This is a genomic window from Paenibacillus phytorum (genome assembly GCF_013141715.1).
GTDB lineage: Bacteria > Bacillota > Bacilli > Paenibacillales > NBRC-103111 > Paenibacillus_E > Paenibacillus_E phytorum.
On sequence record NZ_WHOA01000072.1, the window covers coordinates 115344 to 173014 of the forward strand.

Consider the following 57671-nt stretch of genomic DNA (forward strand, 5'->3'; position numbering starts at 1 on the left):
GAAATCCTTAATTTCCTTTACAGCGCCTGACACGCTGGAATGGCGTTATATTCGTATTACGCCATATGAGAATATTACGAAGAAATTAAACAAGATTCGTACAACCACCATTTATATTGGCATATCGATTCTTGTTGTAGGATTGCTGGTGTCATGGTTGTTATCTCGTAAGCTCTACGCCCCTATTAATCGTATTGTCAATAAAATGAAATCACTGGAATCAGAAAAACGAAATTCTTTGTTTACTTTAAAACAAGATTTACTGCGTAAACTGCTCCAAGGACATGAGCCTATTACATCTAAAATAATGAGGGATAAGCGCAGCGAACTTGGCATTTCCTTTGACTTCCAAAGTGATTATCGACTTGTCTTGCTTCGTATCGATCACTTCCAACCCTTTCTGCAAGCCCATCAAGACGATCTTCATGTATACAAATATGCCATTATGAATATCAGTTCGGAAATCGCTTCTCAAGCCTTCCAAGTGGAAACTGTGGATATCGGTGATGACGGCACTGTGCTTTTCATTAATGCTCGAAATATTCCCAGCGACGGGGATCAGAGCATGCTGCAAACCCTATTAAAGCAGATTCAAAAGGCGGTCAACGAGCTGCTAAAAATCAGCTTATCCATCACATATAGTCCGCTAAGCTCTCAGCCTCAAAGCCTAGTGCCCATGTATCGCAAGGTTGTAGAAGCTTCCGAACACCGTCTGTTTCTTGGATCAGGCTGTCTCATTGCTTCGCAGGAGCACCAGTATCCAGAAACGGCTGACTACATGTTCACCGTTGAGAAGGAGAAGAAACTGATAGATGCTTTAATGGCTGGCAAGGTTGAAGAAGCTAAGAAGTTGTACACCGTCATCATTGAGGAAACAAAGCCTTATCCGATTAGTGTATTCCAATCAACCCTTTCACGATTAACCATCACTCTTAGCGGTGTCATGCATACGATTCTCAAAAACAATGCCCTCGATATCGCCAGCGGATCGCAATTATCCAGACATGCACTGGCGAAGCTGGAAACGACCCAAGAGATTGAAGCTGTTTTTTTCGAATCGTTCGATGAAATTAAGAAGAAACTCGATGATAAGAGAAGCATGAAACAAGATGATCTTATCCGTAAAATCAATGACATGATTGAGCTGCATTGCGGGAATTCAAACTTATGCTTAAACTGGATCGCGGATGAGATCGATATGTCGCCGATCTACATAAGCCGCGTCTACAAGCAGAATACAATGAAGACCGTTGTCGATGTCATCAATGCCATGCGCATGGATCGAGCCAAGGATTTGCTCAAACAGTCTGACCTTCCAATCTCTGATATTGCTGAACGCATTGGCTATACCAATAGTTCGTACTTCTATCGCATGTTTAAGAAAAACTTTGGTGTAACGCCTACCGATTACCGGAAAACTGGTTTATTGGAATCAGATAAACAAGCGTAAAAAGGATCGCCCTGCACATATCATGCTGCAAGGCGATCCTTTATTTGTGTTTTATTTAATTCCTTTATCACTTACATATTGAAGCCATTGCTTCTTGTACTCTGCCTGAACTTTTTCTAGACCTGCCTGTTTGGCTTTCTCCATAAATGTCTTCATACCCGCTTCTACATCGGCGACAAGACCGAGCTGCAGCGGCCATAGGTACTGCTTCTCAACTTGCTCCAACGCTGCTTTCTCCGCTTGGTAGGAGCTGAAGTCTTCGGCAAAGCCAGTGAAGATATCCGGTTTTTGAATTTTATCGAGTTCTTTGTAGATGGCTTTAACACCATCAAAGCTTTTCTCGAACAACATCAGCTCCGGGTTACGCCATGCCCAGCTGTTCATAGCCTCGCGCGGGAAGCCATTGGAGTTATTATCACCAATCATTTTGTAATAGCCATTTTCAACTTGGAAGTTCTTTCCTTCAATGCCATACGAAGTGAGCCAATTATATGTTTTGTCCGTGACCATTTTCTCATAGAATTCTAGAGCCCGCTCTGCGTTCTTACTGCTCTTCGGAATAGCAAAGCCGTTATGAATTGGATGTACAGGCTGTGCATACCCTTTGGCGATCGGGAATGGATAGTAATCCAGATTCCAGTCCGGATGTGTTGATTTCATTTTGTTCAAGGAATCATTGAACCGAGCTGGATTATCTCCGAATTCACTTGCTGCTTTCCCGCTTACAAGCTGATCCCACGTGGAGTCTTTGACGTTCAGTACGTTTTTCGGGATGAAGCCTTTATCCATCCAACGTTTGGCGATTTTAATGTCGCCTAAGTGTTCATCTGACCCCCAGTAGGAGTAAGGCTCTCCAGGTTTATTATAGTTGATTCCAACACCGTAAAGTGGAGCACCTGCGCTGTTATGAACGACGTCTCTTAGGCCATTAATAATCAGATTGCCATCTCCGCCACTAGCGAAAGGCAAAATGTTAGGTTCATTTTTCTTGATGCCATCCATGTAAGCCTCGAAGGTTTCAATCGAAGTTGGCTTCGGCAAATTGTACTTCGCTCTCAAATCTTCGCGCCAAACGAAACCATTAGTTACGTATTCCTTAAAAGTCGCCGGTACCGTGTAAATTTTACCGTCGATTTTCACAGCCTCCCACATGTCCTTTGGCACATATTTGTTCAAGGTGGGTGCTGCTTTGGGAAGAATATCATCGAGCGGCAGGAAGGCACCTTTTTTGGCATAGGATTGATATTGCGTCCAGTCTGCTGTGAAGATTAAATCAACTTGCTGACCAGAGGAAAGCAGAAGCTTATACTTTTGATCCCAGTCCGTCCATGTTGTGTAGTTAAATTTAACGGTTGTGTTCAAGTCTTTCAAAGCAAGCTTGTTCACTTCGTCCTGAATAATTTGAAGATCTTTGGGAGCATTACCGAGCATATAGAACTGAAGCTCTACCTTGTCTCTCTTAGGCGCTTCAGCCTTCGCTGATGCCGCTGGCGCAGCCGCGCTCGCTGCTGGTGCAGCGGTTTCTTTCTTAGGCTCTGTAGTGCTGCAGCCTGTAAGAGCAGTGATAACTAATGCCCCCGAGAGTATAGCAGAGAATCGATTGGTTGCTATCATTTTCATGTGAATCCTCCCTTTATAATGTTTGTAATCTATGTCAGCCGAGAAGGTTTGCTAGTTTGCTCCTTCTACGGTTCTAACCTTTGACAGCACCGATTGTCAATCCCTTCACAAAATAACGCTGAACGAACGGGTACAGGAAAAGGATAGGTCCTGTTACGACAATGGCCATTGCCATCTTCGTCGATTCCGTCGGCATTTCACCCGTCATCACGACACCAGTGCCAGCACCCATTTGGGACACAAAACGCATCGTATTGATAACGTTATACAAGTAGTATTGCAACTCATACTTGTTCGGATCGTTGATGAAGAGGGAGGAGAGCAGCCAACCGTTCCAATAATGAAGCGCCAAAAATAAGCCGACTGTTGCGATGCCAGGCATTGATAATTGAAGCACAACGCTGTAGTAAATCTTGAAATCGTTCGCACCGTCTATTTTGGCAGATTCAATCAATTCCTCAGGAATTGCTGATTTAATGAAGCTTCGCATCAAGATGATGAGGAATGGACTCATAAGTCCCGGTAATATAAGAACTGCGTAGGTATCCGTCAGCTTCAAGTAGTTAGCCAGCAAAATATACCAAGGCACCAAGCCGCCACCGAACAGCGTCGTGAAGTAAATATAGAAGGAAAAATGATTGCGATACTTAAAATCCTTGCGTTGCAGGACGTAGCCTGCCATTGTCATCAGGAATAAACCGATAAAAGTTCCCAATAAAGTAACTAAGATGGTCACACCGTATGCTTTGAGCACCTGCTCAGGAAACCGAAACACCGTTTTGTAACCTTCTATGGAGAAAACTTTAGGAATGAGGTGGTAACCACTGCGGATAATCGACTCATTCTGTGTAAGTGATGCCGAAATAATCATCAGAAAGGGAAATAAACAAATGACGAAAGAGAAGATAATGACGACATAAGCAATGGTTTGAAACAAATGCGTGTATTTCTCATCCTTGACTCTCAAGTGCCCAGCACCCCTTTTCCTAAAATAAGGCGTAATCGTCGTTAATTTTCCGAATGATGTAGTTGACGGAGATGATTAAGATAAACCCAAACAACGATTGATAGAGACCAGCTGCCGTTGCCATTCCTACATCAAAGGTGACCTTCAATGAGCGATATACATACGTATCGATAATGTCTGTCGCATTAAACAAGATCCCGTTATTCCCAATTAACTGATAAAAGAGATCGAATTGTCCCTTCATGATGCTTCCCAAAGAAAACAATAGGAGTACAACAAACGTAGGCTTCAGCATTGGAATGGTAATGTGCCATACACGCTGAAAGATATTAGCTCCATCGATTTTCGCTGCTTCATAATACTCCTCGCTGATCCCCGTAATCGCAGCCAAATAGATGACCATGCTGTAGCCGAGATTTTTCCATAGATAGAACAGGATGATGAGGAAAACCCAAGCCCATGGCGTATTGTACACATCGACTGGATTCGAGCTCAGCTCTTTCAATGTTGTGTTTAGAAAACCGCTCTCATAATTAAATAAGTTGTAGACAATGACACTTAAAATTACGAAAGAAATGAAGTAAGGCAAGAACATAACGGACTGAGCAATTTTCTTAAACCATGCGCTGCGGATTTCGCTAAGCAAGACGGCACATATAATTGCGAATACATTACCGAATAGAATGAAAGCCAAATTATACCCCAGCGTATTGAGCGTCAATTTCATTAAAATGCCGGATTTCCAAAGAAAAGAGAAATTGTCCAAGCCCACGAATGGACTCCCGAACAAACCCGCATTGAAATCGAACCTCGTAAACGCATAATAGATACCAACCATCGGAATGTACGAGTTAATGAAGAAGAAGATCAGTGTCGGCAGCAGCATAAGAAACATGATTTTGTTCGTCATTAATTCATAGAGAAAACCTCGTCGTTTAACCATGTATGGATCGATCCCCCTCAAGCAATATGTCTTGAGATGATCATAAATCGGGCAGCAGATATTGGATAGTGAAGCCTGCCGAAGGTATGTGAACTATGCTGTGAAAGATGAAGTGAACAATATGAACTTCAGTGAACAAGAGCGAATAATTGCGTTGTTAAATCGGGGAAAAATACTAATTGTATACGCTATGAATTCGTGCTAGGCTAGTTTCAAGAATATACCAATAAAGGGGATAATGACCTATGAACTGGTTTCTTGCTCATGAGAAAGATCTTGCTGACGTATTTGCAGAGGCAGAAAGCATTATTAGCGCATTTCCAGCACCGTTAGATCACCTCGGACTAGCCTATCTAGCTACATTTGACGGGAGAAAAGAAGAAAGCACTAAAAATTATATCTGTTATCTTCTGCCGTATTGGATGAAGGACATCAGTGAACTGCCACCAGAGTCGATGAATAAACTCTCATTAGCGAATGTATTCGTTATGCTCTACTATTTTATACAAGACGATATCATGGATTCAGCCAAAGGTGAGCATAAGGACAAGCTGCCTCTAGCCAATTTATTTCATATGCAGTTCCTATCCATCTATAGAGAAATGTTCCCTGCTGGGTCGCCTTTCTGGAGTTACTATGAGACTTATGTCACGGAATGGTCTGAAGCTGTTTCCAATGAGCAGCAATCCGATTACTTCCATCATGACATTGGCAAAGTCGCTAAGAAAGCAAGTCCAGTCAAAAATGCTAGCACAGGCGCTCTTCTATTAGCAAACCAAGCTCACCTTATCCCTGTCGTCACGGAGGCTGTTGAACAAACGCTTATCACTTTACAAATGCTGGATGATTGGGCTGACTGGGAAGAAGATCTGGAAGAAGGTTCTTACAACTGCTTATTAGCATCACTGCGTAAGCATATGCAGCTTTCAACGGATAGTACGGTATCGCCTGAAATGGTGAAGCAGCAGTTGTATGTACATGACTTTCTGGATTTCTATGGACAAATCGCCATTACTCATCATGAGCAATTACTAGGTTTACAAATATCTATGACGCAAATGATCAATTTCCATGATTCGCTTGTGCAAAACATTCAAAAAGTAGCCCTTGAAATCAAAGAAAATAGAAAAATGTTAACATTAGGTGGATTCTATTATTTTTTGTCGAAAACTAGTTAATTTTGATAGATTATTCTGAATTTTCATGCTATAATTTTTTTGTAGGAAAAATTACCCAATTGACAAGGAGTGATTAGTAATGTCGACCAATGGAATTTTAAAAGAGAAAATTATTCAAAAAGCTTGGGAAGATGAAGCATTCAAGAACCAACTTATTGCTAATCCCAAAGCCGCGCTAAAACAAGCATTTAACATCACTCTTCCTGATGACATCAAAGTTAAAGCGGTTGAAGAGACCTCAACTGAGTTTGTTCTCGTCATCCCTACGAATCCCGCGAAAGTATTAGTTACTACGCATGCTGTTGAAAGTATCTGGTAAGAACAAAATATAAAAGAGGTGCCACGCATTTACGCGTAGCACCTCTTCTTTATTTTACAGCTATTGATGGAAACCTAAGGACTACCTCGGTACCAACGTATTTTTGACTTTTAAATTCAATGTGTCCCTTCATAATTTCAATAATTCGAAAAGTAACCATGAGTCCTAATCCGGTCCCCTTCGTTTTCGTGGAATAGTAAGGCTCTCCTAATTTGGTTAACTGCGCAGGTTCTATTCCTTCTCCATTGTCTTTGAAATGAATATATACTTCTCCATCTTTCTCATATGCCCATATATGAATCTGGCCATCAACCTGAAAGGCTTCGATACTATTTTTGATAATATTTATAAGCACTTGCTTCAACTTTGATGAATTCCCTTGTATAAACAAATCATTAGGAACACTAACCGTAATCCGCCCACCATGTAATGTGGCTAATGGTACAATAATACCTTCAATTTGACTAATTTCCTTCGAAACATTTAAATCAACGAGTTCATCCAGCTGTGGCTTTGCAAATGTCAGGAAGTCCGTAATGATTAGCGAAGCCCGATCTAATTCTTCTATCGCTATTCCCATGTATTCTTTGTTCTTATCATCTGTTCTAGCTGCGACAAGCTGTAAGAATCCTCTCGTTACTTGCAAAGGGTTTCGCACCTCATGCGCGACAGATGCCGCCAACGAGCTTATCATCTCCATCTTATCCGAGAGCTGAAGCTGATGGTTGTAAAACTCTAATTCCTTAGAATAGTTGATCATATGCTCCTGATTGATTGCAAAGCGTCTACCTAATATAACAATGAGAGCAATTATAAATCCTACTACGCCCCATTTCCACAAGAAAAATTGATATTTTTGAGAACTGGCATAGTAGCACATTAAATCTAGGACACTCATTAGAGCCAATATGGCAAAACCGGTTGAAAAAATAACAGCTTCCTTGTTCCCTCTTTTCACGAATACAATGGATAAGCCAATAATTAAAATGAATTGAATAATCATAATAGACCCCAAAACGGTAACAGACGCAAAGAAATACGCTTTGACAAATCGATAATCATTGAGTTGATTAATAAACATAAAGGCAATTGAAATAGCGGAATAAATAATCTGGAATTTCCTAAACGCTCTAATCCACTTAAAATTCCCATTATCAAATATTTTTTCAAAGAAATAGGTGAGTGTTGGTAAAAAAACAGCAAGTGAAAAATCAAATAAATCAAGAAATAGGTCGCCATAACTCGTGAAATTTGCGTACATGAAAGGCGAATACGTAATAAAAATAGTTCCTAGAGCTAAAATAAGTAAACTAAGTGAAATCCAGCTTGCAAGTTGAATTTGCTTCAAAAAGAAAGAACATATCAGCATAATCGCTGCAATAAAAAGAAATGCACAGCCTAGAATGATGTTCTGCAAATCCCGAAATATAAATGATCGAGTCAAAGCTGAATAATGATCCAGTTTAATTTCTGAATGTAAACCCAAGCGATCCATCGATGTCCCCAGCTTTAAATATACGAACTCCCCCCCATCTTCACTACCTACAGGAAATAAGCTTCTCTGTTCATCAGTTGGAAAATCAAAGTTTATTTCTCGAACTAATCGATCACCAATATATACCCAGAGTTGCTGGGCATATATTTGTTCAATGTAAATGCCATAGTCTTTGGGTACATGAGTCGGAAGCTGAAATCGAACCCATGCCGAAGAAATATCTTTCGGTTTCTCGGGAGGCATGTCGCCATTCCTGACTGTTATCCATTTATTTGTAGGTGAGGGAATCACAACATTATCAATTCCTTCAGCTGAATTACTCCACAATATACTCCACGCTGGAATCGGTTTCAAATCTGTTTGCTCATCGGCATAAGTATGGGAAGACATGAAGCCACAACAAATAATCATAACCAACATCGTTTTCCAGAATACTCGAGATATCCGTTTCATTCATTTTCCTCCCCCGAAGAAAACTGTAAGTAATTAACAATATAATAAATTCGACAGGTTTTAATGCTTTCCTTCTTATTTACCGGTTAACATATGAAAAACAAAACTTAAACAACCCCCTGCGAAATAACAACAGGGGGTGCTGCTTCTTGTATAAATCATAGTGTAGTGAACAACTGACTCCTTGCAGGCACAGTTTCAGCAACAATGCGGCCTTGGCTCACAACGTACCGACAACTTGGCTGTTCACGAACAAGATCCATAGCATCATCTCCAGGCAGCAAGATAAAGCTGGCAGGATGGCCAATCTCGATCTCGTATTCCTTGAGCTGCAGGGTGTTCGCTGCACGTGTCGTGATCATACGCACAAGCTCCGCCACTTCCTCGCGCCCCGTCATATGTGCTAAATGAGCAGCGATGTGAGCTGCTTGCAGCATATTCCCTGTACCCAGCGGATAGAAAGGCGTCTGAATATCGTCATGCGCGATGCTAACATTAACGCCGGCCGTCCATAATTCCTTGATCCGGGTAATGCCTCGACCTTTGGGATAGCCGTCGTATCTCCCCTGCATAGCACTATTAATGAGCGGACAGCAAACAACATTCACACCCGAGCGCGCCAGCATTCCCTGCACCTTCTGGTAATAAGCTTCCCCATAATAGGCTGCAGCGTTCGCATGTGCTGCTGTTACTCGCTCGCGCAGTCCAGAACGAATCGCAAGATTGGCCACGCTTTCTAAGAACGTGGAGTGTGCAACGTCCATTTCATCGCAAAAAACATGGACGAAACAACCATACTTCTCTGCTAGATTGAAGCAAATTTCAAGCGATAATAGTCCTTCCTCACGCGTAGGCTCTAAATGCGGAATCGCTCCAATGCCGTCTGCGCCAAGCTCCAATGCCTGCTCCAGACGGCGTTCATTATCGGGACAGGCGCGAATTCCATCTTGGGGAAACGCGATAACTTGCAGGTTCATATAAGGTTTTACGCGCTCGCGCAAGGCAAGAAGTGCACGTAGAGCAGTCAGATTCGGGTCGGAGATATCTGCTTGGGTACGCACATGCAGGATACCGGCAGCCATCTGCATCCGAAGCACCTTCTCTGCTCGCTCGGTGACGTCTTCGAAGGAGAGCGCTTGTTTCCGCTTTTGCCATAATCCGATGCCTTCGTACAGAGTACCGCTCTCATTCCAAGCGGGCTCCCCCGCTGTTAGGACGGTGTCCAAATGAATATGGGACTCCACAAACGGAGGGAGCAGCAGGTGACCAATCCCATCGATTTCGCGTTCCCCTTGTTCAGCAATACTTCCAAGCATGGCGATTTTGCCGTTTTTTACACCAATATCTACAAGACCTCGGCTCTCCGAATGTTCAAGCATACGCACACTACGAAATACAATATCCAGCAACCGACTCACCTCTTTACCTTGGTGCCATTTTAGTTATCCTTTTTCATCTCGGATTCATGCCACGAACTAAGCAGCCATTTGGCGAAAGCGTTGACTAATAGGAAGAAAATAATGCCCAGTGCTGATGCTGAAAGTCCACAAGCGAATAAATAAGGTGTTTTTAAACGAGCAGCTGCATACGTTATCGCATAACCAAGTCCGCCTTGTCCTCCGCCAATGCCAGCAATGTATTCACCGACAATAGCCCCTACTACGGATAAGGTACAAGAAATTTTCAGACCGGCTACGATATAAGGAAGGGCAGCAGGTATGCGCAGCCTCCACATCGTTTGAATCGCATTCGCATTGTATAAATAAAACAGGTTACTCATATTTTGATCTGTGGAATTTAGACCAATTAACGTATTCGAAAGCATCGGGAAGAATCCGATTAAGAATGTAATAATGACAATCGCATTCACACCCGCATCGAACCAGATCACAATGAGAGGGGCAATGGCGACAATCGGAATCGTTTGTAAAATAATTGCATATGGATACACACTCTTCTCAATCCATTTGGAGCTTGCCAATAGAATAGCACCAGTAACTCCTAATATAATACTGAGAAAAAATCCAAGCACAGCTTCCAGCGTCGTTGTCCTTACAGATACCCATAGTCCATGCCTGTTTTCAACGGCTGCTGCTACGATATCGGAAGGCTTTGGTACGAGGTAAACAGGAGCTTTCACTAAATAAGCAATGAGTTCCCAGCCTCCGATGAAAACAACAAAGGCAACTAAGGATGGCAAAAGATTCTTAAGCAGCATCAGGAGTCGACGCCCTGGCGAAGCCCCATCTTCCAATCGATTAGCCCAGGCTGCCCGTTCGCGGGCAGGGAATATTTCATCCGGTAGTATTTGCAGGTATTTAGAATCTACAGCCATTGTACGTCCCCCTTCATTTACATCTCATAAATGATTTTCCCTGGATTGAGCAGCCCTCTTGGGTCATTCTCACGTTTTTTGCGCTCCATGCTGCCAACTTCACCACGTCCGCCATGATCTAACACCCAAGTATGAGGATCAAATATTTTCACGCCGATGGATTCACAATAGTGAATGATCTCGTATAAGCGTTCTTCGCTTTCAAAGCGAACAACCGGAAGCGAATTTGGGGAGATTTCCCCACCGCTTCGTACCCATTCAAAATGCAAGTAAACTTCATCCCCATATTTGTCTTTAATCTTCTGGATCTGTTCCATATAGCAATCCAGCTTAAAGCCAGCTTGCAGATACGTCATGGAAGAGTCCGTTTTCATTGCCCATAACGTCGTATGATTCCATGTAAAATCCGATACCCCGATCGTTTTCCGGTAATTCTTAGCCTCAATCAGATGGCCGATGTGCCCGCCATGACTTTGGGTAAGGGCAGTGAATCCTCAGCGAATTCAAGCATGACAGCGGCCATACCCGACTTAATCACTTTGGCAAACGGAACGAAATACGAGGGAATTGGCCATTCCATCGGAGCAATGAGTCGTTTCAGAATAGCTTCCTCTCTGGCAAGAGCCTCACCGAATCGCATCGACTGCTCGAAGGTGTCGAAATTAGCAATAGCCTGAGCCCACTCGGTGCGAGGAGAAAGCGGGATGGTCACCTCAGTCAAAATACCGGTCGTCCCATAATTATGAATATAATCAAATAAGTCACGGCCTTGGATAACCAAGCGCTGCGGAGATTCTTCCATGGTGTAAATGACGGCTTCCAGCACATTGCCATCCCATAGGTTTCCGTGGGTAATCGAGCCGATTCCGCCGGAACCACCACTTACAAAGCCGCCCACCGTCGCTTTGACATAAGTACTGGGGTAAATGCGAATTTCTTGCCCAACTTCGCGAGCCTTTTTATCAATGACACCTAGACGAACTCCACATTGTAAACGAGCATATCCAGGTCCGATTTCAAGAATTTCATCCATTCGGCTTAAATCTAAGACAATACCGCCCTGCAGAGGGACCGCCTGACCATAGTTACCTGTACCAGCTCCACGAACCGTAACAGGAATGTTATGGCGGTAACCAAAGGCTAATACTTCTGCCACCTCGGCCTCATTGTGCGGTATGGCAACGACATCGGCCGCCTTCATATTCTGCAACTGCCGATTTAGTACAGGAGAGTACCAGTAATAATCTTTAGAGAGCTTTTCTCTCGTTTCGCCATCGACAAACACGATTTCTTTAGCTAGCTGCTCCTGTATCTCTTTCTCCCAGCTAATATTCATGGCCATGAACTATTCACCCTTTCATATCAATGATCCAAAGCTGCAGATACTTCACGAACTAAATCACTGAACTGAGTCGTTGTACGGAAGCTTTCATCTCGTGGAAAAGGGACAGGGATATCAAGCCTCGCCGATATTTTACCTGGACGGGGTGTCATCACAACAACACTTGTGGATAGGAAGACCGATTCGAATACGTTATGCGTGACGAATAGCACGGTCATGGATTTATCCTGCTGCCAAATATTGAGCAGCTCCATCTGCAAGGTTTGACGCGTAATTTCATCTAAGGCGCCGAAGGGCTCATCCATGAGAAGCAGCTTAGGTCTCGAAATGAGGGCACGCGCGATGGAGACACGCATCTTCATTCCTCCAGAGAGCTGTCTAGGCAGCACCTTCATATAGTCCTTCAAGCCGACCAGCTCCAACACGCGCTGAGCCTCTTCTTTCTGTGTCTTCTTATCTACACCGCGCAATTCAAGCGGCAATCTTACGTTAGCTTCTACCGTAGACCAAGGCAGCAGCGTATGATCTTGGAAAACAAAGGCGATATCACTTTGTTTGCGCGCTTCTTTGGGCGTCGTTCCGAAAACATCTAATGTCCCTTTACTCGGCTTGGCAAGACCTGTGATCATCTTGAAAATCGTTGATTTCCCACAACCAGACGGACCGACAAAACAAAGGAACTCCCCTTCTTGTATGGTTAGATTCACATCCTGCAAGGCAATCGTTCCATTAGGATAAGTCTTAGACAGATTTTCCATACTTACGAATTTAAGGCCAGATTCATGTGAATTGGATGTATAGATCAGAGAAGAATTCATAGCCATTTACTTCATCTCCTGTATTTGATTTTTGGAACTTTCCTCCGTTATTGTTCCTTTTTCAATGACTTCATTTCAAAAGCTTGAAAGGTGAGCAGCGCCTCGGCGATATAAGCGCCATACCTTTCGGTCATCGCATGCCCTTTCTTTATCGTTGCTTGCGTGGCATCACCTGAAATGCCTGAATGAGATAAATCATCCATCACCCAAGCAAAAGCACGATTGCGAAGGCCCAAATAACGCGAATCCGGGTAATTCGGATATTCCGTAGGAGCCAGCTCCATATGAACCCAATGGGGCATAGCAGACATCACTAAGGAAGTTTCCATGTCACCCGCATGAATACCAGCCTGCTTCTCCAGCGGCGTTATCCATTCATCAGCGGCACCGAGTCCGCCCGGATCTAATCGAAATACAGCCAGCCCCGTTTCAATACGGATTTCCCGGCCCATCATATTTAATAAATCCGTGTTGCCCCCGTGTGTGTTCACTAGTACTAATTTCTGAAATCCGCTTTTACTCAGGCTTTTCGCTATATCCATCACAACAGCCATTAAGGTAGTTGCGGATAACGTTATGGTCCCTGGATGGCCAAGGTGCTCTGTACTTTTGCCATACGGAATGGCCGGCAGCAGCCATATATTCGCATCATCGGGAAGCTGTTCGAAAGCCTCGGTCAAGAGCACTTCGGAGATTAACGTATCGGTAAACACTGGCATATGCGGACCATGCTGCTCAATCGCGCCAACTGGCAGAACGATGAGCGCATCATCTTTGGGAACCTGAGCAACCTCGAGCTTACTTAAGCGGGGAAAAAAGCAGCGATCCCACGCCTTACCTTGATAACGATTGAATGACAAGTTCAGCACCTCCAAGTGAGTGGACATTATAGTACGCATAAGCTCTTATAAAAAAAGATCCAGACTCAAAGTGAAGAGCGGATCTTAAGCTTTCAAATTAGCGTCGTTCAAAATTAAGCTTATCTTGCTTGGAATAGCTGTAAAGCAGCGGCTACATCAGCAACCCTCTCTCCTAATCGAGCTGCCATCAGAAGCTCTCTTGGATCCGGAGATAGCGAACTATCCGGCCCAGCCAATGTCGATGCCCCATAAGGCGAGCAGCCAATCGCATCTGCAGTTAAATATTCGGGATTCTCCGAATAAGGCAGTCCCACGAATATCATGCCAAAATGAAATAAGGGAACCATTGCAGTTAAAATAGCGGCTTCATGTCCGGTATGAATGGAAGCAGTACTGTTAAAAATACCAGTCGGTTTTCCTTCCAAAGCACCTTCGATACAAAGCTCTCCAGCCATTTCAAGAAATAGCTTAACTTGGGCAGGCATCGTGCCATAATACGTCGGAAATCCCCATAGAATTCCATCTGCCCAACGCAAATCATCATTCGTTGCGATAGGAATATCCTGCTGCAAAGCTTGCGTAGCTTCATATTTACTGTAACGATCTGTTAAGCGGAATTGCTTGGAAAGCGTCGCTGCACTTGCTAAGTTCTCATTTCCCGCTCTCGGGCTTTCTTTATCTTGCTGAATAACACGATTTTGAGCAGCAATCATTTCTGAAATGCGAACGATCCTAACCTGATGCGCTCCGGATTGGCTAGCTCCATCTGCAACAGCCTGAGCCATTTGAAATACGTGACCGAATGCGCTGTAATAGATGACCAATAGGTTAGCCATTAAGACGCTCACCCTTTCGCAAATTCATGTTTATGGAAGGATACATTCTCACTTGCCTCTTGCCAATAATGAGCTAAGGTCTTATCCTGCCACTCTGCTTTATTTGCAGCCATTCGCACAAAGCTTCCTTGACTATAAACCCAACGGCGTTCAGGCAGCATGGTAAAGAGCTCTTCCGGCGTACTTCCGTCTATGATAATAAAATTCGCATGATGACCAGCCTTTACCTCATAGGAAGCTAAGCCGAGTACCTTGGCGGGCACATCTGTGATCATGCGCAGCAGTGTGCGAAGATCATCTGGTCGCCCCATATGAGCGGCATAAGAGCCAATAAGAGCAATTTGCAATAAATCGCCTCTGCCAAAAGGGTGAAAGGGATCGTGAATATTATCAGAAGCCACGGCAATAGGAATGCCTGCTTCCCAGATTTCCTTCAAACGAGTTACACCACGTCTAACGGGGAATCCGTCATGCCTTCCTTGCAAATACAAATTAACTGCAGGTAATGAGACTGCTTTGAGCCTCGCGTCAGCCATGCGCTCAATGATGCCGTGAGCATCCTGATCCGTCATCGAAGCTAACGCACATAAATGATCGACAGTAACTCTTCCTGAATAGCCCTCTGATTTTGTTCGTAAAGCGATATGATCGATTGTGCGCATAGCTGGATTATCTGTTTCGTCACAATGAAGATCTATCGGCACATCATATTTCTCTGCTAATTTGAATATGTAATCGATATCTTCCTTAGGGGTTGAGGACAAATGCGGTGCTCCACCAATCCCATCGACGCCCATCTTTAATGCTTCCTCTACGGCATCAACATCTAGTGACATGAAATTGTAGGGACACATCGGAAACAACTGCAAGCTGATATAAGGCGCTAAGGCCTCTTTAGCTTCCAAAGCTGCCTGAATTGTGCGTAGAGCTACCTCTCGTGAGGCTCTCAAATTAAAATCAAGATGTGTACGAATGTGCATTGTGCCAAATGACAAAGCTTGCAGAGCAGAACGCATGATTCTTGATTTAATCTCATTTTTGGTAAAAGACGGTGATGCACTTGAGTAATTGCGTACGGCCTCTTCTAATGTCCCGCTCCAGTTCTCAACCGAAGTTAGCGAGAAAGATTTGTCTAAATGCATATGAGCATCTACGAAGCCAGGCAGTAGTATTTTTCCTTCAAGATCAATGAACGAGACGCTCGATTCGCCTGTGCCAATCTGCAGTTTCCATTGTTCCAGCGACACGGCACCAGAATGAGCAGCATTAGCTTCTTGCTTCTGAATCTGAGTCCAAACGCCTTCACGAATCGAGAGACGAAACAAATGCCCCTCATCCTCCATTGGCAATCGAACGTTCACTAAATCCATATTCATATTAGAAGCCAATGCCGCCACCCCCTGATTATTTTCTATGCTTTATCTCTTACTTTTTAGGTAAAAATTGCGTTGTGAACACTTTGTCGATGTTCTCTGCTGTTTTCAGAACACCCACATCAACAAGCTGCTTCTGAACTTCTGTCCAGCGCTCTTTGGTCATTACTCCTGTTCCCTTGGTTGCTGCATCTCCGCCGAATACAAAATCCATCTCTTTAGCAGCGCTATATTTCATCATATCTAAGCCCATATCTGGATTCTTCACTTGAATGGAAGGATTGATCTCCTCGGAATGATCCTTGTAATAATCCCAGCCTTTAACCGTAGCTTCTACGAAAGCTTTCACTTGGTCTGGATGTTCAGCAATCATTTTCTCCGTAGTGAAGTATACGCCAGCATAAATGTTATAACCGGAATCGGCAACCAAGAGCGTGCCGTGCTCTACCTTTTGCTGAGAAAGAGTGAACGGTTCAGAAGTTACATACCCTTGCGTAAGAGCTTTTGGATCGCTGACAAAGTTAACTAATTGACCTGTGTATTTCATTTCTTGGGCACTGTCTAATTTGTATTTCTTCTTAATAAATTGCCAGAAGCTGGCCGTTGAAGCCACATATACCTTATGACCGTTTAAATCACCAAAATCTTTAATCGCAGCATCTTCTTTATGATAAAACACAGCTTGTGGACTCTTTTGCATGGAGGTTGCGATAGCTACAATCGGTATACCCTCTTGTCTGGCTACTAGGATATCATCACCATTGGCCATACCGAATTGCGCTTTGCCTGAAGCGACGATTTGTGTAGAAGAAACCTGCGGACCACCCGGCATGAGCGTCATATCAAATCCAGCGTCTTTGTAGAATCCTTTGGCCAAGGCCGCAAAGTTCCCGCCATGTTCTGGTTCGGCGAACCAGTTTAAAACAACAGTTGCAGGTACGACTGCTTTGGTTGCTGTCGTTGCAGCCGGTGAAGCTGCTGGAGCAGTGGAAGCCGTCGTTGCAGCCGATGGTGCTGTAGATGGCGCTGACGTTGAAACCGATGAGCCCGCATTACCGCATGCGGCGAGCATACTTGAGATCATAACTAAGCTAATGGACAAAACAACTGGGCGTTTCGCTGCAAGCGGATTAGTAAGATTAAATGGTTTCATATTAAACTTCCCCTCCATATTTGGTTTTCTCTACAAAAGAACTTATCAATCTTTAGTCAAATATAGAGTTGATGGCCTGTTCAAGTCAACGAATAGACTAACGTTTTGTATTATCACACAATAAAAGTACGTCTTTTTATTACTTTTACAAGAATTATTTTAGAACAACACACTAATATTGCACGAAAGGCGAACATTCACTTATACCGTACCAACAACCACGCCTAATTCTTTCAACCAACGACGGTACTCAATGGAGAAACGGAACTGTGAGAAAAGAAAAAAAACGACTTATGCAAAACAATCTATATCCAAGAGAGTGATGCTTAAGATTCGCTAGCTTACACCTAAAGTTGTACATTGTACAACTTTAGGTGAGATAATCCGCGTTTTGCACACGATTGTTGTAAAAAATACAACAATTCTAGCCAAAGGTAGCTCTTTAACCTATAAAAGGGCTAAATTGTTGTACAACATACAACATCCCTTAGCTTACCCAGGAGAAATCAAGGAAATTGTTGCACGTTGTACAACTTGCCTTTCTTATTCCTCATTTCTCCCAAAAACCAAGAAAACAAAACACCAGGAAAATATAGTAAATTACTTAACCATTATGCATTCACAATTCACTCAGCCCAGCAAAATCCATAGTTTACCATGCTAAATAGGGAATAAACTTCAACGTACCCCTAACCTCCAAACAAATAAATAAATATAATTACAAAAAAAAACTGCGCGAGCATCCGTGCTCACGCAGTTTTCGTTATTTAATATAAATTATAAGTTCAAACGATACATCGCCTTATTTTCTAGTCCGCGGATCATTGGCGTCCATGCTTCTGTCTCCGGTGTTGTCATCAGAGTATCCTCAACCATCTGGAGCTTCGCATCCATCGAATCAATGTAATGTAAAGCAACAGCTTCTGGAATTTGAGGCAGTACAGGACTCCCCCATTCTGGCAAGTTGTGGTGGGACAGCACAATATGCTGCAGACCAATGACAACATCGGATTGGAGATCAATCTCATGATGCAAGGCAGCTTCCGTAATCCAGTTCGACGCCATCGAGATGTGTCCGAGCAGCTTTCCTTGCACACTATAATCAGAAACGATCCCTAGCTGCGCGATCATTTCTTCGGGTTTGGCAATATCATGCAAAATGATGCCCGCTTTAATTAAATCGGGATTGAGAAATGGCCGCTGTTTACAAATAAATTCACCAATCTCCAGCATCCGTACAATATGATAAGCAAGGCCGGCGAAATAGGCATGATGATGCGTTTTGGCAGCAGGGTAATGGTTTAGCTTCTCTTCAACTTTGGTCACACAGAATGAAACAATCGACTTGATGGCCGGATTCGTAATACTTTCCAAAACTTGATTTATCGTATGAATAAGATCGATTGGACTAATCGGTGCTGAACGAATGAAATCCGTAATATGTACGCCATCCTCTGGCAGCGCCTTGCGTAATCTACCGATTTTCACCTGTAGTTTATCACGATAGGTTTGAACTAAGCCTTGAACTTTGACCAACGTCATCGGGAAAAATGTTTCTTTATCGGTCGCGCTAACATCCCATAGTTTTGCAGAGATCTGCCCACTAGCATCGCATAACACAATGTCCATGAAATCTTTGGCAGGCGTGGTATTCGTTTGTTTAACTTCTAATTCTTTAATGAGGTAGTAGCCTACAAACTCTTCTGGTGCTTGCAATTGCTTAATTAACGTCATTTTAGTTCCTCCATATGTCATTAGGAACATTATACTACGAATAGGATCGAATTAATTAATAGAAAATGATAGAAATTTGAGAAAGTGCTGCTGTTCTCACTCAAAGTCTTTTACTGTCAGCATCCTGTTGCGAGGTATCTCGCTCATCGGCTTTCCTAATTTTGCCCCGACCTTTTCACGAAATGAAGCGTCACTTTCGATTTTGCGAAGGAGTTCATAAGACACTAACAGCCGAATGTCCTGTTTATCCATTTTCAAATAAAATTGTAATCCGTATTTTCGATATCCAAGCTCATCTTTTAACATTTCTGCAAAAGGAACCGCTTCCGGCTTAACTTCGACTTCCAACCCGGTATTATTGATATATCTCATGGCCAAAGTTTTGGGCCCACTCTGCTGTTCAAGGGGGAGGTGGAGGATAACAGCAGAAGAAGTGTCTACCCATTCGACTTCATAACCAAGCTTTTCTGCGATCGCGCGTAAAGGGACAAAGATTTCTTCACCCGCTACAAATGCTTCCGGATGTTCCTTTAGGGTTTCACTTTTCACTTTGATTTTAATATCATTATACGCTGCGCTAATTTCTTTAGGTGCCCCTCTATGGGGAGCAAGGAGGGCATTGGGATCTGGCTCTTCGAATTCTAAACGGTTCGTTGTATCGATGACAATTTCATTCTTATCCTCATTCCAGTTCGCCGAATGCCAAAGTGTATCGTTGAAAATGGAAAGAGGAACATAAATGGAGTTGTTCGTTATGAACGACTTTTTCGAGTACCCTCTATCATGATGTTCAAAAAATATCCGGATCTCTCCCTGCCTGTGGGCAAGAATAGTCTCCGTGCGGGGAGGCTTAGGTTGTTGTTTCTCAGTCCTATCTGAGAGCCAATGCGTCAGCTTTTCTGCTCTTTCTGTACTAAGAAGATGCGTATCAAATACACTAACGTAAGGTAAATCCCATCTCTGGGAGTAAAATAAATAGGTTTCTCCAACTTCGATACCAGCACCGCATTGGTCCGAATCATCATTGGTCAAAACAAAGGTCGGAGACTGCCCCTTGAACACTTTATCTGGTTCCACCATTGCCGCTTTCTGCGAAGGATACACGGCATCCACGCTCGTGACTTTAGCCGTAAAGATCGCACTCGCTTCCAGAAAATCTTCCTCAAACGTTGTCGGCCCGCGGGAACAAGCATACGCCCTAGGCGTCATAAAGCTGATAAACAGACCCAGTAAACAAACAAAACACAACAATCCGTGAATCCTACCTTTCAAGAGCGCACTCCCTTTCCTCCAAAAATACTACTCATTGAATTTACGCTTAGGACTGTTCGGCTGCTAGCATTATAAGCTATATCCCCTTACCATGCCTCACCTTCTCCGCAAGCAACGCAAGATCATGCCCTTTTAATGCACCTTCAATGAATTCGGGGAGCTTCTCGGGAGAACATCCGAAACAAGGGATACCGTATTGAGCCAGTTTTTTAGCGACAGCATCGTCATAAGAAGGCACGCCCTGGTCAGATAAAGCGAGTAAGCAGATCGTCTTCACTCCAGCTTGATGCATGTCGACAAGCCTTTGAATCATCTCTGTCCGATTGCCGCCTTCATATAAGTCTGAGACCAAGATAAACAACGTTTTCTTCGGCTCCGTGATAAAAGGCTCGCAATAAGCGATGGATTTGTTAATATCCGTTCCCCCGCCAAGTTGAATCCCAAACAGCATATCTACGGGATCTTCTGCACACTGCTCACTTAAATCAACGACTTCGGTGTCAAAAGCAACCACTCGCGTGTCCAGAGCCGGCATACTGGCGAAAATAGAACCAATAATGGATGCGTAAATGACAGAGCCCGCCATCGAACCGCTTTGATCAATATCCAGGATGACCGTCCACTCTTTGCTCCGACGTGCTCGGTCAAAGAAGTAGACTTTTTCGGGCAGCAGGAGACCGCGCTCCACGTCGTAGTGCTTAAGATTTTTGCGGATGGTTGTGTTCCAGTCCAGTCCCGTGGACGACGGCAGCGGCGAATGCTGCCTGCGATTCAAGGCACCAGTAACTGCTCGGCGCAGATCCTGCGAAAGCCGCTTCACGATTTCATCTACAACGGCCTTCACTAATTGCCTTGCTGTTTCTTTCGTTTTCTCCGGTATTTTCCCTTTGAGCGCCATTAATGTGGCTACCATTTGGATGTCCGGCTTCACTTGGGAAAGCAGCTCCGGCTCGAAGAGCAGCTGCTTCAATCCTTTGCGCTCAATGGCATCGGATTGAATGACGGAGACCACGTCCGGCGGGAAAAAGGTGCGGATATCGCCCAGCCACTTGGCAAGCTTCGGGGACGAAGGCCCCAGCCCCGCTTTGCGGGGACCGCCCACGTTCGATCCGTCATCAGCACTAATGCCGGATGTCTCATCATAGATCGCGGCAAGCGCCTCATCCATGAGTCTCGACTCCTCGTCGAGCATTCCATCTCCAGCGCCAAAAGACTGCAGCTTCTCTTCGGAAGCAGCACCTAGGATCAACCGCCATCGCTTCAATTGTTCTTGATCTATCATGGTCATAGGCTACAAATCCCCAAAATCAAAATCGTTGAGCTCATCCAGCTTCTCCTTCTCTTCCTCGCTTAACGGCTGCTGCAAAGCAGTTCCGGCTTTATCTGCACCAACACCCCAAATATCGCCCATCATCTCGGCTACCGTTGCCTTCTCCCTCGGTTCGAATGAACCGAAAGCTCGGCGCAGAAACACAAGTGAACGTTGGAATGCCTCTTTTTCCAGCGATCCGATATAGGCATCGAGCTGCTGCCACAACGAAACCCTAGACAGCAGCGCGTATCGGTTACGCATCGACATGCCTTCGAACCATCCCGCTCCCAGGTCAACGGGAATCCCTGGTGACAGGCGGCGTGAAACTTCCTGAGCAACGCGCTCATCCGGAATTTCGTTACGCTCAAGCAAAATAGCGAATGCGAAGCCCGACAGCTTTGCATTTCGGTCATCGAGTGAAGCCAGCTCTTGCAGTTTATTCAACCACAGACTGTCGTCTACAGCCTCAAAATGGTCTTGGGCAATTGTGTGCAGCGACTGAATCGCTCGAACCATGCCCTGAGCAGCGTCATCGTTGCAGCCCGCGCTATCTACGAGAAGCAGCGTTCCCCGCAGGAATAACTGCTGAAGCAGCGGAACAAGGGTATCCGTTTCGATTCGGCGAATCGATCCATAACGGATCAACACCGACAGCTCATAGGCCGCCCCTGCGACCTGCTCGAAGTTCCCTGCATCCACCGCAAGCCCTTGCAGCGTGGATTTGGCCTGCTCCATCAACTCCGTCAACGTGCAGTCGCAGGCGACCCGAATGATGCGCGAAGCTTCCGCGATATCGCTGCAAACATCGAGCCGCTCCTTCAGCACGAAAGCCGCGGCCAGCTCAATCGTCTCCCCCTTCAAGGTCGACTCCACGGCTTGGATCTCAGCTTCTGGCGTCCACTGCAGTATCCAATTCTCCGCCCACGATGCGGAGTCTTGATTCACTCTTTGCTTCTTGGCAAAGTTAATGCCCAGCAATTCCAGCCGGTGCAGGAGAACAGACCGCTTCAAATCCAGAAACGCAGCTTCCTCCGACTTCACCCTGCGGTTTTCGCGTAAATCCAACTCTAAGGTTGCAGCAACCGTAGATTTGAATTTCTCCAGCTTCAGTCGCTTGAGTTCTCTGTTCAAATCATCTTGAATTGGCGTCTGGCTGACTCCTTCTGGCAATCTGCCAATGGCCGTGCCCACGTCCGTTCTTGCCAAAGCTTCCGCAATTGTCGAGAGCTCCCCATGACCGAGACATACCGTTGCTGCGTCCCGAAGGTCTTTCCACGTAGGATGATTACCGTCGTGCAAAGCAGCAAGAGCCTCTGCCAGCCGCACACCTTCGATGAGCGAAGCTGTGGATCTATAAGTACCATGTTCCCTGAGATAAGCAGCTACCTGAGAAAAATACAAGGAAGGAAGCCTGCTCAAGTCACCTTTTTGGAGGCACTGCCAAAACAATTCGAAATAAGCGGGTGCTTGATTCCCTGCCCCATAGCCCGAGTGTGAAGACAGCTTGTAGTAAGAATAAGGCATCAGCGTAAGCTTGGTTGTCGTCTTGGGCAGCCCCTTCATCTCTTCATCCGTCATCACAGGAAAGCGAAAATCTAATGCGGAGGCGTGATGCGCGCCGGTTACAACTACTATTTTCTCAGGAGCGTGCCCAGCTTCTAAAGCACCCTGAATTTTGCGTCGCATGTAAGCTTCCCTGATTTCATTGTAGGCCGCATCTTGTGGGGCATATTGCCACTCCTGCTGAGCGGTCAGCTCCCGCATTTGAGCCGAGAATTGAAAAATGCCATGACGGTAGGCGTCTTTTTGCAAATTATGTTCAAAATGCCGCTCCCAGTAAGCCTCGTAGTCCGGTTCTTCTGAAAGATCGGCAAGCTGCTGATACAGTGTCCTCTGTTCGTGGACATACGCCCGAAAAGCGTCGTCCTCAGTCTGATTACTCTCTCCCTCAGCAGAGGATGACCTCCGTTTCCTTTGCTCGTATAGAGCTAAGGCATGTTCGGACGGCAAATCGATAAATTCAGCATGTGCACCATTGCGGCTAGCCCATTGAAATGCCTGATATTCCGGCGAATAATCTGCATACGGGTATAGAAGCGTTCTCACAGGCAGTTGATCCGTATACGCCAAAATGGCAATCGGCGGAACAACGCCATGCGAGGTCAGTTCAGCAATAAACCCGCTTGCGTCGCTAGGTCCTTCAACGAGTACAGCCGTAGGCTTCACTTCATCTAAGAAAGCAAGCAGATGGAAAGCACCAGCAGGAGATAAATGCCGTATACCGAAAACATGAAACCCCTGACTGTGATCTAGTTGTTCATCTCCGAGCACGCGAAGTACAGATTTCTCCATGTCGATCCCCGCTTTTTCATCACATTTTCTAAATATTCCTTCCATACGAGGCGGTCTTTCTCTTCGTCTTTCACAATAGCTCCCTGCAGCCCAGCGGCAATGTCTTCTTCACTGATCTGACCGCTGCCAAAGCTTCCCGCAAGCGCCATGCTGCCCGTTAACAGCGAGATCGCTTCAGCTGTCGAAATCACGCCACTCGGCCCTTTCACCTTCTCTTTGCCGTCGAGTGTCATCCCGCTGCGCAGCTCGCGGAAAATCGTCACAACCTTGCGCACCGCCTCCTCCTCTGGGAGCGATGCTCTCAATTCATAGCTCGTCGAAATCTCTCTGACACGTTTGCGAACAATCTCCACTTCCGTTTCAATATCCGAAGGGGATGGAAGCACGATGATGTTAAATCGCCGCTTCAGGGCGGCTGACATCTCGTTCACCCCACGGTCGCGCGTATTGGCCGTTGCGATGATAGAGAATCCCCTTGCAGCGAACACTTCTCTGCCCAGCTCCGGAATCGAGATCGTCTTCTCCGATAGGATCGAGATCAGAGCATCCTGTACCTCTGACGCGCAGCGCGAGATCTCTTCGAATCGGGCAATCCCTCCGGTTTCCATCGCGCGGAAAATCGGGCTTTTGATAATCGCTTGATCGGAAGGTCCTTGCGCCAGCAGCATGGCATAGTTCCAAGAATAACGGATATGCTCCTCGCTCGTACCCGCCGTTCCTTGAATGACCTTGCCAGAATCCCCATGGATTGCTGCCGTCAGATTTTCCGAAAGCCAGGATTTAGCCGTTCCTGGTTCCCCGATCAGCATGAGAGCTCGGTCTGTCAACAGCGTAGCTATTGCCATTTCTACTAACCGCTTGTTGCCGATGTATTTCGGCGTAATCGCGACCCCTTTTACATTTCCACCAATTAGGAACGTCAGTACCGCCTTCGGAGAAAGCTGCCACCCGGCTGGCTTCGCATCCTGATCCAATTTCTTCAAAGCTTCCAATTCTTCGATGTATAAACGTTCAGAGGGTAACCTTACGACATCTTGCTTTTGATCCATCCCCATAATCCCTGTCCCTTCTCTTCGTTATCTGAGCGTTCGGTTTGTTCCGGCTTAGCAGTTATCGTTTCCGCGATTTCTAACAGTTGATTTTTCATGCCTTGATAAGATAGCCCTTCTGCGAATTGCTGCAATCTTTCTGCATAAGGCTTTGGCAGTAAAGAAAGCAATGTCAATTGGACACGATCCAAGTAGTAAAACTGCTTAGCTCCGCCTTTTTCCAATATATCCATGAGTAGCTTAGGCGCATCCGGATAGTTTTGACTGAAGAGGACCAGCAAGATGTTGGCTGTTTTACTTCGGTTAAAATTAGGCAGCTCTTCGCATTTTTTGACTAGATAAGCCGTGACTTTCGGATCCAGGTCTTGAGCAAATCTGCACACGAGCTCTTCTTCATCCAATTTCACAAACAGATGCACCCATCGTGGATCCCATGTTACAAAATTAGCTGAAGCAGCCTCATTTGGTTCATCTGCTTGATATAGCAGCGTCGGTGTCACTTCATACAATTCTCGCAATAAATCCTTAGCTGCCGGCTGCTTTTTATCCTTAAGATCATGGCAAAAGCGTTCGTAGACGTCTTCTGGAGGAAGAATCTTGATGGCCGCTCTAAAGCTGTAAGCAATAAATTTGCGATTGTACACCTCATGTAAAGTTACAGCAAAACTGTCTGCCTCAGGCAGATCTAATTGCAATAGAAGATCAGCTGCAGCCTCCTGTACGGCTTCCGTTTCCGGAACAATAAAACTAGTCGTAGACAGCAATTTTTCTAGGAAATCTACGACTTCCGGTACTCTTTTGCCTTGTAAGCTGCGGATGTCCGCCAACAACTGTTGTGCGGAATCTTCCACCTTTGTACGTTGAACGATTCGCTCCAACACACTTTCCGCATGCCCGATGACGCTGAGAGTCAAATCGTTGGCCTTGCATAATTGAATTGGCTCTATGGCAAGATCTTGATCCTTCGAACCCAGTGCCTTGTAAAGGCGAGCGATCGCTTGCTCCGTCCCAAGACGAGATAAGGCGAATAAGGCGGCTCTGCGTAGCTCTTTTTTCTTATCATCAGCTTGCTCCAAAATAAAATCCTCTTGATCAGGGTAATCCCCCAGAAGCTCAATCGCCGTGGAGCGGACTTCCGTTGAGCCCTGTTTGGCAGCTTGAAGAAGGAGGTCTAAATCCGATATGGGAAGCAACTCATGGATAAGTTCCAATCTGCGGGCGTCACCTTTCCCGCCATCCAACCGGAATTGCTGCTGAAGCGCGGGGAGTGCTTCCATTCCGAGTGTGGGCAGCACCTTTCGATGGAGAAAATCAGGTATTTCTACATAACTGTCGTCTAACCCAGAAACAGCCGCAGGTATGACGCGGAAATCATGAAACAACCCATCGTCGTACCCTTGACGAATCTGCTCCATTCGGCCCTGACCTTTTTGCGTCAATGCCTCAATGAGTGGATGCAGCTTGCGGTAAGGAATTGACGTCGAAAGATTCACTCCTGTTCCTTCCATCGGTACGAGTTCCAATTTCGTCTCCGTTTTCCCTTGCGTGTACAGCACGGAATTTAACAGCATGCCTAACTCTAGAAGTCTGCTCGCTGAACCACTCGTATCCGTGTCCAGAACTTGGCTAACCGCCTGAGCCATTCGGTTAAAAATCGGCGCTGACTCGCCCAGCTTCTGTAGTTGGGGAAGCATTTTCTGCAAACGTAAATCGCCCGCCGCCATCCCGCTCCCCGCTATAAACAAACGCCGCACCTCATGCTGCAGCTCAAACAATAGATCTATACTCATGAGTTCGTCTCCTAATTCTTTTCATCATAAAGCACTACTCAAATATCTCTTGAACACCTTGCTGCAAAATCATATCGAGATCTTAGATAGTTGGATTGGATTATCTGGAAATTCTCGATCTAATTTGCGCCTGGATAGCGCTTGAGTCATACTAGCGGGAAAAACTCCTGCTAAATCAGCGATTATTTAAGGATTGGCCAAGATTCGAATATATTAGTAGTAGAATTTCCAGTTAAATTCATAAATTAACGAAAATCGAAGTAATTTGCAGGAGTTTTTCCTGTTAAACTTTCTCCCGTACTTAGTTCAATCTTTTTTAAACCTCAATAAAGCAAGCGAACGACTTCATTTGTCGTTACGATGCTTAAAGGCTGAGCCTCAAGCCTGTTATGCTGCCAATTGTGTTCGAACATAACCATAATCGCCTGATTCTGTAAGAACGTCTTATTTAGCATAGACAGCAAATGAGTCGTAGGCTCGCTGAGATATGGAATGTCTGCAAGTGGAAGCTCCTTACCTTGTTCATCTAATAGCACAAAGGAAGTTTCCGTCTTCTTGATCTCATCAAATTGCAGCAGTACCACAGGGCGCTTGTCCGAAAGTGGATTTTTAATCTGATTCTTCACTTGTTTAATGACTTCTGGGAATGACTTGTGAGCTGAAGCTCCGATCTTCTGAAAATCCTGTGAGACAGCTTCGCGGAATGTCGCTTCCTCCCAACGCACTCTCTTGTTAAGCTCCCCGGGGTATTGCGCAAGCTCTTTCGCTTCGACGACTTGAAATACTGAATCTTCTTCACGTATGTATTTCGCTGCACGGAATGGCCGATACGTTCTTGTGAAATGGAGCTGTCCGCTTTGTAGGTCCGACCAGTATCCTTCATCTATGAACTCGCCCCGCGCCTGATCCGTATAGGATCGGAACGACAACTGCAGCAATTCCGAGGACTCGCTGCGAACGCGACCATACTCCCTCAGTTCTGCGATTTGCCAGGCATGCCCAATCCATTCTTCCAACGTTGATTCCGTATCCATAGGATGATCTGGATTTTCCAATCTGCTGTTGAGGTACTCCCTGCTTTTCTTGATCAATGCTTGCAGAGTGGTAAGCTGCTCAATCACGTTTGTATACACGGTCTCCCGATCTTCCTGTGCTCGTAACTGAAGCGTCAAATCACGAAGTGCCGTTTGGACCCCTGGGATATAATAGTTACCAAGCTGTTTTGCCTGCTCTTCAGCGGTTTGCAGCGCCTTTTTGTCCAGGCTTCCTAGCCCTGACTGTACAAGCTGCAGGATAAGCTTTTCAGCAATGCTGATCCCTTCCAGCTGTGCAGCTATTTTCTTCATTAATGCTGACTTGTTCGTCTTGCGCTTAACAACTGGAGCATCCGGGTCGACAGGTTCTTTCTTCTTTTCCTCCCGTTTCTCAGCCTTTTCCCTTTTATCCACAATATCTTGTGGCACGGGTGCAATGGTGAACGTTTTGCCTGACGTATAGGCATACATCAAACCGAGATTGTGTTTGCAAGGAAACTGACGGCTCGGACATGAACAGCGGAATACGGGATTCCCCTCTTTCGCCACATCGACCGAACACCGATATGGGTCCTTCCCGCTACCTTTACATTCCCCAAAAATGATCGTCCCGTCCTCCGACTGACAGAGCAGCGGAAAACTATTTTTCTTCACCAAATCCTTGCCATTCTTGATCGCACTGCTGTTAAGCGCCAAACTATCTACATACGATTCCGTTAAATAATTCATCTTGTACCCCTCATAACTTGGTTATACAAACAATTTCCACACCATTCCTAAATTTTCCTTTTTCATGGGTATGGTTTTTCCTCCTCAAATAGAACGAAGAACAAGAAAAACAAAAAAGAGGATATCCCCTGTGACTACTCGTACCACCTACACGACTAGGAGGTTGAAGCCAAAGGAGAAATCCTCACATATTGAATTCATTCAATCCAAAAAATTCTTTGCTGTCCGCGTCGTTGATTCGGCAATTTCCTCAACCGATTTACCAAGGCATGCAGCAACCGTCGCTGCGATGTGTGGTAGAAAAACCGGTTCATTCCGACCATCCTGTGGCTTTACGGTTAAATCCCGCGGTGTAAGAAATGGAGCATCGGTTTCTAGCATCAGACGATCTAGCGGTACACGCTTTACTAGCTCACGCAGATGCTTCCCCCTTCGTTCATCGCAGATCCAGCCAGTGATTCCGATATAAAATCCCAACTGCAGATAGACCTGAAGCTCTTGAAGTGACCCAGTAAAACAATGAACAACAGCCTTCTTCTTCATTGAACCGATATAAGACTTCAATAAACGAACGAAATCGTAATGAGCCTCTCGCTCATGTAAGAAAAGAGGCATTTGCAGTTCGCAAGCAAGCTGAATCTGTTCCTCAAACCATTTCCGCTGCACGTCACGAGGTGAAAAATCACGGTTATAATCCAGTCCGCATTCACCAATGGCAACGACTTGAGGCAGCTTCGCCAAAAGACGCAACTTATCAATGGTTTGCACCGTACAATTGCGCGTATCGTGCGGATGAATCCCAGCCGTTGAAAATAATTTCCCCGGAAATTTATCGGCGAAACGCGCTGCTCCCTCGCTGTTTCTCACGTTTGTGCCGGTCAAAAGAAGTGGGGACACTCCCGCTTCCAGCGCTCTTGCAACCACCTCATCGCGGTCCTGATCAAAAGAACGATGCATCAAATTAACACCAATATCGATGAGTTGATCACTCATTATCTGCCTCCTTACTGTCCCTATAAACGCTGCAGAACTCGGCAGGAACCGCGTCTGCAAGCCACACTTCATTACCCGCGTAATAGAAGACTACCCCAGCTTGGGAAGCTTTAACTGTATCAATGGCTAAAATAACTAATCCCCCTCTTCGTTTACCAGCGAGCGTTGCAAAATGTAGTCCTTCGGACAAATGGACATATTGACGCTTCATCGGACGTAACCCCTGTTTTAAAATCAAAGGGGCAGCCTGCACATTCGTGCCATGGTAGAGCACAAGAGGAGGCACAGCCATTGGATAGCTGACTTTATCATGGCTATGTCCGTATCGGGCCCGAATCCGATCGCCGTTAATTTCAAATCGCTGCTTTTCACAACGCGCTACAACTTCTTCAATATCGCTTACTTTAAGCTCTGACCACTTCGTCTGTACACGAAGAATTTCTAGTAAATCAGCAATCGCACAAGAACCATCAACAGGATTCAGGCTCAGTCCGAAATCTTCAGGCGAATGCCGGAGTATTTTGCTTATAAACTTACTTAATTTTGTTTGTACATTATCTTGCAACATATCAATCACATCCTCAAATCTAATCCATATTTATAATCGCACTTCTCAACTAACCAAAAACCCAACCCTCACATCCGCATCCTCTTTCATCCATGACATCGTCTGCCCTTTGTGCAGATCAGACTTCATCGATTTCACTAGCTTCTCCATATTCACGTTTTGCTCATAATGCCACTGAAGCGCAGCCGATACATACAATTCATTTAACTGGGCAAAAGTAAACCCTTCCGTTTGCTTCGCCGTTACGCGAATCAACTCTTCGCTCAGAAGTTTCCCTATCCCTTTTTGCTCCAAATAGATCTGTCTCAGCTCTAGATCTGGAAGCTTGATTTCATAAGCACGGTCGAATCTCCCTGCCCGGTTCATAAGTGCCGGATCAATTTGCTCCGGATAATTCGTTGTCCCAATGAGAAAAATGCCTTCTTTGGAAGTCGCACCATCCAAAATGTTTAAAAAGTACGACCTTGCCCGCTGAGGCATAGCGTCGATATCTTCAATTACAAGAATCATTGGCGCCATTTTAGCCGCAGCTTGAAATACCTCTTGAATAGATTCGCTACCGGTGTTCTCCGTTATTTGCCAATACGCAACAGGAGCTTTTACGCTGCCGGCAATCGACTTGACGAGTGTTGTTTTTCCATTGCCAGGCTTCCCGTAGAGCAGGATGCCTCTTTTGTAAGGAAGCTCATACTCTTTGAAAAAGGCACGATCCTCAGCAAAAAACTGATCAATTGAGCGATAAATATCTGTCTTCACTTCATCCTTCATAATGACCTCCGTACGGTCGACCATGCGTGTAATAGGAGCCAGTTCCTTTTCCATGCCATGTGGTCCATCCGTGAAAACGGTCACTTGTCGCCGATCCAAGTCTCTTCGACGCTGCCTAGCGTGTTCCAGAAAACGCAACAGACTCGCATCATCAACAGCAAAAACAAAATCCTCTTCTCCGACGCCATTCATGCGAAAGATAGGTACTCTAGCTAACGCGATTCCCCAGGACGGGTAGACAAAAACGTTATTGCGCAGTGTAGGAAACGTGCGATATGCCGATGCATCACTTTCCGCATCTATTCCGAATGCACGGGACTCCATATGTTCAAAGATCTTTGTGACGAACTGCACATCACTAGCCCCTGTCTTCACATCCTGTTCAAGCAGCTCCCAATACTCTTCTTTTCCATCATCACTCAAATAGGGTTCGAAGTGCTGACCATATTTATCTCCCAGCACATATTGAACGCGTTCTAATACATAGGCATAGTCCCCATACGCTTTAAGCGAGCTGCCGTCCGCCCTAAAAGGAGCCGATACTGCCGATGATTCTTTATTCATTTTTACGCTTTGTAATTGTTTCATTTGGCACCTTTTACTGCCGCCATAGGCTTACACTTGGCTACAACTTCAGCCAATCCCGCTCCGACGACACTCTCAATAATTTGATCTACATCTTTATAAGCTTGAGGCGATTCATCTAAAATCGACTCTAATGACCTTTGATTGACAACAATTTCCTCATCCGTACCTACTCGCATGGAAGAAGCAAATTCATTCAGCGTTATCAATCTTTTCGTCGCACTGCGCGAGCGAATTCGCCCTGCTCCATGACAGATGGAGTGAAAATTTGCCTTGCCGCCCGGAGCTCCTACCATGATATAGGAAGCCGTCCCCATCGAACCCGGAATCAGCGCAGGGTGACCTGTATTTAGGTAAGGCTGCGGATTATCAGGATGTCCTGCTGGAAGCGACCTCGTCGCCCCTTTTCGATGGACAAAATAGGACTCACCCTCATGTTTTTCCTCCCAAGCATAGTTATGCATAAGATCGTACAAGGTGGTCATTTCAAACTTCGACCCAAACACATCTTTACCAGCCTCACGAATGGCATAGGCAATGAGATGACGATTTACAACAGCATAATTGAGCGCTGAATACATGAGATTTACATAAGTCTGGGCTGCTGGATGATCTAAGGGTGCAAATAACAGCTTAGGATCAGCCGTTCCTAATCCATTCATCCGCATCACCTTCAACATGTCACTACTGCAATATTGGCTCACAGAGCCACCCCATGCACGCGAGCCCGAGTGAATCATAACGACCACTTGACCATCAAATAGTCCCCATGCTTCAGCCACCTCACGGTTCTCTTCCGCAATCTCTATCGACTGAATCTCCGCAAAATGGTTCCCATTCCCGAGCGTCCCAAGCTGGCGGTGTGACCGATGCCAAACATGGCTCGGAAATCGATTCAATGCATTTTCATCCAAAGTAAATTTATTACTCTCTACATGTGTAAGTGAAGTCGCCTTTCGAGGCGTATAGCCGTCAGGAATATATTTCTTTGGAAGCCCATGCAGACCTTTTGTCACGATGTTCTCCAATCGAATGTCCGAGAAATACCCACGCGCGTGATCTTCCACGGGTAAGTACTTCTCGATCGTCTTCACCAGCTTGCGGCGCAGCTTCACATCCTTCAGCTCATCCTTGTGCAAATTCGTCATATGCACCCTCATGCCACAGCCAATATCGCTGCCGACAATAGACGGTGATACATATCCGTCATGCGTATTCCATACCGCTGTCGTGCCTATGCAAGTACCAACACCAACGTGTACGTCAGGCGTATAGCTCATATACACTTGATTTGGAATCTGCAAATTGTTGTTGGCCATCTGAAATACTTGATAATCTAATGCTTTAAACAACTCAGGTCCTGCGTATACATGGACGACTCCCGATGGGAGCTGGACCTGCTGAATATAATTTTCTTTCATTCGTTTTGTTCCTCTCTATGAACCCCAAACCTCCCTCAGCGCATCTCGGAATAAAGCATCTAATGCTGCTTCTTGCTTTTCACCAGAGACAGCGATATGTTTGGCAGTTTCTTCAAAATAAGCGATTTGTCGATCTAAATAATCGTTGATTACCGTAATTTTAGGCTCTAAATCGAATTCGACACCAGCCTTCTTACGCGTCAACAACGTATATACTTCTTGTTTTAATTTCGATTCTGGGAGCATTTGCTCTACCAGATCTTCAAAATCCATCGGCGGCATGCAGCCGCGCTCTTCAATCCACTGGCAAGCCAGTATCGGGCGTAACACATAAAAATACTTTTTGATTTTCACATACTCACCCTGCAAATATTCCCGAAAGTTCCCTTTGGCCATATGCAAATAGTGATACATACTGGACCGCGGTGAAAAGGTTAACGGTGAAAGCTGGCGGATTTGCTCCGTTACCCCGTATTGCTCCATATATTGAATCGGCGATTGCAGCCATTCGAGCAAAGGCGGGTTCGACTTGCGAAACAAGTTCAGCGCTTTCTTCAAATCCCAACCGTTGATGTCCAGCTGATCGCTAATCGGACGCTCAATGACATCTCGTTTCTCAAGTAGGGATAAGTACCAATCCACAGGTCTTACGTAGATAAACCTCACATCATAATCACTGTCTTTCGATGGAAATCCCCACGCTCTACTACCCGATTCACAGGCATAGAGGATCCGCACGCCTTCCTCTTGTTCAATTCGTTTAAGCTCACTATCTATTTTTCTTATATCAAATGTCATGGGACTCACCCTTTCTTCTTAATTATGTGGACGCAAAAAAGCCATAGACCAACATCGTCTACGGCTTTATCATGTCAAATTTTAACTAGGCCTACTCAAAGAGTACCTACGTATTCGTCACAAGTCCGGTTGAGACCGATGGTATGATGTGCTTTTCAATTGTCAGGTTATTCATAGAAATTTGATTGCGAATCATATCGTCGGCCTCCTTTCCATTCATTTACAAACATCATACGAGTCAAACCTAAGAACTGTCAATCCGTTGCGGCGGAAAGATTAATTATAATGATCGTGCCAATTAATAAAATTTATCATTACTTATCCAGTTATATACCTACGCTATTTGTTCAGTCAGCTAAATGCTGTTATGCTGTTATTAAAGTAAATCAGGAAGGTGGCACCTTTTTATGGCAAAAAAACTGGATAGTCACACACTAAATCTAATTAAGGAGGCTCTCTCTAAAATGGATGTTAATTATAAAAAAATAAATATTGACTTGGAGAGCGGAGATATTACTGAAGACCCACGCAGCATGAACATACAGGATTTACTAGCATTAGGAAAAGGAATCAGCAATGAAAGAGCTAAAGAATGGGCAAAGGACGTAGAGGAGGCAAGAAATGATTGGTAAAAGGAGCAATTCGTCGAGAACAGAAGCAAAAGCAAGGAAGAGCTTTAAAGACTCCAGATGCATTAATCATAGCAACAGCCAAACATCATGAATTTGCTCTCTATACAAAAGATAAAGGCATGCACTTTGTTGAAGAGTATGACGTGACTCTAATCAAATAATTACTTCACTATGAAAGTCCCCGTTCCCACCCTCACCACTTCGTCTGAATCAGCACTTGGTCGTAACAATAAACATAACATGTACAATTGTAACTGTAATGGGCATTAGTTGTTTAAGCAGGATTCGAACCTACAGGACATGGCCCCTCACATCCAACCATCAGTTCCAACTTACCCAGTTGGCGGGTTGTACTCACCTTCAGACAAAAGGCTACCAACTTCATAATGAAATAACTTACAACAACTCTGTTTTCCAATTTGCTTCTTGAATGGTCGTGTCTAGTTCGCGAAAAGCTTTTGAGTACAGATCAACCTGCTTTTGCAAATCCACAATAGATACAGTTGAATAAAACTTCACTTCCGATTTGCTGAATCTGTCCTGTCTAATAGCTGCTGCATTTATGACATCTTGAATGATAGATCTGCGCATGGATAGTGTATCTCTTTGTGCCAATCCTTCGGCAATTGTAAACCCTGAGCTGAGCGAGACTTGAGAATTCGTCCGATTGATGGCTGTCACCAAGGATTCAAATTCATTTAAAGTGTCGTTCAATTCTTGAAATAGATCAGTAGGATTCTCAGGCGGTTGCTCACCTTCTTGAACTTTAGCGCTACGTGTTAATCTAGCTTTCAATTGCTCCACACGCTTTTGGCAATCGGCTCTATTCATTAAAGCTTCTGCTAATTTCATTGTTATCACCCCAACTATTAATTTTACTAAACCCCTTTAATCGCAACCATCGGCTTACAAGTCGCCACCACATCTGCTAGCGACGCGCCAACAACACTATCAATAATCTGATCCACATCCTTATAGGCTTGCGGACATTCATCAAGAATCGTTTGCAGGGAACGATGATTAACTAAAATCTCATCATCCGTCCCAACTTTCATCGATTGAGCGAATTGATCGACGGTGACAAGCTCTTTCGTTGCCTTCCGTGATCTTGCCCTCCCCGCACCGTGACAGATGGAGTAGAAGTTTTTCAGCCCTTCCTCTTTCCCAACCATAATGTACGATGAGGTTCCCATAGAACCAGGGATTAAGGCCGGATGGCCCGTTTCTTTATAGGCAGCTGTATTCAGGAAATGACCTGGCGGAAGCGCTCTTGTCGCTCCCTTCCGATGGACGAGCATCGGCTGGTTGCGGTGAAATTCTTTTAGTGCATAGTTATGCATAAGGTCATAGAGAACAGGCAATTCTTCATTCTCGCCAAAAACTTCTCTGAAAGCTTCACGCACGCCAAAGGCAATCATATGTCGATTACTTACTGCAAAGTTGAGAGCGGAATACATTAGATTTAAGTAGGTTTGCCCTTCTTGACTTACAATAGGGGCATATAAGAGATTCCGATCGGGATTTTCTATTCCCCAACTGTTCATTGCTTCTCTGAAAACCTTCGTGAATTCTTGACCCAACATAGCTCCCCATGCACGAGAACCAGAGTGAATCATGACGACAACCTGACCGTCGAACAAGCCCCATTTTGCTGCCAAATCCTTATGAGCCTCCGCCACTTCTAGATACTGAATCTCTATAAAATGGTTCCCGCCACCAAGCGTCCCCAGCTGCCCGTGGGCATATTTACGGATTTTTGCTGGCAAATTCTCAAGGTAGGCGTGGTCGAACTTGAACGTAGATTCTTCTACATGCGTAAGCCAATGTTCATTCGGAACATATTTCTCAGGAAGTCCTTTTAAACCGTTTTGGACAACATCCATGATTTCAATATCAGAATAATTTGTATTTGTGCGCTCATTGGTTGGAACATATTTCTCGATCGCTTTGATTAGCGCCCTGCGAATACCCTTGTCTTGAATATCATTTTTGTGCAGGGATGTCGTATGCACGCGCATGCCACAACCGATATCTACGCCAACAATTGAAGGAGAAACGAACCCGTCTTTCATGCTCCAGACTGCCGTCGTCCCTATGCAAGTTCCAATTCCAACATGGGCGTCAGGGGTGTAGCTCATATGCACATTACGCGGAATCCGCAGGTTATTATCTGCCATTTCGAATACTTTGTTTTCAAAAGATTGAAACACATCCGGGTTAGCAAACACATGAAGATTGCCATGCCCTAATTCCATTTCATAATGATTACCGCCGTGTACGTTTGTTTTCATGTCCATTTGGTTAACCTCCGTTTTTCTTCTAAAGCTATCTTCGCTTATTTAGGATGGAGTGAACATGGTGAAAGTATGACGACAGGTGAAAAAGTTTTCCATTTTCTCCATATCTCTCCCCTGTTACAATAAGATAAGGTTGAATGAAGAGCGAGGGATACAAATGGCTAAGGAAAGCTTTGATAAAGAAATTCAATTTCTACGTATGCTTGTCCTCACAAGCGGGGCTTACAGTCGTCAGCAATTTGCGGAGAGGCTGGGTATCTCGGTTCATACCTTCGATAAAACCTTACGACGGTTAAAAGAAATCGTAGCGTCGATGTATCAACAGGCACCGGACACGCAAAGGAAAGAATTCGCCGAGATGCTGCGGTACAGCTATTTCGATTCAACGGATCCTATGCTGCTGTTCTTATTTCGAGCGAAGTCATTGAAAGAATCCGAAAGTCAGCGAATATCTACGCTTCTTACTGCATTGAATGAGCAGGCACTTACCGCTATTGAACTTCTGGATGTATGTTGTAAAGATATCCAATCCGATTCCTCACTTCCTGATGAGAAAACGGTTCGAAACGATTTGAAATATCTAGAAGAAGTCGGTGTCATCAAAAAAGTACCTGGACCACGACCCTATCGTTATCGCATACATAATGATTTAATCCAAGAGCTTACGCTTGATGAGCTAATTGATCTCTATGATTTCATTGATGTGATGTCGAATACGCAGGTACCGTCGGTTCAAGGCTATTTACTTCGAGACGGCCTAAAAAAGCATATGAATCGGACCTCATCCGAGCCAACATCCATAGAGCCATTCCTTTATAAATATCATTACCACTCACGTATTTTGGATGAAGCGCATCTATCCGTCCTTCTATCAGCCATTCAAAATCGCCGCAAGATCGATTTCTTATACTTTTCGCCCAAAAATTCACAATCCTATTCATCGAAAAACACAAATCCATTGTTCGAACGTGAAATGGAAGGGAAACTTCAGAAAACACTACCGCTCAAAATTGTCTACGATCACCAATATGGACGATGGTACCTTCTTGCTTATGATTCCCGGCATGGTATCAAGAAATATCGTATGGAAGGCATGACTCAGATTGAGCAAGGTGAGACTGTCGACTCAATCCTTTTTGATGAGAAGAAAAGTGTATTGGAAGAGAGTATAAAGCATAGTTGGGTCCTTGATACTGGACGATCGGTTATCTTGAAAGTAAGGTTTTTTAACCCAGGCGATACGGGGCCGAATTTCATTAAAGATCGTGTCCTTCTTCAAGGGCAGTGGGGAGAGATTACAGAAGAACAGATAGATTCGTTTATTTTCGAAATTAAGGTTAATGGAACTACGGAAATTAAGCCTTGGATTAGAAGCTTCGGATCTAGCTGCGAAGTGCTTGAACCGATCTATTTTCGGAATGAGATGATTGCGGAGTGGAAGGAGCTTGAGGTGTATTATGAACCTGTTCGAGAAAATATTTAACTATCAAATGATTACGAGGCTAGACAATTCGGGCACTTTCATGATCACCTCACAGGAAAGGTCATGGCTGAAAACCATGCTAAACCATCCCTCTGCGTCCAATGCTTTTACTCCAGTAACGCTGGAAAAGCTTGAATCTGTACTAGTTGATGAGAACACCTTCGATTTATCTGATGCCTTTATTGAGAAAGCTCGAAGTAAGGAGAGGTTAGTCTATCACCCGATGCTTCGCGCATTACGTCGATTCATTACGAGTCAAGCAGCTATCCAACTTACATACAGAGTGAAGGATGATCGGACTTTTACCAATGAAATGGCATTTCCCTATAAGCTTGAGTATTCCTTGGTGAAAAAAGAATGGTATTTGCTCTGGTATCACATCAGACATCGGGCGATGATGAGTACGAAACTTGAAAAGATTGAATCGATCAAAGAGTTGTCCATTTCTCCTGAGCGAGTCGCCCAAATTGGTTTAGACATTGAGAAACTGCTGCAAAAACGTCAGATTCATGCAACGATTGAAGTTATAAAAGAGTACAATCGAGAATTGTCCCGGATTTTATATGCCTTCTCTTGCTTTGAGAAGCAAGTCGATTACGATGAAACTCAGGAAAAATATACAATCCGATTAACCTTTCTAAATAATGAAGCCGAATATGTCCTTAGCAAACTTCGCTTCTTGGGTAAGCGGGTGCGCGTCACCCAAGGCGAGCATTTGAAAAGGAGAATGCTTGAATCGGCCAAAAAAGCTTTGGCTAGGTATGGGGAGTCCTAGACTATTCTCTCAATTCCACCCGCGCCAATTGGGACTGAACAACCAACTTATCGTAATGATCCGGATCATTCTTCTTGGTTAGTAAGGTCCCCAGAATCCCTCCAAGGAATCCAAGCGGAATAGAAACAATCCCTGGATTATTCAATGGGAACAGCGCTTCACGACGAATCCAGCCAGACAAAGGATCCATCACATTGGGGCTTAGAATCACGAACAAGATCGAAGTGATAAGTCCCGTTAACAACCCGATTATCGCACCAGTTGAATTGAATCGCCGCCAGTACAGCGTAAGCACAAGTAAAGGCAAGTTCGCAGAAGCCGCTACCGCAAAAGCCAACGAGACAAGGAATGCCACGTTTAACCGCTGGGCACCTAAAGCAAGTACTATAGACAATACACCAACCACTACCGCTGAACATTTGGCAACCAGCATTTGCTGTGCCTCTGTTGCTTTTCCCTTTTTCAATATACTACTGTAAATATCATGCGAAAAAGCGGACGTTGCCGCCAATACCAACCCTGAGACTACAGCCAGAATGGTGGCAAAAGCAACTGCTGAAATGAACGCCATCCAAAACTCGCCGCCAAGCGCCTTGGCAAGTAAGGGTGCCGCCATATTGTCCTCACCCAATAATAATGTTCGGTCAACGAAGGCTGCTGCACCAAAACCAAGAAAGATTGTCATCACATAAAAAGCGCCGATCAACCAAGTGGCATGAATGACGGAAGACCTGACCGTCTGCGCCTCTTTGACCGTATAAAATCTAGAGATGATGTGCGGCAGCCCTGCCGTCCCCAATACCAAAGCCAGATTAAAGGAAAGCGTATCCAAGGGTCCCGAAAATAAATTCCCAGGCTGCACAAACTTCTCCTTTAACGGAGTTGCTTGCGAAACATACACATATAGATCAAAAATATTCCAATGAAATCTGGCAAGTACCATCAGGCTGATCATAAAAGTACTGCACACGAGTAAAATAGCCTTGATGATTTGCACCCAAGATGTAGCAAGCATACCGCCGAAAGCCACATAGATGGTCATCAAGCTGCCCACTACAAGGATGGCAGAGGAATATTGCACCCCAAGCAGTAAATGAATGATCCCCCCTGCGCCAACCAACTGAGCAATCATATAGAAAATTGTGATCAAAATATTGTTAATCGCCATCCAACCTCTAAGATTCTTCTCTTGAAACCGTACTGCAATTGCATCTGCCATCGTAAAACGTCCTAGATTATGCAGCGGTTCTGCGATGATATAGAGCACAATTACATAGGATGCTAGAAAGCCTATTGAATAGAAAAAACCATCAAAGCCATATATGGCAATAGTCCCCGTGATACCAAGAAAAGAAGCGGCACTCATATAATCGCCAGAAATGGCCAGCCCGTTTTGTAAGCCAGTGAGTCGATTTCCAGCCACGTAAAAGTCATTCGTGTTCGTTGTACGTTTAGCCGAATGGTACGTAATAACCAGCGTTCCAATCACTACGGCCACGAAAAAGACAAACGCGAAAAAATTCATAGTGATCCGATTCCTTTCTTGGCTGCTCTTTATTTACTACTAAAAGAATAGCATATTTAGGCCCACAAAAAAGCAATAACATGCAGCAAGCCTCATGAAAGGCTGACTGCATGTTTTTTGGGTTCAATAGGATGGGCTGCTTACATGCCCGTATTAGCTTTTACATTAATTTCCGTATATTTCACATCGTCTCTTTGTGTAGAAAGCATCGTTCCAATATAGGCTCCAAGGAATCCAAGTGGAATGGAGATAATGCCGGGATTGGCCAAATTAATAAGCGGATTGCCCACCATAATCGCCTTCCCTGCCTCTCCCCAAATATTCGGACCCACGGCAACAAGCAGGATACAGCTTACTAGTCCACTTAACATACCGACAATCGCGCCTGTCGTATTAAATCTTTTCCAATATACGGTGAAGAGAATGACTGGCAAATTGGCACTCGCCGCAACAGCGAAGGCAATGGATACCAAGAAAGCTACATTGAGCTTTTGAGCGAACAGTGCAAAGATAATTGAGAGTACAGCTACACCAATCGAAGCGAAACGGGCTATTTTCAATTCTTCCTTATCCGTCGCTTTGCCTTTACGAACGATTTGTCCGTAAAAATCGTGGGAGAATGCAGAAGCAGCAGAAAGCACCAATCCGGTAACAACCGCTAATATCGTGGCAAAAGCAACCGCTGAAATAAAGGCAAACAAGAAATCTCCACCTAATGCTTTGGCGAGTAGCGGCGCAGCCATGTTCCCGCCTTTATCTATCGCTGTGATATCCTTTGCGCCAACAAATGCTGCAGCTCCAAAGCCTAGGAATAAGGTCATGACATAGAAAATACCGATAACCCATGTTGCCGAGACGACAGAACTTCTTGCCGTAGCCGCATTTTTCACTGTATAGAAACGAGTGAGAATATGCGGCAATCCAGCAGTTCCAAGCACCAAAGCAAGGTTAAGCGAAAGTGTTTCAACCGGAATCTTATATTTGTTACCCGGGTTTAAAAAAGCCTCTTTCAACGGTGTCGCTGTTTTCAGTTGGGTAAACATTTCGGAAATACTGAAATTAAATTTTGCTAGAACGATAAGTGACAGGATCAACGTGCCCCCCATCAGAAGAACCGCTTTGGTAATTTGCACCCAACTCGTGGCACGCATTCCGCCAAATACCACATAAATAGTCATTAGGATACCAACGATTAATACAGAGGTATAGTAATTAAATCCGAATAGAAGTTTGATCAAAGCACCCGCGCCAACGAGCTGCGCGATCATATAGAAGATGGAAATGGTGATCGTGTTTAGTGCGGCTACCCCACGAACATTCTTGTTAGCAAATCGCGCCGCGATCATATCTGCCATCGTATATTTCCCTAAATTCCTTAGCGGTTCCGCTACTAAATAGAGAACGACAAGATAAGCAACTAGAAAACCTAAGCTATAGAAAAATCCATCAAAGCCAGTCAAGGCAATTGTCCCTGCGATTCCCAAGAAGGATGCTGCCGACATATAGTCTCCGGCAATCGCAAGCCCGTTCTGCCACCCCGTTAAACCACCGCCGCCGGTATAAAACTCATTCGAGCTATCCGTTTTCTTAGCTGCATAATACGTAATAATCATCGTTAACAAAATAATGCAAAGAAATAGAATGACGGCAGTTGGACTCATAACGAAGTACCCCCAGTTTCCGATTTTATTTCTTCAATTTTTCGGTCGAATTCCTTGGATTTTCTGGAGTAAATGATAACATAGCGCCCAAGTCATCAGAAACTGTGCAAAAGCGTACACCCATGCCCATGAAATAGGACCGATTGCTGGATTATTCAGTACTTTTGTGTAAGAGGTCAAGATTGGCAGTGTAAAATAAAAAAGAAGGAAAAAAATCGTCATCGGAATGATAAATCGCTTTTTGCTGCCGATTAATTCCTTGAATTTTTCAGATTGTGCCACTTCCCCATACTGTATTGGCTTGTTGTTAGACATTCGCACGTCCCCCCTTAAATGTAAGCGCATTCAGTTTGATTATATGCGAATTTTTGCCCTTTGTAATAAGACTGTCGCGAATCGTCATATTCCCCGCCTGAATTGCCAAATAAGGAGCTTTAATCGGTTTCATTTTTATTTGAGCAGCCTAAACAGCTCTTTGGCCATCTCCCGTGAAACGGGTATTTGCGTTCTTTTTTCATTTTTCAAAATCAAATTAAAAGCGCCATTGAACCATGGAACTAATTCATCGATACCATTTAAATTAACTAAATAACTGCGATGAGGACGAAAAAAAGGGAGTTCCCCGAGCTTGTTTTCCAATTCCTGCAGGCTCATTTTGGACATATAAATCTGGTTGGAAAACGTATAGATATGGATGCTTTTTTCTTCCCTTTCAGCATAAAGGATAGTTTCAGGATCAAGCAGGACATGCTTCTCCCCGTCTATGATTAATAGCTTATTCCAGTTCCTTGCTTTGGAGGAAAATTGCATTTTGCTAGGCAGTGATGTCGTTAATGGACTATTGGAAAGCTTGCTGCGAATCCGGGCCAGTGATTCCTTTAGACGCTCATGACTATAAGGTTTAAGTAAATAATCAACAGCATTCAACCCGAACGCCTCAACCGCATGATCATCGTGGGCCGTTGTGAATACAATTAATGGCGCTTGTGCAGCAGTTTTCAGCATACGAGCCGCTTGCAAGCCATCTAATTCAGGCATTTGAATGTCCAAAAATATAGCATCTGGCTCCCATTCATTAACAAGCTCTAGTAACTCCTTACCGTTGGAGGCGTGCGGCATCAGCTCTATATCCTCTTCCATCCCTAACAGATAGATCAACTCTTTACGGGCCAACCACTCGTCTTCGGCAATCATGACCTTAATGGATCTCACCTGCGTATTCCCCCCTCTCCATACTTGTCCCAGGAATGTTAAATGTAAATTTACACCCGCCATTGATATTATTTTCGATAAAAAGCCGAGATTCCTCGCCAAACAAGCCGATCAACCGCTGATTGACATTATAAACACCAATCCCGTTCCCTTCGCTGCTATTTACCGGCACTTTGCCTAGTTGTTCTATCCATTCAGGCGGTATGCCGCTTCCGTTATCTTCGATTGATATTTGTAAATTATCTTTATGGTTCAACACTGCTATTCGAATTCGCCCCCCGTGATTCCTATCTTTCAATCCATGTTTGATACAGTTCTCAACCAAGGGCTGCAGTGTAACGGGAGGAATCATAGCTATCAGCAAATCAGAGTCCAACTGAACTTCCATCGTGATCTGATCCTTGAATCGAATCTGGATAATTTCCAAATACGACCTAAGGTGCATGATTTCCTGTTGGATCGAAATGGTATGAGACGCAATAAGCTTGATATTAAGCCTCATGTAAGTACTAAGCTGCATAGTAATATGCCTTGCCATATCAGGCTCAATTCGAATTAGAGAGACAATGGAGTTCAATGTATTGAATAAAAAATGAGGATTGATTTGCGACTGCAGGATCCTTAGTTCGGATTCCTTCATTAATGCTTCCATACTCTCATGCATGGCCACACTAAGCTGATAGGACAGCAGTTTGCCTAATCCTTCTGCAAGTACGATTTCAACCGAACGAATTTCCTGTGGTTTTTTAAAATATAGCTTGATTAAACCTGCCACATGTCCAGCCTGCTTGATCGGAACTATGATCGCAGCCCGAAGCGTTCTATGATTCGGTTGGATATCCTCGTGATTCAGAGCGATTTGCAGCTTACCTGTGCCAATGGCTTGCCGTGAAAGCTCAGAGCAAATAGGTTCACCAGGTATGAGAATCCTATCACCGAGCCCAGCGTGAGCAAGAATGTTCTGCGTATTGGTAACTGCAACCGCAGCTGTCTTAAGCTCCCTTAGCAGTAATCTAGCGATCGCATCTGCCGATTGATAAGTTAGTCCCTGTTTCAGATGTGGCAGCGCAGCTTCTGCAATATGCAGGGCGCGCTGAGTTTCATATGCAACAGCACGTTCTTCTTCCCGAAATACAACACGCAGCATGGTTGTGAATATCGCGATGGAGATGCTGTTCGTGAGCACCATCGGAATGCCGATCAAGTCCACAAGTTCAATAGCCTTCTCGGGTGGCGTTGATACAATAAGGATGATTCCCATCTGCACGATGGGTGCGAACATGCCGATAAAAATCGCTTTGGCCGGAGAAATCACCCGTTCCTGCAAGAAGAATCTCGCCACTCCGCCCGCTAACAATCCGGTCAGCGGAGCGGCGATTCCGCTCGCCAAACCTGTAAATCCACTCATCATATATAAGTGGCTTCCAGTAATTAAACCTGCACCGATCCCCACAAGAGGACCTCCCATTAAACCTCCGATGACAACGCCAACCAGAGCGGAATGGGCTAATGCTTGATCGGCTTGCAGTGGAAAGATCCAAAAGGAAGACGAGATGACTCCCTCTTCGATCACCACACCTGCATAGGTGCCAAGAATGCCGAACAAGCCAAATAAACAGATGAAATAAATCGTATTCATAACGGACATTTTTCTATCCAGAAGCTGACGAACGATAGGAATTCGCGTGAGGATAAATGTTACGATCAACAGAATACCCATACGCTCAAAAAGCAAAAGAGCAAGCGCTTCCATATTATCCCTCCTGCTATATAACTCGATAACACGATGGGTCTAATCAAAATCATTCCAAGTGAATCCTTCTATTTGCCTTCGGCGCTCCTCTCGGCAAGAAGAACAACGTTTTGGCGGATCCCAGCCACGCATGCGGAATACATCCTGTTCCTCTATCTTCCATTCAAAACGTTTTCCGCATTCCCAGCATTTAAGCCGTTCCGCTTCGCGCGGTTGATGAAACAGGTCGGAAGTAATTCCCACTTGAGGAGCTGCACCTTCTAAAGCTAAACGACTTTCCCCCTTATTCTGAAGATGAGCAATAACCTCCCTTATCGCTTTCTTCACCTTTTGATAATCGACAAGCTGCCACTGCTTGAGCAGAGGAATGAAGCGTTCATCCGAAGTGTCCGCAACTTTCTGTAAAAAAAGTAAAATCATGCCTCGGTTGCGATCTTTCAGATAAGTCATATCCATGTCACTAATTCCGGCTTCAATCCACTGTCTCCACTGATGCAGCAGCAGGTCAGTCAACTGATCACACTGGATCAGCCATCCTTTTTCTGTGAAAATAAGTAGGGGCATATCGCGGTTGTACTGCAATTCAAGAAAATCATTCTTGATCATCCAATCGACTCGTTCTGTAATTTGCTCTAGAGTCAAGTAACTATAGTAGCCATAAGCCACATTCGTGTTCAATTCCAGCTCCAACAGCTTTTTATCACGTGAGCCCTTTAAAATTTTGGCCAACATGTTCCTTCCTGCACTACCGATCAAGCTATCTGCCGCGTGAAGGATATAACGGATTTCCTCTTCTCTTAAACTAGCTGCCATCTCCGGTTTCGACTGCTTATTCTTATGATTCATTGTGGCCATAAACAACCGTTCCTCCTCGCCATACTTTTTTCGGATTAACCAGCTTCAATCAACAGTTTCTTTTTTCAGACTCATTCTAGTATTGTATTATTAATTATAGACAATATTTTAATATAGCAAAACTAGAATAGAAATGTTGTTCTCCGTGCTCACACCTAATCAGATTAAACCGTTTATTTTACACCCAGAGCTAGTCGTTAGCCACGCAGCGATCAATTATTTTTACAACAGCAAATAAAGCTTCTACATTTCGCTAAAATCTGGTGATGTCGGGTGCATGTTGAGTTTGGGATACAAATAGAAGAGAATATGTTCACAGGTGGATGAACAATTATTGTTTGGCTACTTGGTAGAAGGAGCGGCTGGGAAGATCACCCTAACGGTCCTTTTAGGTTTTAGAAGATATCCGTAATTTGTATTCTGGCGTCAAAAAAGTCTGCCTGATCTCCTATGCATAATCAAGGGAGATAGGGCAGACTTTCTTAAACAGCACCAGTGAAGATGATCAATCGAGTGGTAAATTTCCTATATGAATAACTCCATCTGCTTAACATCCCCTAATCGCTCTAACGAAATCGGTGCGTAATCACGGAAATAAGCCTGATTAATTTCCTTCTCTTTCGTCATCACTAGTTTGCTCCCATTCGCCGCTTGTCTGAGCCTGCAGCTAAAGACGACAGGGAAATAGTCTTTGAGAAATTTCCCTTCCGCATGCGCGGTGAGCGCTATAATTTGGAAACCGAGCTGTTCGGCAATAAAAAAGACAGGACTCAAGACATGATCGCTCGACGCTTTCCCGAAAGGATTATCCAGGATTACGGTACGATGTCTTTTCATATTTGCTTGAATATGCTGACGTTTTTCAGCGACGTAGTTGAGTAATCCCAAGAATAGCGTCATATTCTTGCTCCATTTTTCCCCGCCGGACCAATTATTAGACTGCTCCCAGGAGAAGGAAGCCTTCGTTACGTTATTTTCATTGGTTACTTTGCGGCAGGAGACTTTCATCGGTCTTTCTTGCAAAACAATGTGCAGAAGCTGCTTGGTATCCAACCATTTTTCGATCTCCTTACGAACGGTGGATTTCACTTCCTGCCCGTTGTCATCGCGGTAGTGTCCCTTTTCAAGTTCGGCCAATATCCATTCCAGATGCTTGCGCAGATGGTCCTTGGCCTCCAGCTCATCCCATTCAGGAATTTGGAACGAGTAAATGTGCTTCCACTGGTCCTCAACCTTTACTCTGGTTTTATTAGGGATATCTCGAAGTTCAGAAGCAATCAGCTTTATATGGCTGTGCACATGAATAATATACTGCTCTAGCTGCTGATTATGGGTGCGCATCGTTTCTTCTGCAACATGGTTGACACGTTCAATCCGGCTGTGCATTTTCTGTTGAAATTGCGTTAGCTCCTGATAGTTGTCTTTTTTCTCGACACCTTGCTCGGCCATGTCTCTCATTTTGATATCTTTGATTTGTTTCCTGCAAAAATCGATAAAATGAACTCTCGCTTTTTTTACCGATGTCTCTTCTGCTTCCAGTTCCTTCATAACGGCGGATAGCAAAGTCACGGATTTTCGGACCAGTTTCATTCTGTCATTCGGAAACTCGGCTTTCAGCTCTTGCGTGATAAATGACGCCTGAATGAGCGGATTTTCAAAACCATGCATGATTTTATATTGATTTAAGTATTGGATAACGTCTTCTATTTTACCTAATTGGGCCTGAATTTGTGTATGCTGCTGCTGTAATCCAGTCTTCTGCTGCTGCAGGCGTGTATCTTCGCTTTGGACTTGCTCTTGCACCACAGTCAGAGACTCCGTGAAGGCTATAGGTAGCTCACCCGAATGCGCAGTGCCATACTGCTCAATGAGTAGTTTAATAGTCGTCGCTAGTGCATCAAATTGCTTCTCAACTCGCGTAAATTCTTCTTTGTCACGAGACATCCGAGATTCATAGTCCTTGAGCTCCGATAACAGCTGCGACATCTGTTCTTCACCGGTCACAGAAAACGCAAGATCCTCATTCAAATCCAAGTCCGCTTGTTCGAGTCGAAGCTTATTCATCTCCTTCTCCAACGTTGTTCTGCTAGTCTTTGCATGATTCCACTCCGCTTCAAGCTGCTGACGCCCTTGGGATATGCGATTTAACTTGAGATTTAAATCCTTCCGTTCAGTTTTCAACCACTCTATGCTATGATTCGCTTCAATCGGCTGCACATCAACAGTTTCCATATACAGATCTTGATTTTGAAGACTTGATTTTTCGGTTCTCAAATAGTTCATTCTGCTTTTCACGGATTCGAACTGCAGCTTCACTTGCTCCATAGAGCGCTGCCTGCTATCCAACTTGCTTTGCTGATCTTCTGCCTGTTCAGCAAGCTGATCGATGGCCCCGTTCAATGCGGAGATTTCTTTCCCCAGCTCAACATATGTCCGTCCTTTTTCAATCCATTGCTGAAGCTGGACCATTTCACCTTTTTGCTCGTCCATGATGTTACTGTGCTGCTGAATCGTTTGCTCAGCCAGTCGCACCGATTTCCTGATTGAATCCTCTTGGTTCTCTAATTCACGCACTTGTTCGCGCTTAAGTCCAACTTGCCTTTCCATTTCTTGTACGACCTCAAGCGGGTATGAAGCAATGAATCGACTGAAAGAAGTTTGTAAATCAGAAGTACGCTGCAATTCACTTTCCTTTACTCTACGTGCTGTCAGAACCTCTTCACCTTTTTGAGATATCGTTTGTTTCCAGCTCACAAATTCCTCGACATCCGCATTTTCACGCCAATGCATCGGTTCAACCCAAGCTTTTTCTTGCACAGCTATCGGCGTATCCATATTGGCTAGACGCGATGCTTCTTGCGATGAGATGACTTGAATCGGGAACTGCATATCCTCCGCATACTGCCGCAGCTTGCTCGTTAATAACCCAACCTCTTCTTCTGTCGTAATCAAAGTCACTGACCAAAGAGGATGTGTCATTGCCCGCTCGGTTAGGTCTAAGCCCTGCAAATATTGAATGCCTGTCTCCAATAACGCGAATTGATTACGCCATTTTTCCACCAATCCTGCCACATAGACATCAGCAAAAAAGGCATGTTGGTAGCTATAATCATCGATATAACGGAAAGCCAGACGCTCTTTCAACAAGTAAGCTTCCTTTTCCAGGTGCAGCTTTTCCAAATCCTCCCTAAGCCGTTCTTCAATCGAACTCTGCTTCTCATAAACGGATGAGAGTCTCCCCCATGAAGACCTGTAAGCAGCGATTTCAGAAAGCATAGATTGATGCTCTTTTTTGAATGCTTCGAGATTTTGCTCAGAGCTGACGCGTTCCACATAGGCGATCTTGAGCTGTTCACTAACTCGTTCCAGTTCTCTCCCGCTTTCCTCTTTACCGAATGCCAACTCCTTGTTCTTCTGCACAAGGTGCACGTTGCTATCATCCAACTTCTGATAACGCTGAATCCAATCCGGCATACTGCCTTCCATGCTCTCGACTGCTGGATTTGCCAAAACATTGATCCTAAGAACGTCCCTATCTTTCTCACGAGCCTGCACAATGGATCTATGTTCAATGAGCTGCTTGTTCAATTCCTCAAGTTCGCTCGATAGATCTCTCAAAATCGTTTCCTCTAAGGCCGTCCTATTCTGATGAGCATCTAATTCCTGCCTGAGTTTCTCTTCTTCCACCTGCCACTCTTGCTCTATCTTGCTGTAAAAACTGCGAATTTGCCCACTATTATTGATCCATGCTTCCCGAAGATCCCCTTCTTCTTGGGTATTACCGAACTGATCAAGTTCGCGCTGCAAATAATTCATGCGCTCTTCTGCAGAGGTCCACTGCTGCTTGTAGTCGGCTAAACGCAGAGAGTAGTAGTGCTGCTTAGCACTTCGTACTTGCGTCTCTTTCCGCTCAACGTCTTCCTCGACCAATCTCAGCTTTGTTTCCAAAGCGGATTGCTCCTGCTTTTGCTTGGCAATCTGAAGGGATTCTTTCTTCCGAGCCAATAACTGCAACTGCTGATCGCATTCTGACATATGACGGTGCCATTGTGAAAGCTTAGTGGTTTCCTCATTTTTCTGCTCATTCACTAATAACCAATAGGCCTTCGTTTCAGCCTGGGCAGCTGCATAAGCCATCTGTTTAGCATCCATTTTGGCAAAATGAAGCACATAGCCATCCAATTCAACGAGGATTTTCTTATTTTCTTCGATTTTCTCTTTTAACTCTTTATATTTTTTGAAGCTGTCCCTGTGCATTTCAAAATTATTCGCGAACTCGCCTTGTTCATATCCTGCCATTGCATCTTCTACCGTTGGGATCAACAAGCGATCGAACAACTGGCTCGTCGTTTTACATTCATCAAAAAAGCTCTCTACTCCGCCCTCTGAGCTATTGATCTTCGCAATTCGATCCCACTCTGATGCGATAATGTGATAATCGTTTTCCAATACTTTCTTGTACTCTTTCATCGTGGGAGGTAGCTTCGCGTTCATTCTTTTCGACGTCATCTGGTGGTAATAATCATGGATTTCGCCTTTATCGGCTGCTCTAAGGCTGCCTGCACTTTCCTTGACAAAAGGTATCCGATCAATGGCATCGGCATCAAGCTCCGGATAATCATAGACATACCGATAAGAATCTATCCCTGTTGCTGTCAGAAACAAACTAACGCAAGTGACCACATATCTCCGTGGCCGTTCACTCAGAATCCACTCGATCGCGATATGCGCAGGGCCGTTTTCGAGACTTAACGTATCCTTCATTTTACGACCGGCAAGTTCCGCATGCGGTAGTATGGCTTGAATGGCAGATTGGATAAAAACCGTCTTGCCCCCTCCATTTTCCAGAAGAATCGCACCATTATGCCCATCGAAATGAAACAATTCGTCGTTGTAGCGCTTATTTCCATCCTCATAGACCACATTCGTAAAACGTATTTTAGAGATGGCTGGCATGTTCGCTTCCCTCCCCCTCATTTGCATTGCTTTGATATAAAAACTCCAAAATGCCGCGGTTATATTCCAGCTCCATAAAATAACGCTGCACAACCACTTTCGCCTTTTCAGTTAACGTAATTTCCTGATTACCAATATCGATCACTAACTCTTGCGCGACCAGAAACTTGCGGACAGAGTCCATAAAGCTAACCCGGCTAATCGTATTCCCGCTTTGCCTCGCAGCTGTTTCCTTGATATCGTCCATGGCACTCCATTTTTCAATCAAGGCCGTCCAATTATAGGAAAACTCCTGCTCCATCTCTCTTAATTCAGCTTCAGGATGCGTCTTCAATAACGCTATTCGCTCATTCACAAGCTCCGTCCACTCTTCAATTCCGATAAAACTTCTCGTTGGCTCCATCGTTTGGTAGCTGTCATAAAAGGCTCCAATCAATACGATGATACTGACATACATCAGATAGAGATCCGCATTCACGGCATTCGCCCTCAGATAGGTACGTTTAATCACTTCGTTGTTCATATGAAAAGGCGATAGCCGTGTCTCCGGAATCATATACAGCTGTTCACCGGCAATAACCGTTACGCAATCGACCTCTCGCGCGAATTGATCCACTAGCCCTCGCACTACATCGTCCGCCATGTATTCTTGGAGCCATTCTTTGCCAACCGCGTTATCGCGAGCGAGCAAAGTATAGATGCGAAAAGCTCTCATTACTGTCCCATTTTCAAGTCCAATTGTCATCCTGTTCTCCCCACGAAATCAACATATTCTGAATGCTAAACCTATCGTTTACCTTAATAATATCTTCTTGCTCAATGATGACCAGACAGCGGCTTCCCAGAAGCATATACATATCTTCCAGCAACGTCCCCGGCTCTTCATTCTGCTGCTTATCCCTATCATCCGCCCGAAGGGGACTTCTTTGATGCAGATAGATCCAAAAATCGTAGAAAGTTCTCTCACCCAGCAGTCTTGCATGCTCGCTCTCTTCGAACAGCTGAATGAACGGTTTCAATTCAACTTGGCCCTGTTCTTCCATCCTTTGCAACAGCTGCTCCATCAGAATCTTGTACAACTTTTTCTGCATCGTCTGGTACCGGTATTCGTCGCTGTCTCCGCCAAGTTCCAGAAACTTGTCATCCCGCTCTTGTCCGCTGCCGTCTTCCAGCATATTTTGCTCAGCCCACACGCTTAAAAGCGACCACATCTTCGTCTCTTGTACCGGTAAGAACGGGACCAGCACACCTTTCATCGTCTCCAAAGGCAATGGCGTACTAAAGATAAGAGAAGCAATATCCTGATCAAAATTAAAGGAATCCAACCCGGTATAATATAAGGATTCTTGCGCTGCGCCAAGTGCATGTGATTTCAACACCATACTCTGATGAAATAGATCCGAGTGCTCGCCATGCACCTTCTCCAGCTCATTGGATATGCGTAAAATTAACTCATAAGGCCGTTGATCTGCTTGTCTAACTGTTTGTGCCTGAACGCGATCCTTCGTCTCCTTCACGAATTGCCGCAGTTCTTCAAACTCTTCATTTTCCATCTGCAATCGCAAATAAATATCTTCCAGCAGACCTTTATAACGTCCGAACGTCTCTTCAGACACGATATTTCTTTTCAACTCATGCTCCAGCTTGACCATCCGTTCCTGCAAAGCTTCCACATCGATTCGCATTTCATTAATTTGCCGCAGGGCTCCTTCGAACTCGCCCTTTTCCAATTGCTTGCGTAGTACCAACTGATGAATTGATAATTGAAATTCGGTATAAAATTCCTTGGTCGCAAAAATAAGCTCCAACCCATCTTCGTCGAGCGTGTAGTACTGCGTATTCGTTTTTAAGTCGAAGGCATTCGCTTTCAGAATCGATATATAAATATGTTCCTTCTGACCGGATTCCCAATTCATAAACGTAAAATCCCGTTTCTTCCCTGTCGTCGGGCGAAACACTTGCGTGATCTGCCTGGCCAGATCCTCAAATTCGATATCGTCCAAATCGATGAAGATCCCCGTCACTTTCAAAAGAAACTCGGCTAAGTCTTTGACACCCGCCTTATTGTTTCGCATCAACTTCTGCTCAAAAAAGTAAAGCAGCGTCAATAGCCCAAGCTCCATGAAATCTATCGGTTTATTTTGCCGATCGGTTTGCCGCTTTCTCTGAAGCTCATAGAGCGGATCAAAAAGTGCCAGCTTGGTCATACGTTCCCTAAACCCGGAAATAACCTGACCAATTTCTATGTAATCCATGCTGTGTGCCTCCAAATCGTACAAAGCTCGTGTGTAGGTAATATTTCTTGGGGGAAGTAACCGCCTGCTCTTAAGCAATCACTTATCTTAACTTGTTCCTCCGCTGTAAAATGAGACATGAATGCTTGCACAGCTCGCTCATTGTCTCGTTGGTTTTCTTTGCCGTATGTAAAATCCCTGCTCAGACATGCTCGATAAAAGGGAAGCGCCGGTTTCGCCGGACTGCCGAAAAGGGCAAGCACCCGCTCATTGAACAGATGCCATATGGAAATTCCTTCTTTATCTATATCGCCAAAATAGTAGAACTCGTGAGCAGCGTCCCTGAGCGGAAGCTGCATCGACAGCAGCTCAATGCTTTTCGTAACACGATAACCGCCACCAAAAATTAGCGTGGCGAACGGAACATCCGGCAAAACTTGCAACAGCGCTTGATAGGTCGTTTTATTTTCAACAATAAGATGCTTATGAACCGCATTGGTCAGGCCATATGGATTCACAGCAAACATCAAGGGATCATCCACAGGGAGAATAAGCAACTTGTCCCACAAACCGATTCGGACCAGCAGCTCTTTCCCTTGCTTCTCCGTTATCCATTTCTCATCAGCAACAAGCTCAAAGCTTCGCTCCGGTTCCGGTGCGGGAGTGCTTGGAAGCATATTCTTTTTCAAATAAGCATCTATTCGTTCAATAAAAGGCCTATCTTTCTCCCAAATGCTAGCTTCTAAAGAATAATAGTTATCCAGTTGAATGAACGGATGCAGAAGTAGTCTGGCCCGATGGATTTCCTTATGCGTATCTTCCTTTAAACGATTCTTATGCACTCTATATTGATAGGCAAGGGATGGTTGTTTACCTGTTCTCCCGTTGCGCTGAACCATCTGTATAATCCCCTCAGATTCAAGCTCCAGTACCGACCGAGAAAATTCTTCATAGGTACATGGCTCTCCTAGAAATATTGTTTCTAATTCTGAAAGTGAAACTGTGCTCTTCTTCAAAGATTGTAAATACCTGCGTAATTGAGAAATGGGGTACATGTACAGTTGCTCCTGTTTGAGAATATATGCCTATTATTTGAACCTCTCATGACTAAAGTCACGAGATTCTTGGGTAGTATCTTCTAACGAAGAGAAGTTTACCAAGCTACCCCTGTCGTTCCGACAGTTCGTGTAGTTACTACACAGTAAGCAGTCTTTTGCCTTCGGCAAGAATGTTTAGGCTTGCATTGAAATCTCTGTCGTGATGCGTTCCACAAACTGGGCAATTCCATTCACGCAAGTTCAGGTCTTTTACATCTTTATTTTGGTAGCCACAACACGAACACAACTGCGAAGATGCGAAAGTTTTGCCTACCCTCACGACAATACGACCATACCATTTCGCTTTGTACTCTAGCATGGAGCGAAACATCGACCAAGATACTTCACTAATCGCTTTAGATAATAATTTACCGTTCCCCAGCATGTTTGTTACTTGCAAGTCTTCAACCGCAATGATGTCGTGGTTTTTGACAATATGCGTTGAAATCTTATCTAAGTAATCTTTTCTTGTATTCGCGATATGTTCATGTATTTGAGCAACTTTGATGCACTGCTTGTACCAATTGTAGCTACCTTTAATCCTACGTGAAAGTTTACGCTGTGCCCTTGCCAGTTTCTCTTCAAGTGTGCGAAAGAATTTAGGATTGCCAAACACTTCACCACTGGATAGAATTGCAAAATCTTTCAAGCCAACATCTATCCCTACTTCATTGCCTGTTTTGGGCAACTCATGGATTTCAACTTCCGCAAGTACAGATACAAAATATTTACCTGATGGATTGCGTCTAACCGTAGCGTTTAATATACGACCTTCGATTTCACGACTTTTGGAAAATTTCACTAGCCCGATTTTAGGTAACTTGATCAGATTGTCTACAATTTCAATATTTCCATTCGTGTAGTTTGTTTTGTAAGACTGTACAGGATTCTTCTTGCTCTTAAATTTAGGCGTATCGTTTTGTTTTTTGAAAAAGCGATTGTAAGCATCACTCAAATTCCTTAGTGCATTTTGTAAAGAAAATTTGTCTGGTTCTTTCAACCAGTCTATTTCTTGTTTTAGTTTTGTGAGTTCAGCAGAACATGCACTATAGGTTAAGCCTTTGCCTGTCTCTTTGAACGCATCGTTCCATTGGGCAAGAAAATGATTAAACACAAAGCGACTGCATCCAATCGTTTTGTTGATGAGTGTTGCTTGTTCTGGCGTGGGGTAAATGCGGTATTTGTAAGCTCTTTTCATTAACATTGCATTTCACTTCACTTTCTGATTCTGAATGTAAGTTCTTATCTGTGCTTCGGTATGTTCACTTACTGTTGCAACAAAATAAGAAGGATTCCACAGATGACCTCCCCACAATTGCTTTTTAATCTTAGGAAACTCTTTAAACAAATGTCTCGCGGAAACACCTTTTAACGCTTTAATCATACTAGGTACTGAATGCTGTGGTGAACAATCCACTAGGATATGAACGTGATCGAAGTCACTTTTAATTTCAGATATAGTGAAATTGTTATCGGTTGCAATTTGAATAAGAATTTCTTTTAGTCTTATGTCTATTTCTTCAACAAGAATCTTGTGACGGTACTTTACGCACCACACGATGTGGTACTGAATGGCATAGACGTATCCACGACCATGCTTAATTTCTGACATACAATCACCTCTGACTAAAGAATAACATATGTCAGTTTTATTTCCTACAGAAGCCTTCATTATTAAAGGGATTGTTGCAATATTCACCGAAACATATGTCGGATAGTTAACGTGGCAATAGCTACGCCCTATCCGAAGTTTTCTAACTCACGACTAAAGTCATGAGTTTGCAAAAACTTTCCATCAAAATTTCAAAGGTTGAAGGATTGATAGGCCATTGGGAAGTAGTTCTATCCAATAAAAAAAGCCTGTTTGAGCGATTAGGCCCAAGCAGACTTTATCAAAATGATGTTTCCACTTCGATTTCCTTCCAATCGTTTTCGTCCCTTTTTCAGTATAGCACAGCGAGTTGTCAATCTTTCACCGACCCCTGCATAAGCCCGGCAATAAACTGCCGACTGAAGATTGAGAACACAACAATGAGCGGTACCGTAGCCATCAGCGTTGCGGCCATGACCATTGAGTAGTCCGTGCTGTACACGCCATTCATTGAGGCAATCAGCATCTGGATCGTGAATTTGTTCTGTACCGAGATGACGACGAGCGGCCACAAATAATCATTCCAGGAATTCAAGAACGTAATGATACCTAGCGTTGCTAGCGCCGGGCGAAGCACCGGAAGCGCTACTCGATAGTACAGGTCGAAAGAGTTACAGCCGTCAATGCGTCCTGCATTGATAAGTTCATCATGCAGCACGGAGGCCGCATACTGCCGCATCCAGAAGATGCCAAACGCACTTGCCGCACCCGGGATGATCAAGGCTTTCAGGTCATTGATCCAGCCCAGCTTTTGTATAATGATGAACTGGGGGATTAGCCCCAGCTGCTGAGGCACCATCATGGTCATCAGCAGGAAGAAGAACAGGAACGGCTTGCCCGGAAATTGGAATTTGGCAAAGGCAAAGCCTGCCATCGAGCAAAAAAACAGAACCAGCAGCGTGTGCACACCTGCTACGATCATGCTGTTGCCGAATGATCGGAAAAACCCGACATGATCAATAACCTTTCCGATATTAACTAGCAGCTGATCGCTCGGCAGAAACCTCGGGGGAAACCGGAACATATCCGAAGTCGTTGCGGTAGACATCACGAACAGCCAGTAAAATGGAAATAGCGACAATAGAGAACCGACCAGCATCCCGATGTGAATAAGGAACGTTCCTGAAGCCCATGAGGACTTCGCTGGGGTCTTGGTTAGGACGACGGCATCTCTGCTTCGGCGAGTGACCGTTACTTTGGAAGATTCCGTGCTCATCAGATGCCCTCCCCTCTCGAAACGAATTTCCAATTCAAGAAGGAGAAAATACCGATGATCAGGAACAGCATCCAAGCGATAGCGGAAGCATAGCCGAACAGCTGATTGCCGAAAGCTTGGTTATACAGATACAGCACCAGCGTCAGCCCGCCTTTGGTTGCCCCGCCGGTATTGCCGACGAGAATTAAGGGCTCGGTAAACAGCTGCATGCCGCCGATCGTCGAAAGGATCACAGTGAACAGAATGATCGGCTTTAACAAAGGCAGCGTAATGCTGAAAAACTGCTGCTTCCGGCTAGCCCCGTCAATCGTAGCTGCTTCATACAAGTCATGCGGGATACTTTGCAGCCCGGCCAAGTAAATGATGGCATTGTAGCCCGTCCACCGCCAAATGACCATGAGCGACACGGCGACCTTCACCCAGAACGGATCGTTGATCCATTCAATCCGGGGCAGCCCAACGACTTGGAGCAGCCCATTAATCAGCCCAAACTGGCTGCCGAAAAACGACCCGAAGATAATGGCTACAGCCACAATCGACGTAATATTCGGCAGAAAATAGACCGCTCGATAAAAATCCTTGAACCGCACGAAAGCGGCATTGAGCAGAAATGCGACGACCAGTGCCAGAAACAGCTGCGGTAAGGTTGAAAAAAACCAGATGACGAAGGTGTTTCCGACCGATTTCCAGAAATCTGGATCATCGGTCAGCAAATTACGGAAATTGCGAAGTCCCACGAACTCCATCGGCCCGAGCCCATCCCACGAGTGGAAAGCC

At 44.6% G+C, this 57671-nt stretch carries 48 protein-coding genes and 1 pseudogene (2 of these 49 cut by a window edge); 7 read left to right on the top strand and 42 right to left on the bottom strand.

The genetic code is table 11. The annotated features are described in order from the left end of the window. Positions 1 to 1450 carry the 3' portion of a helix-turn-helix domain-containing protein gene (locus GC098_RS09805; protein ID WP_171642987.1) on the top strand. It extends 809 nt beyond the left edge of the window, so the window shows 1450 of its 2259 coding nt (coding positions 810-2259); the start codon falls outside the window, past its left edge; its stop codon occupies positions 1448 to 1450. Positions 1451 to 1501: 51 nt separating this feature from the next. On the opposite strand, the gene GC098_RS09810 is transcribed toward GC098_RS09805, so the two are convergent. The 3 genes from GC098_RS09810 to GC098_RS09820 form a co-directional block, all read right to left on the bottom strand. Further along, positions 1502 to 3070, bottom strand: coding sequence for an extracellular solute-binding protein (locus GC098_RS09810; protein WP_171642988.1), 1569 nt, complete (start codon positions 3068 to 3070; stop codon positions 1502 to 1504). Positions 3071 to 3143: 73 nt separating this feature from the next. Then, a complete protein-coding gene (locus GC098_RS09815) occupies positions 3144 to 4037 on the bottom strand; it encodes a carbohydrate ABC transporter permease (protein WP_171642989.1) in 894 nt (297 codons plus the stop codon). Between the two features lie 19 nt (positions 4038 to 4056). Then, entirely contained in the window at positions 4057 to 4980 is a 924-nt protein-coding gene (locus GC098_RS09820) for an ABC transporter permease (protein ID WP_171642990.1), read from the bottom strand. 245 nt (positions 4981 to 5225) lie between these two features. Between GC098_RS09820 and GC098_RS09825 the strand changes: the two genes are divergently transcribed. Both GC098_RS09825 and GC098_RS09830 read left to right on the top strand, forming a co-directional pair. Further along, positions 5226 to 6158, top strand: a complete 933-nt coding sequence (locus GC098_RS09825; protein ID WP_171642991.1) for a hypothetical protein — start codon at positions 5226 to 5228, stop codon at positions 6156 to 6158. 79 nt (positions 6159 to 6237) lie between these two features. Next, a complete protein-coding gene (locus tag GC098_RS09830) occupies positions 6238 to 6477 on the top strand; it encodes an NHLP leader peptide family RiPP precursor (protein WP_171642992.1) in 240 nt (79 codons plus the stop codon). A 49-nt stretch (positions 6478 to 6526) separates the two neighbouring features. On the opposite strand, the gene GC098_RS09835 is transcribed toward GC098_RS09830, so the two are convergent. The 22 genes from GC098_RS09835 to GC098_RS09935 all read right to left on the bottom strand — a co-directional run bounded on the left by GC098_RS09835 (position 6527) and on the right by GC098_RS09935 (position 33547). Continuing rightward, positions 6527 to 8425 (bottom strand): ATP-binding protein, encoded by a 1899-nt coding sequence (locus GC098_RS09835; RefSeq protein ID WP_171642993.1) that lies wholly within the window; start codon positions 8423 to 8425, stop codon positions 6527 to 6529. Positions 8426 to 8583: 158 nt separating this feature from the next. After that, the gene (locus GC098_RS09840; protein ID WP_171642994.1) at positions 8584 to 9804 is read right to left on the bottom strand and encodes an amidohydrolase family protein; all 1221 of its coding nucleotides are present in this window, start codon (positions 9802 to 9804) and stop codon (positions 8584 to 8586) included. A 59-nt stretch (positions 9805 to 9863) separates the two neighbouring features. Beyond that, positions 9864 to 10643 carry an ABC transporter permease gene (locus GC098_RS09845; RefSeq protein ID WP_246358531.1) on the bottom strand — a complete coding sequence of 260 codons (780 nt, stop codon included), beginning with the start codon at positions 10641 to 10643 and terminating at the stop codon, positions 9864 to 9866. A gap of 134 nt (positions 10644 to 10777) precedes the next feature. After that, entirely contained in the window at positions 10778 to 11134 is a 357-nt protein-coding gene (locus tag GC098_RS39925; protein ID WP_246358521.1) for a hypothetical protein, read from the bottom strand. 71 nt (positions 11135 to 11205) lie between these two features. Beyond that, complete coding sequence (locus GC098_RS09850; RefSeq protein WP_246321016.1) at positions 11206 to 12102, bottom strand: FAD-binding oxidoreductase; 897 nt, start codon at positions 12100 to 12102, stop codon at positions 11206 to 11208. Positions 12103 to 12122: 20 nt separating this feature from the next. Beyond that, the gene (locus GC098_RS09855) at positions 12123 to 12926 is read right to left on the bottom strand and encodes an ABC transporter ATP-binding protein (protein WP_171642996.1); all 804 of its coding nucleotides are present in this window, start codon (positions 12924 to 12926) and stop codon (positions 12123 to 12125) included. 41 nt (positions 12927 to 12967) lie between these two features. Beyond that, entirely contained in the window at positions 12968 to 13789 is an 822-nt protein-coding gene (locus GC098_RS09860) for a creatininase family protein (protein ID WP_312880024.1), read from the bottom strand. Between the two features lie 110 nt (positions 13790 to 13899). Beyond that, positions 13900 to 14616, bottom strand: coding sequence for an NAD(P)H-dependent oxidoreductase (locus GC098_RS09865; RefSeq protein ID WP_171642997.1), 717 nt, complete (start codon positions 14614 to 14616; stop codon positions 13900 to 13902). Positions 14617 to 14624: 8 nt separating this feature from the next. Further along, on the bottom strand, positions 14625 to 16004 hold the full coding sequence (locus GC098_RS09870) for an amidohydrolase family protein (RefSeq protein WP_246321018.1): 1380 nt from the start codon (positions 16002 to 16004) through the stop codon (positions 14625 to 14627). A 37-nt stretch (positions 16005 to 16041) separates the two neighbouring features. Then, positions 16042 to 17142, bottom strand: coding sequence for an ABC transporter substrate-binding protein (locus GC098_RS09875; protein WP_171642999.1), 1101 nt, complete (start codon positions 17140 to 17142; stop codon positions 16042 to 16044). 777 nt (positions 17143 to 17919) lie between these two features. Continuing rightward, positions 17920 to 18876, bottom strand: a complete 957-nt coding sequence (locus GC098_RS09880; protein WP_171643000.1) for a 3'-5' exoribonuclease YhaM family protein — start codon at positions 18874 to 18876, stop codon at positions 17920 to 17922. Between the two features lie 96 nt (positions 18877 to 18972). Then, positions 18973 to 20148, bottom strand: coding sequence for a stalk domain-containing protein (locus GC098_RS09885; RefSeq protein ID WP_171643001.1), 1176 nt, complete (start codon positions 20146 to 20148; stop codon positions 18973 to 18975). A 76-nt stretch (positions 20149 to 20224) separates the two neighbouring features. Then, a complete protein-coding gene (locus GC098_RS09890; RefSeq protein ID WP_171643002.1) occupies positions 20225 to 21436 on the bottom strand; it encodes a VWA domain-containing protein in 1212 nt (403 codons plus the stop codon). A 3-nt stretch (positions 21437 to 21439) separates the two neighbouring features. Beyond that, positions 21440 to 23812 carry a DUF5682 family protein gene (locus tag GC098_RS09895; RefSeq protein WP_171643003.1) on the bottom strand — a complete coding sequence of 791 codons (2373 nt, stop codon included), beginning with the start codon at positions 23810 to 23812 and terminating at the stop codon, positions 21440 to 21442. After that, a complete protein-coding gene (locus GC098_RS09900) occupies positions 23770 to 24861 on the bottom strand; it encodes an ATP-binding protein (RefSeq protein ID WP_171643045.1) in 1092 nt (363 codons plus the stop codon). The genes GC098_RS09895 and GC098_RS09900 overlap by 43 nt, the downstream gene beginning before the upstream one ends. Further along, a complete protein-coding gene (locus GC098_RS09905) occupies positions 24837 to 26651 on the bottom strand; it encodes a HEAT repeat domain-containing protein (RefSeq protein ID WP_171643004.1) in 1815 nt (604 codons plus the stop codon). Before GC098_RS09905 ends, GC098_RS09900 begins: the two co-directional genes overlap by 25 nt. A gap of 323 nt (positions 26652 to 26974) precedes the next feature. Next, a complete protein-coding gene (locus GC098_RS09910) occupies positions 26975 to 28414 on the bottom strand; it encodes an SWIM zinc finger family protein (protein WP_171643005.1) in 1440 nt (479 codons plus the stop codon). A gap of 201 nt (positions 28415 to 28615) precedes the next feature. Further along, a complete protein-coding gene (locus GC098_RS09915; RefSeq protein WP_171643006.1) occupies positions 28616 to 29407 on the bottom strand; it encodes a TatD family hydrolase in 792 nt (263 codons plus the stop codon). Next, positions 29400 to 29975 carry an RNA 2'-phosphotransferase gene (locus GC098_RS09920; RefSeq protein ID WP_171643007.1) on the bottom strand — a complete coding sequence of 192 codons (576 nt, stop codon included), beginning with the start codon at positions 29973 to 29975 and terminating at the stop codon, positions 29400 to 29402. Before GC098_RS09920 ends, GC098_RS09915 begins: the two co-directional genes overlap by 8 nt. A gap of 45 nt (positions 29976 to 30020) precedes the next feature. Next, positions 30021 to 31307: an AAA family ATPase gene (locus GC098_RS09925; RefSeq protein WP_246358522.1), complete on the bottom strand. Its 1287-nt coding sequence runs from the start codon at positions 31305 to 31307 to the stop codon at positions 30021 to 30023. A 20-nt stretch (positions 31308 to 31327) separates the two neighbouring features. Continuing rightward, positions 31328 to 32749: an RtcB family protein gene (locus GC098_RS09930; RefSeq protein ID WP_171643009.1), complete on the bottom strand. Its 1422-nt coding sequence runs from the start codon at positions 32747 to 32749 to the stop codon at positions 31328 to 31330. Positions 32750 to 32764: 15 nt separating this feature from the next. After that, the gene (locus tag GC098_RS09935) at positions 32765 to 33547 is read right to left on the bottom strand and encodes a nucleotidyltransferase domain-containing protein (protein ID WP_171643010.1); all 783 of its coding nucleotides are present in this window, start codon (positions 33545 to 33547) and stop codon (positions 32765 to 32767) included. 407 nt (positions 33548 to 33954) lie between these two features. On the opposite strand from GC098_RS09935, the gene GC098_RS09940 reads away from it, so the two are divergent. Next, positions 33955 to 34179 (top strand): hypothetical protein, encoded by a 225-nt coding sequence (locus GC098_RS09940; RefSeq protein WP_171643011.1) that lies wholly within the window; start codon positions 33955 to 33957, stop codon positions 34177 to 34179. Then, on the top strand, positions 34173 to 34340 hold the full coding sequence (locus GC098_RS09945; protein WP_171643012.1) for a PIN domain-containing protein: 168 nt from the start codon (positions 34173 to 34175) through the stop codon (positions 34338 to 34340). Before GC098_RS09940 ends, GC098_RS09945 begins: the two co-directional genes overlap by 7 nt. A 235-nt stretch (positions 34341 to 34575) precedes the next feature. Here GC098_RS09945 and GC098_RS09950 read toward each other — a convergent pair whose 3' ends face one another. Continuing rightward, entirely contained in the window at positions 34576 to 35031 is a 456-nt protein-coding gene (locus tag GC098_RS09950) for a DIP1984 family protein (RefSeq protein ID WP_171643013.1), read from the bottom strand. A gap of 26 nt (positions 35032 to 35057) precedes the next feature. Beyond that, on the bottom strand, positions 35058 to 36470 hold the full coding sequence (locus GC098_RS09955) for an RtcB family protein (RefSeq protein ID WP_171643046.1): 1413 nt from the start codon (positions 36468 to 36470) through the stop codon (positions 35058 to 35060). A 163-nt stretch (positions 36471 to 36633) separates the two neighbouring features. Between GC098_RS09955 and GC098_RS09960 the strand changes: the two genes are divergently transcribed. Then, a complete protein-coding gene (locus GC098_RS09960) occupies positions 36634 to 37959 on the top strand; it encodes a helix-turn-helix transcriptional regulator (RefSeq protein ID WP_171643014.1) in 1326 nt (441 codons plus the stop codon). Further along, positions 37934 to 38734, top strand: a complete 801-nt coding sequence (locus tag GC098_RS09965) for a WYL domain-containing protein (RefSeq protein ID WP_171643015.1) — start codon at positions 37934 to 37936, stop codon at positions 38732 to 38734. Before GC098_RS09960 ends, GC098_RS09965 begins: the two co-directional genes overlap by 26 nt. A 1-nt stretch (position 38735) precedes the next feature. On the opposite strand, the gene GC098_RS09970 is transcribed toward GC098_RS09965, so the two are convergent. The 15 genes and pseudogenes from GC098_RS09970 to GC098_RS10040 form a co-directional block, all read right to left on the bottom strand. Beyond that, on the bottom strand, positions 38736 to 40259 hold the full coding sequence (locus GC098_RS09970; RefSeq protein WP_171643016.1) for a solute symporter family protein: 1524 nt from the start codon (positions 40257 to 40259) through the stop codon (positions 38736 to 38738). 140 nt (positions 40260 to 40399) lie between these two features. Beyond that, the gene (locus tag GC098_RS09975) at positions 40400 to 41920 is read right to left on the bottom strand and encodes a solute symporter family protein (protein ID WP_171643017.1); all 1521 of its coding nucleotides are present in this window, start codon (positions 41918 to 41920) and stop codon (positions 40400 to 40402) included. After that, a pseudogene (locus tag GC098_RS09980) lies at positions 41917 to 42235 on the bottom strand (DUF485 domain-containing protein). Before GC098_RS09980 ends, GC098_RS09975 begins: the two are co-directional and overlap by 4 nt. Further along, positions 42228 to 42368: a hypothetical protein gene (locus GC098_RS09985; RefSeq protein ID WP_171643018.1), complete on the bottom strand. Its 141-nt coding sequence runs from the start codon at positions 42366 to 42368 to the stop codon at positions 42228 to 42230. The pseudogene GC098_RS09980 and the gene GC098_RS09985 overlap by 8 nt, the downstream one beginning before the upstream one ends. Positions 42369 to 42370: 2 nt before the next feature. Next, positions 42371 to 43132 (bottom strand): LytR/AlgR family response regulator transcription factor, encoded by a 762-nt coding sequence (locus GC098_RS09990; RefSeq protein WP_312880022.1) that lies wholly within the window; start codon positions 43130 to 43132, stop codon positions 42371 to 42373. After that, positions 43119 to 44885 carry a LytS/YhcK type 5TM receptor domain-containing protein gene (locus tag GC098_RS09995; RefSeq protein ID WP_171643020.1) on the bottom strand — a complete coding sequence of 589 codons (1767 nt, stop codon included), beginning with the start codon at positions 44883 to 44885 and terminating at the stop codon, positions 43119 to 43121. The genes GC098_RS09990 and GC098_RS09995 overlap by 14 nt, the downstream gene beginning before the upstream one ends. Before the next feature lie 39 nt (positions 44886 to 44924). Next, on the bottom strand, positions 44925 to 45740 hold the full coding sequence (locus GC098_RS10000) for an RQC-minor-1 family DNA-binding protein (RefSeq protein ID WP_171643021.1): 816 nt from the start codon (positions 45738 to 45740) through the stop codon (positions 44925 to 44927). 525 nt (positions 45741 to 46265) lie between these two features. Then, the gene (locus GC098_RS10005; RefSeq protein ID WP_171643022.1) at positions 46266 to 50696 is read right to left on the bottom strand and encodes a coiled-coil domain-containing protein; all 4431 of its coding nucleotides are present in this window, start codon (positions 50694 to 50696) and stop codon (positions 46266 to 46268) included. Then, positions 50680 to 51441 (bottom strand): DUF6063 family protein, encoded by a 762-nt coding sequence (locus tag GC098_RS10010; protein ID WP_246358523.1) that lies wholly within the window; start codon positions 51439 to 51441, stop codon positions 50680 to 50682. Before GC098_RS10010 ends, GC098_RS10005 begins: the two co-directional genes overlap by 17 nt. Then, complete coding sequence (locus GC098_RS10015) at positions 51425 to 52951, bottom strand: replicative DNA helicase (RefSeq protein ID WP_171643023.1); 1527 nt, start codon at positions 52949 to 52951, stop codon at positions 51425 to 51427. Before GC098_RS10015 ends, GC098_RS10010 begins: the two co-directional genes overlap by 17 nt. Next, entirely contained in the window at positions 52939 to 53829 is an 891-nt protein-coding gene (locus tag GC098_RS10020) for a Wadjet anti-phage system protein JetD domain-containing protein (RefSeq protein ID WP_246358524.1), read from the bottom strand. Before GC098_RS10020 ends, GC098_RS10015 begins: the two co-directional genes overlap by 13 nt. A gap of 295 nt (positions 53830 to 54124) precedes the next feature. After that, positions 54125 to 55231 carry an IS200/IS605 family element RNA-guided endonuclease TnpB gene (gene tnpB, locus GC098_RS10025; protein WP_171643025.1) on the bottom strand — a complete coding sequence of 369 codons (1107 nt, stop codon included), beginning with the start codon at positions 55229 to 55231 and terminating at the stop codon, positions 54125 to 54127. A 6-nt stretch (positions 55232 to 55237) separates the two neighbouring features. Next, complete coding sequence (gene tnpA, locus GC098_RS10030) at positions 55238 to 55639, bottom strand: IS200/IS605 family transposase (RefSeq protein WP_171643026.1); 402 nt, start codon at positions 55637 to 55639, stop codon at positions 55238 to 55240. Positions 55640 to 55991: 352 nt separating this feature from the next. Next, positions 55992 to 56777: a carbohydrate ABC transporter permease gene (locus tag GC098_RS10035; RefSeq protein WP_376773853.1), complete on the bottom strand. Its 786-nt coding sequence runs from the start codon at positions 56775 to 56777 to the stop codon at positions 55992 to 55994. 116 nt (positions 56778 to 56893) lie between these two features. Continuing rightward, on the bottom strand, positions 56894 to 57671 hold the 3' portion of the coding sequence (locus GC098_RS10040; RefSeq protein WP_060646971.1) for a carbohydrate ABC transporter permease. 104 nt of this gene lie beyond the right edge of the window; only the last 778 of its 882 coding nucleotides appear in the window; its start codon lies beyond the right edge, outside the window — the gene reads right to left on this strand; the stop codon is at positions 56894 to 56896.

Bases quoted from the DNA above. Each gene is read 5' to 3' on its own strand.
- GC098_RS10005 (WP_171643022.1), bottom strand. From the start codon at position 50,696: ATGCCAGCCATCTCTAAAATACGTTTTACGAATGTGGTCTATGAGGAT.
- GC098_RS09890 (WP_171643002.1), bottom strand. From the start codon at position 21,436: ATGACCATGATAGATCAAGAACAATTGAAGCGATGGCGGTTGATCCTA.
- GC098_RS09995 (WP_171643020.1), bottom strand. From the start codon at position 44,885: ATGGAAGCGCTTGCTCTTTTGCTTTTTGAGCGTATGGGTATTCTGTTG.
- GC098_RS39925 (WP_246358521.1), bottom strand. From the start codon at position 11,134: ATGAAAACGGACTCTTCCATGACGTATCTGCAAGCTGGCTTTAAGCTG.
- GC098_RS10010 (WP_246358523.1), bottom strand. From the start codon at position 51,441: ATGACAATTGGACTTGAAAATGGGACAGTAATGAGAGCTTTTCGCATC.
- GC098_RS09915 (WP_171643006.1), bottom strand. From the start codon at position 29,407: ATGAGTGATCAACTCATCGATATTGGTGTTAATTTGATGCATCGTTCT.
- GC098_RS09845 (WP_246358531.1), bottom strand. From the start codon at position 10,643: ATGCTGCTTAAGAATCTTTTGCCATCCTTAGTTGCCTTTGTTGTTTTC.
- GC098_RS09910 (WP_171643005.1), bottom strand. From the start codon at position 28,414: ATGAATTATTTAACGGAATCGTATGTAGATAGTTTGGCGCTTAACAGC.
- GC098_RS09850 (WP_246321016.1), bottom strand. From the start codon at position 12,102: ATGGCCATGAATATTAGCTGGGAGAAAGAGATACAGGAGCAGCTAGCT.
- GC098_RS09985 (WP_171643018.1), bottom strand. From the start codon at position 42,368: ATGAAACCGATTAAAGCTCCTTATTTGGCAATTCAGGCGGGGAATATG.
- GC098_RS09865 (WP_171642997.1), bottom strand. From the start codon at position 14,616: ATGGCTAACCTATTGGTCATCTATTACAGCGCATTCGGTCACGTATTT.
- GC098_RS09940 (WP_171643011.1), top strand. From the start codon at position 33,955: ATGGCAAAAAAACTGGATAGTCACACACTAAATCTAATTAAGGAGGCT.
- GC098_RS09920 (WP_171643007.1), bottom strand. From the start codon at position 29,975: ATGTTGCAAGATAATGTACAAACAAAATTAAGTAAGTTTATAAGCAAA.
- GC098_RS10035 (WP_376773853.1), bottom strand. From the start codon at position 56,777: ATGCTGGTCGGTTCTCTATTGTCGCTATTTCCATTTTACTGGCTGTTC.
- GC098_RS09955 (WP_171643046.1), bottom strand. From the start codon at position 36,470: ATGAAAACAAACGTACACGGCGGTAATCATTATGAAATGGAATTAGGG.
- GC098_RS09975 (WP_171643017.1), bottom strand. From the start codon at position 41,920: ATGAGTCCAACTGCCGTCATTCTATTTCTTTGCATTATTTTGTTAACG.
- GC098_RS09970 (WP_171643016.1), bottom strand. From the start codon at position 40,259: ATGAATTTTTTCGCGTTTGTCTTTTTCGTGGCCGTAGTGATTGGAACG.
- GC098_RS09950 (WP_171643013.1), bottom strand. From the start codon at position 35,031: ATGAAATTAGCAGAAGCTTTAATGAATAGAGCCGATTGCCAAAAGCGT.
- GC098_RS09875 (WP_171642999.1), bottom strand. From the start codon at position 17,142: ATGAAACCATTTAATCTTACTAATCCGCTTGCAGCGAAACGCCCAGTT.
- GC098_RS09900 (WP_171643045.1), bottom strand. From the start codon at position 24,861: ATGGATCAAAAGCAAGATGTCGTAAGGTTACCCTCTGAACGTTTATAC.
- GC098_RS09820 (WP_171642990.1), bottom strand. From the start codon at position 4,980: ATGGTTAAACGACGAGGTTTTCTCTATGAATTAATGACGAACAAAATC.
- GC098_RS09840 (WP_171642994.1), bottom strand. From the start codon at position 9,804: ATGCTTGAACATTCGGAGAGCCGAGGTCTTGTAGATATTGGTGTAAAA.
- tnpA (WP_171643026.1), bottom strand. From the start codon at position 55,639: ATGTCAGAAATTAAGCATGGTCGTGGATACGTCTATGCCATTCAGTAC.
- GC098_RS09935 (WP_171643010.1), bottom strand. From the start codon at position 33,547: ATGACATTTGATATAAGAAAAATAGATAGTGAGCTTAAACGAATTGAA.
- GC098_RS09905 (WP_171643004.1), bottom strand. From the start codon at position 26,651: ATGAGTATAGATCTATTGTTTGAGCTGCAGCATGAGGTGCGGCGTTTG.
- GC098_RS09960 (WP_171643014.1), top strand. From the start codon at position 36,634: ATGGCTAAGGAAAGCTTTGATAAAGAAATTCAATTTCTACGTATGCTT.
- GC098_RS09965 (WP_171643015.1), top strand. From the start codon at position 37,934: ATGAACCTGTTCGAGAAAATATTTAACTATCAAATGATTACGAGGCTA.
- GC098_RS09855 (WP_171642996.1), bottom strand. From the start codon at position 12,926: ATGGCTATGAATTCTTCTCTGATCTATACATCCAATTCACATGAATCT.
- GC098_RS10000 (WP_171643021.1), bottom strand. From the start codon at position 45,740: ATGGCCACAATGAATCATAAGAATAAGCAGTCGAAACCGGAGATGGCA.
- GC098_RS09835 (WP_171642993.1), bottom strand. From the start codon at position 8,425: ATGAAACGGATATCTCGAGTATTCTGGAAAACGATGTTGGTTATGATT.
- GC098_RS09925 (WP_246358522.1), bottom strand. From the start codon at position 31,307: ATGAATAAAGAATCATCGGCAGTATCGGCTCCTTTTAGGGCGGACGGC.
- GC098_RS10015 (WP_171643023.1), bottom strand. From the start codon at position 52,951: ATGGATTACATAGAAATTGGTCAGGTTATTTCCGGGTTTAGGGAACGT.
- GC098_RS10020 (WP_246358524.1), bottom strand. From the start codon at position 53,829: ATGGTTCAGCGCAACGGGAGAACAGGTAAACAACCATCCCTTGCCTAT.
- GC098_RS09830 (WP_171642992.1), top strand. From the start codon at position 6,238: ATGTCGACCAATGGAATTTTAAAAGAGAAAATTATTCAAAAAGCTTGG.
- tnpB (WP_171643025.1), bottom strand. From the start codon at position 55,231: ATGTTAATGAAAAGAGCTTACAAATACCGCATTTACCCCACGCCAGAA.
- GC098_RS09880 (WP_171643000.1), bottom strand. From the start codon at position 18,876: ATGACGTTAATTAAGCAATTGCAAGCACCAGAAGAGTTTGTAGGCTAC.
- GC098_RS09930 (WP_171643009.1), bottom strand. From the start codon at position 32,749: ATGAAAGAAAATTATATTCAGCAGGTCCAGCTCCCATCGGGAGTCGTC.
- GC098_RS09895 (WP_171643003.1), bottom strand. From the start codon at position 23,812: ATGGAGAAATCTGTACTTCGCGTGCTCGGAGATGAACAACTAGATCAC.
- GC098_RS09810 (WP_171642988.1), bottom strand. From the start codon at position 3,070: ATGAAAATGATAGCAACCAATCGATTCTCTGCTATACTCTCGGGGGCA.
- GC098_RS09825 (WP_171642991.1), top strand. From the start codon at position 5,226: ATGAACTGGTTTCTTGCTCATGAGAAAGATCTTGCTGACGTATTTGCA.